Origin of the sequence: Bordetella saccharivorans, assembly GCF_045862855.1 — a bacterium.
GTDB classification, from domain to species: Bacteria; Pseudomonadota; Gammaproteobacteria; order Burkholderiales; family Burkholderiaceae_B; genus Bordetella_A; species Bordetella_A petrii_F.
Map to the genome: position 1 here is coordinate 2,894,938 of NZ_BAAFZO010000001.1, position 53,572 is coordinate 2,948,509.

Below are 53,572 nucleotides of genomic sequence, written 5' to 3' on the forward strand. Positions count from 1 at the left end.
GCGGAAGTGGCGGGTGCCGGTCAGCACCATGGCGATGCCGTGTTCGTCGGCCGCGGCGATGACCTCGTCGTCGCGCACGCTGCCGCCCGGCTGGATCACGCAGGTGGCGCCGGCCGCCACGACCACGTCCAGCCCGTCGCGGAACGGGAAGAACGCATCCGACGCGACCGCCGAGCCCTGCAGCGTCAGGCCGGCGTTCTCGGCCTTGATGGACGCGATACGGGCTGAGTCGACGCGGCTCATCTGGCCCGCGCCCACGCCCAGCGTCATGCCGCCGCCGGCGAACACGATGGCGTTGGACTTGACGTACTTGGCGACCTTCCAGGCGAACGCCAGGTCGTCCATTTCCTGCTCGGTGGGCTGCCGCTTGGTCACCACCTTGAGCGCCTCGCGCGGCACGTTGTAGGCGTCCGGCGTCTGCACCAGCCAGCCACCGCCCACGCGCTTGATGTCGAAGTCGTTGTGGCCGGCGCCGGCGGGCACTTCCAGTACGCGCACGTTTTTCTTGGCCGCCAGGATGGCCAGCGCGGCGCCGTCGTAGGCCGGCGCCAGCAGCACTTCCAGGAACTGGCCGCTGACCGCCTCGGCGGTGGCCGCGTCCACCGGCCGGTTGAAGGCGATGATGCCGCCGAAGGCCGAGGTCGGGTCGGTCTTGAAGGCCTGCCGATAGGCGTCCAGCGTGGTCTGCGCGACCGCCACGCCGCAGGGGTTGGCGTGCTTGACGATGACGCAGGCGGGGGTATCGAAGCTGCGCGCGCATTCCCAGGCGGCGTCGGCGTCGGCGATGTTGTTGTACGACAGCTCCTTGCCCTGCAGCTGGCGGTAATTGCCCAGCAGGCCGGCGGCGCGCTGGCTGTCCACGTAGAAGGCCGCTTTCTGGTGCGGGTTCTCGCCGTAGCGCAAGGCCTGTGCCTGCTGCACCTGCAGCGTCAGCGTGCCGGGCCAGTCGTGGCGGGCCGGCGCGGCATCCTGCGCCGGGGCCGGCTCGGCCAGGCTGGTCAGGTAGCCCGCGATGGCGCCGTCGTAGGCGGCGGTGTGGGCATAGGCCTTGGCGGCCAGTTCCAGCCGCAGCGCATACGAGGTGGAGCCGTCCTGGTCCAGTTCGGCCAGCACGCGGGAGTAATCGGCCGGGTCGATCACCACGGTCACGCCGCCCGCCTCGGTGCCGTGGTTCTTGGCGGCGGCGCGCAGCATGGCGGGGCCGCCGATGTCGATGTTCTCTACCGCGTCGGCGAAGCTGCAGCCAGGCCGGGCGATGGTTTCGCGGAACGGGTACAGGTTCACCACCAGCATGTCGATGCGGTCGATGCCATGCTGCTTGATGGTGTCCAGGTGCTCGGCGCTGTCGCGGCGCGCCAGCAGGCCGCCGTGGATCTTGGGGTGCAGCGTCTTGACGCGGCCGTCGAGGATCTCCGGCGAGCCGGTGTGGGCCGCGACTTCGGTCACGGCCAGGCCGGCTTCGGACAGCAGGCGCGCGGTGCCGCCGGTGGACAGCAGGCGCACGCCGCGCGCGGCCAGGGCACGGGCGAATTCGACGATGCCGGTCTTGTCGGACACCGAGAGCAGGGCAGTTTCGATTTTCATGGTTGGACAGCGGAGATGAAGGAAAGCGGTCGGGACGCGCCGCGCGCGCTCAGGGCTGGATGTTGTGCGCCTGGAGCTTCTTGCGCAGCGTGTTGCGGGTGATGCCCAGCATTTCGGACGCCCGGGACTGGTTTCCGCCGGCCCGCTCGAGGGCCACCTCGAGCACCGGGCGTTCGACGCAGCGCATCACCATGTCCCACATGTCGTGGGGCTCGGAGTCGCCCAAGTCTTCGAAATAGCGCTCCAGGCTGGCGCGCACGCAGTCTTCCAGGACATCTTTCTTGCTCATGTGTACAGATATTTATAGTTAGTGGTGGACGGCGGCGGATCACGCCGCCAACAGGGGCTGCGCACGGGGGGCCGGGGATGCCGGACCGCCGCGCGCCAGGTCGTCGAACCAGTCGGCCACGGTCTGCCACTGGTCGCGGGTATTGTCGATGCGGTTCATGCGGTCGCGGAACGGGTCGGCGCCCGGCAGGCCCTCCACGTACCACCCGATGTGCTTGCGCGCCGAGCGCACGCCGGTGTGCTCGCCGTAGAAGCGGTAGTGATCGTCCAGGTGCTCGAGCAGCAGGTCGCGCATTTCTTCGTAGGAAGGGGGCGCCAGTGTCTCGCCCGTGCGCAGGTAGTGGTCGATTTCGCGGAAGATCCAGGGCCGGCCCTGGGCCGCCCGGCCGATCATCACGGCATCGGCGCCAGTGTAATCGAGGACGTGCCGGGCCTTGGCTGGCGTGTCGATGTCGCCGTTGGCGATGACCGGGATGGCGAGTTCCGCCTTGACGGCGCGGATGGTGTCGTATTCGGCCTGGCCGGTGTACAGGTCGGCGCGGGTGCGGCCGTGCAGCGCCAGGGCGGCGATGCCGGCGTCCTGGGCCCGCCTGGCCACGCGCAGGGCGTTGCGGTGCTCGCGGTCCCAGCCGGTGCGGGTCTTGAGGGTGACGGGCACGCCCAGCGGCGCGCAGGCGGCCACCACGGCGTCGAGGATGCGGGCGACCAGGTCCTCGTCGCGCAGCAGCGCCGAACCGGACGCCAGGTTGCAGACCTTCTTGACCGGGCACCCCATGTTGATGTCGATGATGCGCGCGCCGCGCGCCGCGTTGAAGGCGGCGGCCTCGGCCATCATGGCGGGGTCGGCGCCGGCGATCTGCACCGCGACCGGGGCGATCTCGCCGTCGTGGTTCAGGCGGCGCGCCGTCTTGACGCTGTCCCACAGGCGCGGATTGCTGGCCGCCATTTCCGACACCGCATAGCCCGCGCCCAGCCGCTTGCACAATTGGCGGAACGGCCGGTCGGTCACCCCCGCCATGGGGGCGACCAGCACGTTGTTGGGAAGGGTCCAGGGGCCGATGCGCATGGGCGGATTTTACCCGCCTTCATGTGGCCCTTATTGATTGCCGGGCGCTGCGCCGGGTGCCTGACTAGGCGCGCAGCCCCTGCAGCAGGTGGCGCGCCAGCGGCGCGCGCAGCGGCGCGGCCAGGTCCAGGGCCAGCAGCCCCAGCCCGCAGGCGTGCTCCAGCGGCGCCAGGCCGGTGGCAAAGGCGCGCGGCATCAGGTCGGTCAGCCCGGCGGTGATCCAGCGGTCGGCGCGGCGCGCGCGGGCGAATCCTGCCAGGACGGGAGCCGGGTCGGCGCCCGGGTCGGACAGCCAGTCGGCCAGGCCTTGCGCCAGGCGGGCGGCATCGCGCAACCCCAGGTTCAGGCCCTGGCCGGCCACCGGATGCAAGGTCTGCGCGGCATTGCCGATCGCCGCCAGGCGGCCGTGGGCCAGCATGCGCCGCGCGCTGAGGGCCAGCGGGAAGACATGGCGCGGCGCCTGGCTAGACAAGCGGCCGAGCCGCGTGCCGAACGCCGCGCTCAGGGCGGCGGAGAAGGCGGCATTGTCCAGTTGTCCCAACTGCGCGGCGCGTTCGGGCGCGCAGCACCACACCACCGAATATGCCTGCGGCTGCTGCGGATGCGGCAGCAGCGCCAGCGGCCCCTCGGCGGTGAAGCGCTCCCAGGCCCAGCCCGGGCGGGGCAGGGCGGCATGGGCGCTGGTGATGACCGCATGCTGGCCGTATTCGCGGCGCACGTCATTGGCGCCGCTGCCGTCGGACAGCACCGCCACGCCGCAATGCAACTCGGCGTCGCCCCGCCGCACGGTAATGCCCGTACCGTCCTGGCCATGCACTTGCGCCGGCGGGCCGTGCAGCACCGTCACCCCGCTGGCGGCCACGCGGGCTTCCAGGGTGGCGTGCAGCTCGGCGTACGACACGACGCTGCCCAGGCGCGGGACCTGGAAGTCGTCGCAGCGGATCACCGTGCTGCCCAGCCGGCCGCGCTGCGACACGTGCACATTGCGGATGTCGGCGGCGCGGTGCGGCCAGGCCTGCAGCGATTCAAGCAGCACGCGGCTGCCGTGGTTCAACGCCAGCACGCGCGGGTCCGCGGCCGGCACGCCGGCCGCCGCCGCGCCGTCGGCGCGGGCGGGCGGGGTGCCGGCCAGCAGGGCGATGCGCTGCGGCCGGGGCGCGTGGCGCGCCAGCAGCAGCGCCAGCACGCGGCCGACGGGGCCGGCGCCCAGAATGGCGATGTCGTAGGCAGACTGGGTCATGACAGAATTCTACCGTCCACTACAATCGCAGGCGTCCGACGCCCGCTGGCGTTCCGCCACGCCATCATTGCCGCATCCGATATGTCGTCAGCCTCGTCCGCCGCTTCCGCTTCATCCCCGTCCCGCCCGCGCAGCAAGGTGGCGCTGGGCTTGCTGGCCTGCCTGTTCGGCTGGCTGGGCGCGCACTGGTGGTACCTGGGCCGCCGCCACGCGTGGCTGGTGACCCTGGCCGCTGTCGCGTGCCTGGCGGCGGCCACGCAGTTCCCGGTCTGGTACGACAACCCGGCCTTCTTCCTGGCATTCATCCCGATGATCGACGGCTTCATCGAGGGCGTGGTGTTCAGCCTGATGCCGGATGAAAAATTCGACCGGCTCTACAACCCGGGCCGGGGCCGGGTCACGCATACCGGCTGGGGGCCGGTGCTGGTGGCCATCTTCGGCACCCTGGTCGGCGCAATCGCCGGCATGTTCGCCATTGCCATGGTGGTGGTGTACACCTGGACCGCCATGGGCTGGCTGGACGGCTACGTGTTCTAGCGCCGCGGCGCGCAGCCCCGGTCCCGGTTCATTCCCGCATCAGGGCCTCGATTTCGCGCGCCTGCACCGGCACGCCGCGCGTCATCAGTTCGCAACCCTCGGCGGTGACCAGCGCATCGTCCTCGATGCGGATGCCGATGTCCCAGAACCGCCGCGGCACGTCGTCGGCTTCGCGCACATAGATGCCGGGCTCGATGGTCAGCACCATACCGGGCTCCAGGGCGCGCCATGGCCGTTCCGCGCCGGGCGCGGAGTCGCCGGCACGGTAGTCGCCGGCGTCGTGCACGTCCAGCCCCAGCCAGTGGCCGGTGCGGTGCATATAGAAGCGTGCGTACGCGCCGGATTCAAGCACGCCATCCAGGGTGCCCTGCAGCAGGCCCTCGTCCAGCATGCCCTGCGCCAGCACGCGGACGGCGGCGTCGTGCCCGTCGTTCCAACTGCGGCCCGGCGCCGTGGCCTGCACCGCGGCCTCCTGGGCCGCCGCCACCAGGTCGTACAGCGCCCGCTGCGGCCCGTTGAAACGGCCGTTGGCGGGGAACGTGCGGGTGATGTCCGCGGCATAGCTGTCGTACTCGCAGCCGGCGTCGATCAGCACCAGCTCGCCGTCGCGCAGCACCGCGTCGCCGGCCGCGTAGTGCAGCACGCAGGCATTGGCGCCGGTGGCCACGATGCCGGGGTAGGCGGGCGCCTGCGCGCCATGGCGACGGAATTCGTACAGCAGCTCGGCTTCCAGTTCGTATTCGTGCATGCCGGGACGCGCCGCCCGCATGGCGCGCGCATGGGCCCCCGCTGAAATGCGGGCGGCCTGGCGCATGGCGGCGATCTCGCCGGCGTCTTTTACCAGCCGCATGTCCGCCAGCAGCGGGCGCAGGTCCTGGATGCGCGCCGGCGGCCGGCGCCGGCCGCGTCCCTGTTGCTCGGCCTCGCCCTGCCAGCGGCGCAGCCGGCGTTCGACATGCCCGCCCGCCGCGAAGGGGCGGTACAGCGTCGGCTGGTCCAGCAGCAGGGCGGGCAGCATGTCGTCCAGTTCATCGATGGCATGGGCTTCGTCAAAGCCGTAACGTTCCATCGCCGCCTCGGGGCCGCAGCGGTAGCCTTCCCAGATTTCCTGCTCGGGGTGCTTGGCGCGGCAGAACAGAATGGCGCGATCGGAGGCGCCCGCCACCAGCACCAGCCACGCTTCGGGCTCGGTAAAGCCGGTCAGGTAGAAAAAATCGCTGTCATGGCGATAGGGGTATTCCGTATCGCGATTGCGCACGGCATGCGGCGCGGTCGCCAGGATGGCAATGCCGCCGCCGGCCGCGCGCAATTGCTCGGACAGGCGCCGGCGGCGGTCGGCGTAGGGGGCGATATCGACGGGCGGCAGGCTCATGGCGGGGGCGGGCGAGGCGGGAAACAGGGCCTACTTTACCGCGCCCGGGCGCTGGCGGGCTGGTCGGCCTGCTGCTACAATCCGCGCCACTGTCATTGGGGAGTAGCCATCCTTTGAATCCCCAAAGGAGTCAGCGTCAACAGACTTGGCGGTTTCGTACCCCATGGCGCTGACGGTTCCCGCGCAGTGGGCCCGCCCCACCGTGCGGTCCAGCCAGGCGAGACCTTTGGCCACGAGGCGTTCACCCTTGCCGGGCGAGCCGCATCGTCGTGCCATTGGTGTCTGCTCGTCCGGCTGCGTCCCATGTTTCTCACCCTGTTCCTGTTCTTCCTGTCGGCGCTGGTCATCTACTTCGCCTGCGAGTATTTCGTCAACGGCATCGAGTGGGTCGGCCACCGCTTCCAGCTGGGCGCCACCGCCACCGGCACCGTCCTGGCGGCTTTCGGCACGGCGCTGCCCGAAAGCGCCGTCACGTTCATGGCGGTGGTGTTCGGCACCACGCCCGAGCAGAAGGACATCGGCGTGGGCGCCGCCATGGGCGGTCCGCTGGTGCTGGCGACGCTGGCCTATGCGGTGGTGGGGCTGGCCTTGTGGCGCGGCGGACGCAGCGCGGCGCGCATCAATGCCGACCAGCAGCGCCTGGCGCGCGACCAGGCCTGGTTCATGGGCGTATTCGTGGTCAAGGTCGCCCTGGGGCTGTTGGCCTTTGCCTGGAAGCCCTGGCTGGGATTGCTGTTCCTGGGCGTCTACGCGCTGTATGTGCGGCGCGAGCTGGCCAATGACGAAGCCTGCCTGGACTGCGACGATCTCGAGCCGCTCAAGCTGCGCCCGCGCGATCCCGATCCGACCATGGCCTGGGCCTGTATCCAGACGGCGCTGGCGCTGCTGGTGATCGCCGCCGCCTCGCACGTGTTCGTGCGCCAGATCGAGCTGCTGGGCATCGCCTTGGGGGCCTCGCCGCACGTGGCCGCGCTGCTGCTCGCGCCGGTCGCCACCGAACTGCCGGAGATCATGAACGCGCTGATCTGGGTGCGGCAGGGCAAGGAGCGCCTGGCGCTGGCGAACATTTCCGGCGCCATGATGATCCAGGCCACCATTCCCAGCGCCCTGGGCATTTTCCTGACTCCCTGGCTGCTTGACGGCCCGCTGCTGGCGGCCGGCCTGTTCACCTTGCTGTCGATCGCGCTGCTGTGGCTGCGCTTCCGGCGCGCGGGCATGAGCGTGCCCGTGCTGTCCACGGTGGGCGGCTTCTACGGCTTGTTCGCGTTGTACCTGGGCTGGCATTTCGCACGCTGACGAGGCGGCGGCGTGTTGCACAAATGCGCGCAACAATGGGGAAAACCCTTGCCCGAGGCCGGAAATCCACGTAAAATCATCGTGTTTACATCATACGGAGTTGTTCTGTGAATACCGATTCCGGCGACAGTAGTCGATCTTGCATCGACGTCGCTGCCTGACAGGATCTCCGCAGAATCTCCTTCTGCCGCATCCTGCCAGTGCAGGGTGCGGTTCCGGTGGCAGGTCCTCTGCCGCCAGTTCCCGCAAAAAACCGCCTGAACCGTAGCTGTGCCATCGCAGCCGTGCGTGCTTGCGCGCTTGTCGCGCCCGTTCGTGCCGCTGCGCGGGCTTGCGCGTATTCGCACGAGCGCTCCCCGTTTCATTGGGAGGTTGCCATGCGTTTCTTCGACCTGTTCATGCGCCGTGCCGGCGTGGACCGCCCCGTCGCGCCCAATCGCCGTCATGGCACTTCGCGTCTGACCATCGTCTGCCCGCGCGACGCGCTGGGCGCGGTGCGCAAGCAGATCTGCCTCGATTTCGGCGCCGCCGGCCTCGACGTGGCGCAATTCCAGATCGACTCCAGCCGCGACGCCGATTTCGCCTCGGCCTGCATCACGGTCAATTGTCCGCCCGAGCTGCGGCCCGAGCTCATGTCCCAAGCGCGCCGCCTGCGCGCCAATCCCGTCGTGCGCCATGTGCAGTTCGGCGCCTCGGCCCGCGCCGCCGCCTGATGGCGCGCCGGGCGCGCCAGTCAACTACAATGCCGTATCGGCCATGGCATGCGCCATGTCCGTGTATTGACTAAGTTTTTCTGGGTTTCGGCATGGATCTCGGCTGGCTCGTCCCGTGGGAGTTTTCCCCCACCCTGGTGGCCGCCTTCGTGGCGGCCATCGTGCTGTTCGTGCGCGGCCAGCGCGTGCACCGCGTGAATGGCGCGCGCCAGTTCCTGTTCTGGGCCGGCATGGCGCTGTTGTACCTGTCGCTGCATACGCGGGTCGACTACTACGCCGAGCGCATGTTCTTCATCCATCGCATCCAGCACCTGGTGCTGCACCACCTCGGGCCGCTGCTGGTCATGGCGGCATTTCCGGGCTCGGTGATGCGCGCCGGCCTGCCCATGCGCTGGCGGGCGCGGCTGCGCGATTTCCTGCGCACCGCCGGCGGCCGGGCGGTGGTGGCCGTGCTGACCAACAAGGTCTTCGTGCCGGCGCTGTTCGTGTTCCTGGTGCTGGTCTGGCTGATCCCGTCGGTGCAGTTCTATTCCATGCTCGACTGGCGGCTGTACCGGCTGATGAACTGGTCGGTGGTGATCAGCGGCTTCATGTACTGGAACCTCATTCTCGACCGCCGGCCCAGCCCGCCGGCCGCCATGAGCCCGGGCGGCCGGGTGCTGTCGCCCATCCTGACCATGGCCCCGCAGATGGTCGCCGGCGCGGTCATCGCCTTCACCGAATCCGACATCTATCCGCTGTTCGAATTGTGCGGCCGCGCCATCGCCATGTCCGCGCAAACCGACCAGACCATCGGCGGCCTGACCATGTGGATCCCCGCCGCCATGGTCGAGGTCTTCGGCCTGCTGGTGGCCCTGGGCACGCTGATGCGCCTGTCGGGCAAGGGCCGGCTGCGGCCCGAAGACCGCCAGGCGCGCGCCCGGGCGCGCGAGCGCGAGAAAAACCGCGTCGACGGGGCGGTGGCCAGTTCCTGACCCGCGCCCCCCGCGGAGGGTTATTCCGCCACCAGGCCGTGGTATTTGCGGCCCAGCGCCACCGTGGCCTGGAACATCCCGGCCTTGCTGCCGCAGTCGTAGCGCTGCCCTTCGTAGCGGTGCGCGAACACCGGCCGGTCCTGCATCAGGGCGGCGATGCCGTCGGTCAGCTGGATTTCATTGCCGGCCCCGATGCGCGTGCCGCGCAGGTGGTCAAAAATGGCTGGTTCCAGTACGTAGCGGCCCACTACCGCCAGGGTGGACGGCGCCGCTTCGGGCGACGGCTTCTCGACGATATGGGTAATGCGGGCGGTGCGGTCATTGATGGGCTGGGCCGCCACGATCCCGTACTTGCGCGTGTCTTCGCGGGGTACGTCCTGCACGCCCAGCACGCTGGCATCCTGGGCGTAGGCCGCCTCCACCAGTTGCTTGAGCACCGGGGTGTCGGCGTCGATCAGGTCATCGGCCAGCAGCACGGCGAAGGGCTCGTCGCCGACCGCCGGGGCGGCGGTCAGGACGGCATGGCCGAGGCCCAGCGGGGCGGCCTGGCGGATGTAGAGACAGTTGACGTGGGCGGGCAGGATGTCCCGCACCATGGCCAGCAATTCGTGCTTGCCCTTGCTTTCCAGGTCTGCCTCCAGTTCGGGGGCGGAATCGAAGTGGTCTTCGATGGCGCGCTTGTTGCGGCCGGTGACGAAGATCAGGTCGGTGATGCCGGCCGCCACCGCCTCTTCGACGGCGTACTGGATGAGCGGCTTGTCGACCACGGGCAGCATTTCCTTGGGCATGGCCTTGGTAGCCGGCAGAAAACGGGTGCCCATTCCTGCGACAGGAAAAACGGCTTTGCGGACTGGGCGCATGAGAACCTCGGTAGAAATTGGGTAAAACGACCAAACTTTTTGCTCGCGGTCGCTATCATATTGCCATGAACCGCAGGCATACGACATCCAGGTATTTTCTCGCGAAACGCGGCCTGGCCGGCGCCTTGTGCCTGGCGCTGGCCCTGCCCGCCGCGCCGGCCCTGGCCCAGCCCTCCGGGCTGCCCTCGATGGGCGCGGCCTCGTCGGCCGACCTCTCGCCCGGGCTGGAACGCCAGCTGGGCGAAGCCATCATGGCCCAGGGACGGCGCGATCCCACCTATATCAACGACCCGGAACTGACCCAGTATTTGACCACCATGGGGCGCAAGCTGGCGGCCTATGCGCCCGGCGGCGTGCCCGATGTCGAGATGTTCGGCGTGCGCGACCCGGAAATCAACGCGTTCGCCATGCCGGGCGGGTTCATCGGCGTCAACAGCGGCCTGATCGTCTCGTCGGGCAGCGAGTCCGAGCTGGCGGCCGTGCTGGCCCACGAAATCGGCCACGTCGTGCAGCGCCATATCGCCCGTGGCATGACCCAGCAAAGCCAGAACAGCGTCGTCATGATGGCCAGCATGGCCGCCGCGCTGCTGGCCGCGCTGGCCGGCGGGGGCGGCAACCTGGCCATGGGCGTGGCCGCCTTCGGCCAGGCCGCCGCCATCAACCGGCAGCTGGGCTTTTCCCGCGACGCCGAGCGCGAGGCCGACCGCGCCGGCTTCCAGATGCTGACCAAGGCCGGCTACGACCCCGAGGGCATGGTGCGCATGTTCTCCCGCCTGATGGGGGCCGCGCGCCTGAACGAGGGCATGGGCGGAGGCGCCTGGGCCAGCACCCACCCCTTGTCCATCGAGCGGATGTCCGACATCCAGAACCGCACCCGCAACATGTCCGCGGCGGGGCATGCCGACAGTGACGATTTCTGGTACGTGCGCGCCAAGATGCGGGTCATCCAGGGACGCGACGCGGTCAGCCTGCGCACGGCCGGCCAGCAGTTGCAGGACGAGGCGCGTTCGCTGACCGGGGTGCGGCAGTCGGCGGCCTACTACGGGCTGGCCTTGCAGGCATTCCAGCGCAACAACCTCGATGAAGCGCAGACCTACCTGGACCAGGCGGGCGCGGGCGGACGCGGCGCGCCGCAACTGGCGCGGCTGGCGGTGGACCTGGCCGCCGCGCGCAAGGACGCGGCGGGAGCGCTGCAACTGGCCTCCGCCGCCATCAAGCGCTGGCCGCAGCAGCGCGCGCTCGGCATCGCCTACGCGCAAGCCCTGCAAGGGGCCGGCCGGCACGCCGAGGCGCAGGCCTACCTGCGCGACCGCATCAAGCAGTGGGGCGACGATGAGCCCGGTCTTTACCAGATGCTGGCGCAGAGCGAGGAGCGCAACGGCCAGCCGGTGCAGGCGCGCCGTGACATGGCGCGCTACTACGTGCTGACAGGCGCCTACGCGGCCGCCGAATCGCAACTGCAGCAGGCGCGCGGCATGTCCAGCGACTTCTACGAACAATCGCAGATCGACGTGCAAATCAAGGAAGTCAAGGACAAGCTGGCGGCCGAGCGGGACCTGCTGGAACGCTTCAAGTCGGGCTGAGCGCCGCCGCGCCCGGCCCCGCATGGGTGGGGCGGTTGCCTAAAGGCCGGTCTCGAAGAAGCGGCCCAGCCGCTGCGGCAGCCAGCCCAGGTGGGCCGGGAAGGGGCCGGTGGGAAAGCCCGCGTGGCCGCCTTCGGCCGGCTGGTGCAGCAGCACGTGCTCCGAGCATTCGCGCGGCAGCGGCAAGGCGCTTTCGGGCAGGAACGGGTCGTTGCGCGCGTTCAGCACCAGCGTGGGAACCGCGATGCCCGACAGCCACGGTTTGCTCGAGGCACGGGTCCAGTAGTCCAGGGCATTGCGAAAACCGTGCATGGGCGCCGTGTAAGCGTCGTCGAAGTCGCGCAGGTCGCGCGCGTGGGCGATGCGCATGACATCGATGGCGCCGGGAAAGCGGCGGGCCTTCTCCAGCACCTTGTGCTTCATGGTCTTGAGGAAATGCGCGCTGTACACCCGGCGGTTGAAGAAGCCATGCGACAGTGCATTGCCGCCGGCCACCAGGTCGAGCGGCACCGACACGCCGGCGCAGCCGGCCAGCCACGCCACGCCGCTGCCCTGTTCGCCCAGGTATTTCAGCAGCGCGTTGCCGCCCAGCGAGACGCCCACCGCATGCCAGCGCGCATGCGGGATGCGGGCCCGCACCGTGTCCAGCATGAAGCCGACTTCGGCGGAGTCGCCGGAATAATAGGCGCGCGCCAGCCGGTTGGGGGCGCCCGAGCAGCCGCGGAAGTGGGCCACCGCGACGATCCAGCCGCGCGCCCGGAAGTGATGGGCGATGGACTGGGCGTAGCGGCTCAGGCTGCCGCCTTCCAGGCCGTGCAGCAGCAGCAGGGCGGGAGTGTCCGGCGTCTGCGGCAGCGACGGCCAGTCGGCGGGGGTGATCCAGCGGGCGGCGGCTGTCTTGCCGGCCACGACGGGCGTGGCGTTGTCGATGGGCTGGCCGTCGGCGCTTTTATGGGGAAACAGCCCGGGCCCGGTCCAGTCGATGTCGATGAAGTCGGTATCCGGCGTATCGACCCGCTCGCGCACGAAGGCGATGCGGTGGTGCTGCGCCACGAAGGCGGCATAGATCGTCTGGCTGTGCCGGTCGGGCAGCCAGGGGGGAACGGGGCAGGGCGAGGTATCGAGTCGGGCGGCCAAGCGTTCTACCCGCGTCAGTGCAGCCGGTCGGGGACGTCGTGCAGATCCAGTACCCCGGCGTCGGCGGGCGCCGGCGACGCATGATGCACGACCATGCGCCAGCCAGTGGGCCCCTTGTGATAGATGTTGGTAGCGTAGCAGTTGGCGTACTGCGTGCCGCCATGCGTGCGCGCGGCGACTTGTTCGACCAGGGTATGGACCGAGCACATCATGCTTTGCATGACCAGCGGCCGCAGCGGGCGGATGTGCAGGGGGCCGGCCGCCAGGATCTGCTGCCACGATTCGAATACGGCCGTATGGCCGACCGCGCGCAGCCCGCCCGGATGGATGCAGACGACTTCCTCGTCGTCGGCCCAGACCTGCCGCAGGCGGTCGGTGTCGGCTTGCTCGAGCGCTTCGTAGAACGCTTGCTCGGCTTCTTCTGGCGTGGCGAACATGGCGGCGCGGGGCGGGCTCAGTGGCCGTGGACCACGGTGCCGGGCTTGAGGCGGTATTCGGCGCCGCAGTAGGCGCAGCGGGCCGAGCCGGTGCGGGTGACGTCGAGGAAGACGCGGGGATGCATGCTCCAGAGCGGCGCCTTGGGGCCCGGGCAGTAGACGGGCAGGTCTTCGGCGCCGACTTCGATGGTTTCATGCACGGGCGTGGCGGACGCGGCGGGGGCGGCGGCAGTCATGGTGTTTCCTGATAGAGCGAACGGGTATGGGACAAGGAAAGGGGCGATGCGTTCACACCGGCGTCAGCCAGTGCGCATACTTGGGGTTGCGCCCGCTGACCAGGTCGAAGAACGCCGCCTGCAGTTTTTCGGTGACCGGGCCGCGCCGGCCCGCGCCGATCCGGCGGTTGTCGACTTCGCGGATGGGCGTGACTTCGGCGGCGGTGCCGGTGAAGAACGCTTCATCGGCGATGTAGATGTCGTCGCGCGTCAGGCGCTTGGTGACCACCTGCAGGCCCAGGTCGGCCGCCAGCGCGTGCACGGTGGAGCGGGTAATGCCGGTGAGGGCGGAGGCGATCTCGGGCTCGCAGACCACGCCGTCCTTGACGATGAAGATGTTCTCGCCGGCGCCTTCGGCCACGAAGCCTTCGGTGTCGAGCAGCAGGGCTTCGTCGTAGCCGTCCTGCAGGGCCTCGGCGTTGGCGATGATGGAATTGGCGTAGGTGGTGGCCACCTTGGCGCGCGGCATGGTCACGTTGACGTGCTGGCGGGCGTAGGACGACACCTTGACGCGGATGCCCTGCGCCAGGGCTTCTTCGCCCAGGTAGGCGCCCCAGGGCCAGGCGGCGATGGCCACGTGGACCTTGGCGCCCTTGGGCGACACGCCCATTTTTTCCGCGCCGTAGAACACCAGCGGGCGCAGGTAGCAGGATTCGAGCTGGTTGGCCCGCACGACCTCGCACTGCGCCGCATTGAGCGTGTCGGGGTCGAACGGCATGGGGATCTGGTAGATGTGGGCGGAATTGCACAGCCGCCGGGTGTGGTCCTGCAGGCGGAAAATGGCCGTGCCCGCGTCCGTCTTGTAGGCGCGCACCCCTTCGAACACCGACAGGCCGTAGTGCAGCGAGTGGGTCAGCACGTGGGTCGTGGCCTCGCGCCACGGGACGAGTTTGCCGTCGTACCAAATGAAGCCGTCACGGTCCGCCATCGACATGGTGTTCCCCCTTCTTAGAGGCGCCTATTGTATCAAGCGGCGAGGGTACAATGCCGCTGTCCATGCGCCGAATCACCGGGCCGAGCCCGCCACGGCGCCGCGCCGGGCAAGCTGGCGTGCGTGTGTTTGTCTTCCCGATGAGTTCCATGCCGTCCAGTCTCACTTGCCAGGGGGCGCCCGGTGCCCCCTGAGTCTCTTGCAGTGCCCGCCGAGGACCCCGCCCTGGTCCGGCAGGAGCGCCTCGCGGCGTTCCGCGCGGGGGTGCAGGCCATCGTCCCGGCCCTGATCGCCACCGGCACCTGGGGCCTGGTCACCGGGGTGGCCATGGTCAAGTCCGGCCTGACGGAGTCCATGGCCCTGGCCATGACCCTGCTGCTGTACGCCGGCTCGGCCCAGCTGACCTCGCTGCCGCTCATCGCCAGCGGCGCCCCGCTGTGGCTGATCTTCATGGCCGGCTGCGTGGTCAACCTGCGCTTCATCATCTTCGGCGCCGCCCTGCATCCGTATTTTCGCCACCTGTCCTGGCCGCGCCGCCTGGGGCTGGGCTATTTCACCACCGACATGGGCTTCGTGCTGTTCATGCCGCGTTTTGGCGACGCCGCCGAGCGCGGCACGCGCGAGCAGCTGTGGTATTTCATGGGCACCATCGCCCCCGGCTGGGTGGTCTGGCAGGCTTCGTCGATCGTCGGCATCTACCTGGGCACGCTGGTGCCGGCCACCTGGTCGCTGGACTTCGCCGCCGTATTGGCGCTGCTGGCCATCACGGTGCCGCTGGCCAATTCCAAGCCGATGCTGGTCTCCATGCTGGCGGCCGGCCTGACCGCCTGGGTCGGCCAGCTCCTGCCGCTGCGCCTGGGGCTGGCGGCGGCCGTCATCGTCGGCATCCTGGCCGGCATCTGGGCCGAACGCCATTTCCACAAGGCGCGCGCATGACGCTCTGGCCTTCCGAGATCTACGTCTATTCCGCCATTCTGCTGCTGGCGCTGTGCAGCGTGCTGACGCGCGCCGGCTTCATGCTGTTCGGCGACTACCTGCCGCTGCCCGACGGCGTGCGCCGCGCCCTGCGCTACGCGCCGGCGGCCGCCCTGACCGCCATCATCGTGCCCGACCTGCTGCCCTGGAAAGCCGGCGCCGGCCCGGCTTTCGACTACCGGCTGGTGGCCGCCGCCATCGGCGTGGTGGTGTTCTTGCGCACCCGCAGCGCCGTGCTGGTCATCGTGGCCGGTATGGCCGTGCTCTGGGCGCTGCGCTGGCTGGCGGGCTGATCCCCCGGGGGGCCGCCCGGCCACGCGGCGGACGCCGTTCGCGGCGCGGCGGCCGGCTGCGCTAAAATAAAGTTATCCACAGCAATCCGGGCTTGGCAGCATTCTCGTTTTGTTCTTTTTCATCGCCCCGGCATCTGCCCATCCTGATGACTGATTCTATCGCTCCCGCAGCCACCTCCACCGACGCGCCCACCCAGACCTTCGCCGACTTCGGACTGCATCCCCAACTGCTCCAGTCGGTCGCCGACACCGGATACACCACTCCCACGCCGATCCAGGCCCAGGCCCTGCCGGTCGTGATGGCCGGGCGCGACGTCATGGGCGCGGCGCAGACAGGCACGGGCAAGACCGCGGCGTTCACGCTGCCTATCCTGCACCGCCTGATGCCGCTGGCCAACACCAGCGCGTCGCCGGCGCGGCACCCGGTGCGGGCGCTCATCCTGACTCCCACGCGCGAACTGGCCGACCAGGTCTACGAAAGCGTCAAGCGCTACAGCAAGCACACGCCGTTGCGTTCGGCGGTGGTGTTTGGCGGGGTGGACATCGGCCCCCAGAAAGAAGCGCTGCGCCGGGGCTGCGAGATCCTGGTGGCCACGCCGGGCCGCCTGCTCGACCACGTCGAGCAAAAGACGGTCAACCTGGGCCAGGTCGGCATCCTGGTGCTGGACGAGGCCGACCGCATGCTCGACATGGGCTTCCTGCCCGACCTGGACCGCATCGTCCGGCTGTTGCCGGCCCAGCGCCAGGGGCTGCTGTTCTCCGCCACGTTCAGCAACGAGATCCGCAAGCTCGGCCGCTCGTACCTGAACCAGCCGGTCGAGATCGAGGTCGCCGCGCGCAACGCCACGGCCGACACGGTCACCCAGATCGCCTACCAGATGCCCAGCGACGCCAAGCGTGCCGCCGTGGTGCACCTGGTCAAGTCGCGCGGCCTGAAGCAGGTCATCGTGTTCTCGAACACCAAGATCGGCACGGCGCGGCTGGCCCGCGAACTCGAACGCGACGGCGTGCGGGCCGAGTCCATTCACGGCGACAAGAGCCAGGCCGACCGCATGAAGGCCCTCGAAGCCTTCAAGGCGGGCGAGCTGGAAGTGTTGGTGGCCACCGACGTGGCCGCGCGCGGCCTCGATGTGGCCGGCGTGCCCTGCGTCATCAACTACGACCTGCCGCACAACGCCGAGGACTACGTCCACCGCATCGGCCGTACCGGCCGCGCCGGCGCCTCGGGCGAGGCCATCGCGCTGTTCACCGCCGACGAGACGCGCTACCTGCAGGACATCGAGAAACTCACCAAGCGCCCGGTGCCGCGCGGCACGCTGGACGTGCCGGCCGACCTGGTGATCCGCAGCCATACCCGCGACTCGCGCGACAGCCGCGGGCGCGGGCGGGAGCGCGACCGCCGCGGCGGCTCGGGCTACGCGGCGCCGCGCCAGCCGGCCGACGATTTCTTCTACAAGCCCTACGAGCCGGCCGCGCCGGCCCAGAAACCCGAAGACGCCCAGGAAACGCGCCCGGCCACGCCGAAGCGCCAGGTGGCGGTGCTGCTGGGCGGCAGCCGCAAGCCCTGAGCTAGGCCGCCAGCAGGGCGGGCACGTCCGGCAGCTGGGTGGCCACCGCGGGGCTGTCGGGCCCCAGGCTTTCGAGCAGGCGCTCCAGGTGCCCGATGTGCGGCAGCATCGGGCCATAGAACACTACCCGCCCGCCGACCTGCACCAGCAGGGTGGGGAAGTTTTCTACGTCTTCGTCGCCCAGCAGGTCGGGGTGGTCTTCGATGTCGATCCACGCGTACACGCGGCCAGGCTGGCTGTCGGCCAGCGCGGCCAGCCGCGGGCGATATTGTCCGCAGGTGTCGCACCAGGCCGCGCAGAAGCACGCGACCAGCCAGGTGTCGGGGTTGGCGCGCAAGGCGGCGCGCAGCGCCGGGGTGTCGGAACCGGGAACGAGCAGGGGCATGGCGTCAAATCGCAACGTGTTTGAGACTATGATACCCGGCATGTCCACTGACCGGTTCGCCTCATGATTCCTCCGCGCCCCGACCACGCGACCGCTTCCCCCGTCCGCGCCGCCGCCATCGGCGCCGCCGGCGTTGCCCAGGCGTTCAAGCGCGCCCTGGTGTCGCAGTGCCATCCCAACATGCTGTTCGCCGTGCTGCTGCCGTTCCTGATCGCGCTGCTGGGCGCCATCCTGCTGGTCTGGCTGTTCTGGACGCCGCTGACCGACTGGCTCAACGCCCAGGCGTCGCAGTGGCAGGTCGTCAACGATTTCGACGCCTGGCTGGTCGGCATCGGCCTGTTCTCCATCAAGCTGTATTTCATCCCCGTGCTCGCCGCCGCCATCCTGCTGCCTGTGTCGGGCATCCTGGGCCTGGCCATCGCGGCGGTATTCGTCATGCCGCTGGTGTTGCGCCATGTCGGCGCGCGCGAATACGTCGGCGTATCGCGGCAAGGCCGCAATGCCACCGCCTACAGCGTCTGGAACGCCATCTGGGTCACCGCCGCGTTCGCGGCCGGCTGGGTGCTGACCCTGCCGTTCTGGCTGATCCCGCCCATGGCGGTGATCCTGTCGATCTTCTGGTGGGCCTTCGCGTTTTCGCGCATGATGCGGGTCGACGCCATCGTCGAGCACGCCAGCCCCGAAGAGCGCCGCATCCTGCTCGAGCGCCACAATACCGGCTTCTGGATCATCGGGCTGATCTGCTCGCTCTTGAACCTGCTGCCGCCGGCCTGGATCATCCTGCCGGTGTATGCCGGCCTGGTCTATGCGCACTACGGCCTCGAGGCGTTGCGGCGGCTCAGGCAAGAGCGCCTCATCGAAGCCTGACCCTCGCAACAACCGGAACCGCCATGGCTGACGTAACCGCCTCCCGCCGCATCGGCCTCATCATCGTGGGCGACGAGATCCTGTCCGGGCGCCGCCAGGACAAGCACTTCGCCAAGATCGTCGAGCTGCTGGCCGCGCGCGGCCTGCGCCTGGGCTGGGCCGAATTCCTGCCCGACGATCGCGACGTGCTCACTGCCGCGTATCGCCGCAGTTTCGCCTCGGGCGACATCGTGCTGTCGTGCGGCGGCATCGGCGCCACGCCCGACGACCATACCCGCCAGGCCGCCGCGGCGGCGCTGGGGGTGCCGCTCGAGCTGCATCCCGAGGCGGAACAGGCCATCACCCTGCGCGTGGCCGAAATGGCGGCCAAGGGCCAGGGCACGGCCGACATGTCCAGCGCCGAGAACCAGCAGCGCCTGCAAATGGGCGTGTTCCCGGCCGGCTGCGAGATCGTGCCGAACACCTACAACCGCATCCCGGGCTTCTACATCCGCGACCATACCTTCGTGCCGGGCTTCCCGATCATGGCCTGGCCGATGCTGGAATGGACGCTCGACACCCGCTACCGGGACTTGCACCATCGCGTGGCGCACGCCGAGCATTCGTTCCTGGCGTTCGGCATTCCCGAATCGCGCATCGCACCGGTCATGGACACGCTGCAGCAGCGCTGGCCCGCCGTGCGCGCCTTCAGCCTGCCCAGCGTCGGCGAGGACGGCAGGCCGGCCCATATCGAGCTGGGCGTGAAGGGCGAGCCGGAAGCGGCGGCCCAGGCGCTGGCTTTCCTGCAGGCGGAAGTCCCGCGCCTGGGCGGGCGCCTGGCGCCGTAGCGGGCGTCCGCGCCGCGGCGCCGCCAGGTCCGGCGGGCGGACTTGCCAAAACGGCTGCAAGATTTCACAATACGGGAAGTCGCCCCATGGTGCGCTGCGGCATCCGCCGCGGCGCGCGGCGGGCGGCACGCAACCGCCCGTCGATCCTCCATGACTTCCACCATGTCAGCTATTGCGCCGGGCTCGGACAGCGAGCATGCACCGGGCCAGTCTCCCATTGCCATCCAGGTCATCGAACGCGCCATGCGTCTGCTGGACGCGCTGGCCGCCCAGCCCGACCCCGTCACGCTGAAAGAGCTATCCGCCACCACCGGCCTGCATGCCTCGACCGCCCACCGCATTCTCAACGACCTGGTCGTCGGGCGCTATGTCGAACGGGTCGACAACGGCCTGTACCAGCTCGGCATGCGCCTGCTCGAGCTCGGCTCGCTGGTCAAGGGCCGGCTGAATGTGCGCGAGGCCGCCATTTCCGCCATGCGTTCGCTGCACAAGCTGACCGGCCAGACCATCAACCTGTCGGTGCAGCAGGGCGACGAGATCGTCTATATCGACCGCGCCTGGAGCGAGCGTTCCGGCATGCAGGTGGTGCGCGCCATCGGCGGGCGCGCGCCGCTGCACCTGACCTCCACCGGCAAGTTGTTCCTGTCCACCTATGACACCCGGCAGGTGCGCGCCTATGCGCTGCGCACCGGCCTGGCGGGCCATACCCGCAACAGCCTGACCGAGCTCGAGCGCCTCGAACGCGAGCTGGCGCTGGTGCGCCGCCATGGCTACGCGCGCGACAACGAAGAACTCGAGCTCGGCGTGCGCTGCATCGCGGCGGGCATCTTCGACGACACCGGCAAGCTGGTGGCCGGGCTGTCGATCTCGGCTCCCGCTGAACGGTTGCAGGACGAATGGATCCAGGCCCTGGTCGAGACGGCCCGCAATATTTCCGAGGCGCTCGGCTACGAGCCCACGGTGGCGGCCCAGGCCGTCGGCAAGGGCCTCGCCCCGCACGCCGTGCGCACCTGACACCCACATGCATGCGCCGCTCCGGGGCGCAATAAAAAACCCCCGGCGCAGGCCGGGGGTTCCAGGGGCCCGAAGGCCAGGGATCGTTAGTCTTATTGTTTCGGTACGCCGGCCTTCTTGAACAGCTCGGCCCATTGCGGCACTTGCTGCTGCACCTTGGCGTCCAGCGCCTTGGGATTGGCCTCGTCGTTCAGCACTTCCGCGCCCAGGCCCGCCATGCGTTCCTTGAACTTGGCATCGGCCAGGCCGGCCTGCAGCGCCTTGACCAGCTTGTCGACCACCGGCTGCGGCGTGCCCTTCGGCACCCACATGCCATGCCAGATGCCGACCTGGAAGCCCTTGAAGCCGGATTCGTCCATGGTGGGCAGGTCGGGCAGGGTGGGCACGCGCTTCAGGCTGGTGACGGCGTATGCCTTCACTTTCTTGGCGTTGATGTGCTGGGTGGTGTTGGTGGTCTGGTCGCACAGCATGTCGACCTGCTTGCCCAGCAGGTCGTTCATGGCCGGGCCCGTGCCCTTGTAGGGGATGGTGAGCAGGTCCACGCCCAGGGCGTCGATCAGCATGGTGCCGCACAGGTGGCTGGCCGCGCCGATGCCGGCATTGGCGAGCGAGACCTTGTCCTTGTTGGCCTTGACGTACTCGACCATTTCCTTGATGTTGTTGGGCGGGAAGTCCTCGCGCGCGATCACCGTCATGGGGACATCGACCACCAGGCCGACCGGCTCGAAGCTCTTGAACGGGTCGTAGCCCGGGTCCTTGTACAGCGAGGGCGCCGTGGTAAACCCCAGGTGCATCAGCAATACGGTGTAGCCGTCGGCCTCGGCCCGCCCGACATACGACGTGCCGATGGTGCCGCCCGCGCCGGCGCGGTTCTCGACCACGACCGTCTGGCCCAGGGTCGGGCGCATGGCTTCGGCCAGCGAACGGGCCACGTTGTCGGTGGGCCCGCCCGCCGAGAACGGCACCACCATGTTGATGGGCCGTTCCGGGTATTCCGCCTGGGCGGCGCCCGCGGCGAGCAGGGCGCCGGCAGCCAGCAGTGCCGAAAGCGTACGGGGGAGGAATGTCATGAGGTCTCCTGTGCCGCGGGGTACGCGGCGGTGTTTTCACTGGGACTGACGAGTCTTTCTTGGAGTGTCATCAGGTGGTCGCCAGTGTAGAAAACAATGCCCGAGCCGTCACCGGGTATTTCCCCCGATTTCTGCGGGAGCGCAAAGCTTGTTTGCTGCATCGCATCAAAAGTGCTTGACAGGGGTAATCCGGCCGGTAAAATAGCCTTTGTGCAGTGCAACAAACGCGCCCGGCGATAGCTTGCAACATCATGCCCGCGCACGTTTACCTTTTCGTCGCCACGCAACGTTATCCGCCGGCCCCGCCGGCGCCAAGCCCAGGAGCCCCTCATGACCGCCATTCCGCAGCAAGTTCTGGATCGCCAGAAATCCGCCCTGAACACCCTGGTCGCCACCCAGGCCACCCTGTTTGCCGGCTTCGAAAAGCTGGTCGACCTGAACCTGAAGGTCGTCAAGGCCACGCTCGACGAAGTCGCCCAGCAATCGCAGCAGGCGGTCGACGTGAAAGACCCCCAGGAAGCCGCCGCTTTCGCCAGCTCGCTGGTGCAGCCGGGCGCCGAAAAGGCCCTGGCCTACGGCAAGCACGTGTATGACATCGTCGCCGGCGTGCAGGGCGAGCTGGCCAAGCTGGCCGAAGCCCAGATCGCCGAAGGCCAGCAGCAGTTGGCCGACGCCGTCGAGCAGTTCTCCAAGAACGCGCCCACCGGCTCGGAAAGCGCCGTCGCCCTGCTGAAGTCCTCGCTGGCCACGGCCAATGGCGCCTATGAGTCGCTGACCAAGGCCGCCAAGCAGGCCGCCGAAGTGGCCGAGTCGAACCTGAACGCCGCCGCCAACGCCACCTTCAAGGCCGCCAGCGACGCCGCCGACGCCGCCACCAAGTCGACCCGCGGCCGCCGCGCGGCCGCCTGAGGCCCGGCGCGGGGCTGTTGCCGCCGGCCAGTCTGTAGTACTGTTGAGAAACAGAGCAGAGCTGGAATTAGGCCACCCCTCGGGGTGGCTTTTTTTAACTCGCCTCGCTCCGGCATGAAAAAAGCCTCCCGCAGGGAGGCTTTTGCGTGTCTGGCGCGTGCGCCGGGGCGCGGCTCAGGCGGCCGCGACGGCCCGCACGCATTCGCCGACCAGCGCCGGCCCGCGGTAGATCAGCCCGGTGTACAGCTGCACCGCATTGGCGCCGGCCTCGATCTTCTCTTTGGCCTGGCGGCCGGACATGATGCCGCCCACGCCGATGATGGCGGCGTCCGGCCCCATGCGCTCGCGCAGCCGGGCGATGACAGCCAGCGACAGGGCGTGCACCGGCGCGCCCGACAGCCCGCCCGCCTCGTTGGCATGGGGTTGCCCGGCCACCGCGTCGCGCGACAGGGTCGTGTTGGTGGCGATGACGCCATCCACCCCATGGCGCGGCAGGATGTCGGCGATGGCGTCGATCTGGTCCTGCGACAGGTCGGGCGCGATCTTGACGGCCAGCGGCACATGGCGCTGGTGGCGGTCCGCCAGCTCGGCGCGCTTGTCGCGCAGGCGCGCCAGCAGGGCGCCGAGTTCGTCGCCGCCTTGCAGCGCGCGCAGGTTCTTGGTGTTGGGCGAGGAGATGTTCACCGTGACATAGTCGGCGTGCGCATAGACGCCTTCCAGGCCCAGCAGGTAATCGTCGGCGGCGCGCTCGATCGGCGTGTCGGCGTTCTTGCCGATGTTCAGGCCCAGCACGCCGCCCTGCGCGCGCCACTGGCTGCGCTGCACGTTGGCGATGAAGGCCTCCAGCCCCTGGTTGTTGAAGCCCAGGCGGTTGATCAGCGCCTGGGCGCGCGGCAGGCGGAACATGCGCGGCTTGGGGTTGCCCGGCTGCGCGCGCGGCGTGACCGTGCCCACCTCCACGAAGCCGAACCCCAGGTTGCCCAGCGCGTCGATATAAGCGCCGTTCTTGTCCAGGCCGGCGGCCAGCCCCACGGGGTTGTCCAGCGCCAGCCCCATCAGGGTGGCGGGCGCGCGGGGCCGGTCGCGCAACAGCTTGCGCGTGGCGCCGCAATCGTAGGCGCGCTGCAGGCCGGCCAGCGTGACCTCGTGGGCGGTTTCGGCGTCCATGGCGAACAGCGCCGGACGCGCCAGGGGATAGGCTTGGAACAGGATCGACATGGGGCGCAATTGTAGCGAGTTTGCGCGGCCGGGCCGGTTCAGGGCTGGTCGGCCGGCGGTTCCTGCCAGGTCCCGTCCAGGTGCATCTGCAGCGGCCGGAATGCCGATTTGTACGCCATCTTGCGGCTGTCGCGGATCCAGTAGCCCAGGTACAGCCAGGGCAGGTCCAGGGTGCGGCACTGCTCGATCTGCCACAGGATGTTGTATGTGCCCAGGCTGCCGCGCGCGGCCGGATCGTAGAACGTGTAGACGGACGACAGGCCGTCATCGAGCACGTCGATGATCGATACCATGGCCAGCGTGCCGTCAGGCTCGCGAAACTCGACCAGGCGCGTGTTGACCCGGCTGGTCAGCAGGAACTGCGCGTACTGCGTGCGGCTGTCTTCATCCATGCCGCCGCCGGGATGGCGGCCCTGCTGGTAGCGGGTGTAGAGGTCATAGTGCTCCGGCGACCAGGCCAGCTCGGCCACGAACGCGCGCAGCCCCTGGTGGCCGCGCCAGGCGCGCCGCTGGCTGCGGCTGGGCGCGAAGCGCGCGGTGTCCACGCGCACCGGCACACAGGCCTTGCAGCTGTCGCAATGCGGCCGGTAGGTGAACAGCCCGCTGCGCCGGAAACCCTGCTCCACCAGTTGGGAATAGGCGCCGGCGTTGATCAGGTGGCCGGGCGCCGCCACCTGCGACCGCGCCTGGCGGCCAGGCAGGTAGCTGCACGGGTAGGGGGCCGTGGAATAGAACTGCAGCGTGGCGAAAGGAAGTTCTTTGAGCTGGCTCATCGGCGGCGCCGCGCGGGCGTCGGGCCGGCGGCTAATAGACATCTTAACGCCGAAGCGGGCGGCTCAGGAGGACAGCAGCGAGTCCGAGCGCGGATGCAACACCCCCAGGCTGTCCAGGCGCCCCGGCCGCCAGGCCGGCCGCGGCTCGCCCACCGCGGCCCGCACGTGCGCCACGAAGCGCTCGCGCGGCACCGGCCGGGCGCCCAGGCTGGCGAGATGGCGGGTCTGCTGCTGGCAATCGATCCATTCGACGCCGGCGCGCCGCAGGAACGCCACCAGATAGGCCAGCGCGATCTTGGATGCGTCCGGCGCGCGCGTGAACATCGATTCGCCGAAGAACATGCGGCCCAGGCTGATGCCGTACAGCCCGCCGGCCAGTTCGCCGTCGATCCAGGTTTCCACGCTATGGGCGGCGCCGGCGGCATGCCAGGCGCGATAGGCGCGCCGCATGGCGGCCGTGATCCAGGTGCCCGCCTGGCCGCCGCGCGGCGCCGCGCAATGGGCCACGACGGCCTCGAAGGCCGTGTCCACGCGCACTTGCACGCGCGGCAGCAGGCTGGACTCGTCGCGCGCGATCTGCCGCAGCAGCTTGCGCAGCGAATGCGAAGGCGCGAAATCGGCGCACGCCAGCACCATGCGCGGGTCCGGGCTCCACCAGAGGATCGGCTCGCCTTCGCCATACCAGGGAAAGATGCCGTTCGAATAGGCCAGGGTCAGGCGTTCCAGCGACAGGTCTGCGCCGGCGGCCAGCAGGCCGTCGGGGTCGGTCAGGGCGTGCTCGACCGGCGGAAAGGGCGTGTCGGGGGAAAGCCAGGGCAGCTTCAAGATCAGCGGTGCGATTCGAGCGTGTAGTGATGGGTGCCGAAGCTCCCGCGCCGGCGGTCTTCCAGGAACTGCTTGAGGGTCGTGGCCACCGTGCGGAACGACAAGTCTTCCCAGGGGATGTCGGCCTCGTCGTAGTAGCGGGCTTCCAGGCTTTCCGGGCCGGGGTCGAGCTCGGGGCCCAGCGCCTCGGCCAGGTAGAACAGGTGGACCTGTTCGATCTGCGGCACATCGATCACCGTGAACAGCTGGCCCAGCGCGATGCGCGCGCCGGATTCCTCCAGCGTTTCGCGGGCCGCCCCCTGGGCGGTGCTTTCGCCCAGCTCCATGAAGCCGGCCGGCAGCGTCCAGGTGTCGTAGCGCGGCTCGATGGCGCGCCGGCACAGCAGGATGCGGCCCTGCCAGACCGGCACGGTGCCCACCACCATGCGCGGGTTCTGGTAGTGGATGGCGCCGCAGTGGTCGCAGATGTCGCGCTCGCGGTTGTCGCCGTCGGGCACCCGCCGGTTGATCGGGGCGCCGCATTGGCTGCAGAAGCGCGCGCGGCGCGGCGCGGGGAAATACTTCGGAGGCGATTGGGCGGTCATGGCGTCGATTCTAACGGCAGTCGGGGCCGCTGGAGCGGCGCCGCGCGCGCGCCTCAAGGCTGTGGCATGGCCACGAAGCCGAGCAGCGCCGGGATGTCGGCGCGCGCCACGTCCGTATGCAAGGGGGCGGCGGCCGCCAGCGACGGGTGCGTCACCAAGAGCTCGCCCGTGGCGGTCTCCAGCGCATCCGCCAGCGGCCGGCCATCGGCGCTGCGCAACTGTTCGAGCAGGGCGGGCAGGTCGCGGCCTTCCACCATGGCCGGCCCCGGCTCGGCCTGCGCATACAAACGCCCGGTGTCGTCCAGCCACCAGCCGGCCACGGCGCGCAGCGGCAGGCCGGTGTGCGTGACCAGGCTGGCGCCGTCGTCGGCCAGGCGCAGCAGATAGGGCGCCGCGTCCAGGCGCACGTAGACCCGCTGGGGGCCGTTCTGGAAATACCAGCGGCCCTGGGCATCGCCCTCGTAGTTGCGGCCGATGAAGTCCTGGATCTGCGCATTGCCGATCGATTCGCCCGGCCCGCCGGCGGCGGCATCGCCCTGCGGATGCAGGCGCCAGCGCGCGCGCTCGTCCAGCGAAAGCCAGCCGTAGACCGCGGGAACATCCGGCCAGCGGGCCAGCGCTTGTTTGACGGAAGGATCCATGGCGGCAATATGCGGGACCAACGGCCCGCGAATCAAGTGCCCGGGCTACTTGCCCGCATATCGGGCGAGGATGCGCTGCGCCTTGTACACGTCCACCTTGCGCGAAAACTGGCGCTGGATGGGCTCCGTGGCGCTGGAGATCCATATCTTCATCTCCGCGTCCAGGTCGAAGTGCCCGGTCGTTTCGATGGCGAAATGAGAGATGCTCTTGTACGGGATCGAGTGGTACTCGATCTTGCGGCCGGTGAGGCCCTGCTTGTCGATGAGGATCAGCCGCCGGTCGGTCAGGCAGAACATGTCGCGGACCAGCTTGTACGCCAATTCGATGCGTTCGCCCTCGTCGAGCAACTGGCCGATCTCGCTTTCGGCCTGCGCGATGCTGAGTTCGCTGGCATTGCCGAGCAATCCGTCCATCAATCCCATGCGGGTCTCCCGTTAGTGCGGGTGGTTTCTGCGGGTGGCTTGCGTTGGTGCGGGGTGGTTATACCAGCCGGGGCGCCCAACGAAAAAGGCCCCCATCGCTGGGAGCCTTGTTCTACTGGAGGCGCAAGCCGGAATCGAACCGACGTACACGGATTTGCAATCCGCTGCATAACCACTCTGCCATTGCGCCAGGGGCGTTGTGCCAAGCCCGCCATTGTACAGGAATCCGTACCGTTGTGTCGTGGCGGTGACCACGCCAGGCGCGCGACGAGCATGGCCAAACAAAAAGGCCCCGCAGGGGCCTTTTGTTGCGACCCGGCCAGGCAAGGCCGCCTGCCGGAGCGCGAAATTCTGGAGCGGGAAACGAGTCTCGAACTCGCGACCTCAACCTTGGCAAGGTTGCGCTCTACCAACTGAGCTATTCCCGCTTGGATTTGCCGCCCGCCTTGCGTAACAAGGAAAGCACCAAAGAAAGAAAGTATAGCATCATTTTTTTGGCGTTGCCATCCCCCAGGCCTCCTAGGCCGATGGCAGGGCTACCGGCCCGTGGCCGGGCGGTATAGAGTGACGCGCATGCCATCATCCATTGATTCCCAGGTTCCCGTCGCCGCCCTGGTTTATCGCGACGCTTCCCGCGATGCCGACGCGCTGCTGGCGGCATTCGCGGCCGACATGCTGGCGCGCGGCCACCGGCTGCACGGCCTGTTGCAGCAGGCCGCGCCGGCGCCGGGCGGCGGGGCGCCGCGGCGGCGGCTGGTGGACCTGCGTTCCGGCCGCGCGTACCGCGTGTCGCAGGATCTCGGCCCCGGCTCGCGGGCCTGCAGCGTCGATCCCGGCGGGCTGGCGGTGGCCAGCCAGGTGTTGCGCGCGGCCCTGGACGCGCGCGCCGATCTGGCCATCGTCAATCGCTATGGCGAACTCGAGGCCGCCGGCAGCGGCTTCGCCCAGGAGATGCTGGCGCTGATGAGCGAGGGCATCCCCCTGCTGACCGTGGTGGCGGCGCGCTTCCTGCCCGATTGGCGCCGGTTCACCGGCCAGGCCGGTGTCGAACTGCCGCTCGAGCGGCCAGCCTTGCAGGCCTGGTTCGACATCGTGGCCGGCCCCGGCGCCGCCGCGGGGGCAGGCGCCGCATCATGAGTATCGAGTCGATTGATTTTGCGCAGTTGTACCGCGAGCACCTGGCGGCGTCGCGCGGACGCCCCAAGCCGGCCCAGGCCTGGGACGCGCGGGCTGGCGAGCTGGCCCGCCGCATGCCGCACAGCCGCTACGCGCAGGAGTTCATTGGCCGCATGGCGCTCGATGGCGCGCGCAGCTTGCTGGATGTAGGCTGCGGCCCTGGCACGCTGGCCGTGCCGTTGGCGCGCCGGCTCGAGCGGGTAGTGGGCATGGACTACAGCCCGGGCATGCTCGAAGCCCTGGCGCAGCAGGCCCGGGAGCACGGGCTGGCCAATGTGCAGCCGTTGCTGCGCGCCTGGGAGGACGACTGGAGCGACGTGCCCGTGTGCGACATCGTGGTGGCGTCGCGTTCCACCGTGGTCGAGGACCTGGCTGCCGCGCTGGCCAAGCTGCATGCAAAGGCGCGCCGCCATGTCTACCTGACCCACCTGGCGGGCGGGCATTTCATCGATCCGGCCATCCAGCGCGTCGTCGGCCGCGAACGGCCGCCCATGCCGGATTACATCTACGTGCTGAACATCCTGCATGGCATGGGCATTCATGCGGCGGTCGACTACATCACGGTGGACAGCCAATTGGCCAGCACAGCCGGTTTCGACGACTACGCGCGCCGCGTGGCGCGCTCGATGGGCGGGCTCGACGACGGCGAACGCGCACGGCTGCGCGCCTGGTATGACGGCGCCTCGCCGCGCGCCCGCGCCGGCGCGCCGCTGCGCTGGGCTTTCATTCATTGGCGCGCGGACGAGGCCGGGCGGCCTTAGCGTGTCGCTCAGCCGTCCAGCGACACGGCCTCGCGCCGCAACACCGCCTGCACGGCCGGCCTTTCGGCCAGCCGCAGGCTGGCGTCGGTCCAGGCCGGGCAATCCTTGCGCATGTCCAGGCCGATGCGATTGCCCCAGCGGTACAGCACCAGCAGGAATGGGTCGACGATGGTGTAGCCGCCCGGCAGGGCCCAGCGGCGGCCATCGGCGAACTGCTGTTCGATGACCTGGCATGCCGCGCCGATGGTGCGCCGGGCGTGCGCCCGGATCGCATCGTGGTGCGCGGTGTCGGCGCTGAAGCGCTCCGGCCGCCAGATGCCGCCGTAGCCGGTGCCGTGCACCCAGCCCGACAGCCATCCCAGCCACTCGTGGCAGCGCGCCTCGGCCAGCGGGTCGCCATGGGGCAGCAGGCCGGCTTGCGGGTATTGGCGAGCCAGATAGACCAGAATGGCGTGCAGTTCGGTCAGCACCCGCGGTTGGCCGGGGATGCCCAGCGCCGGCACGCGCGCCTTGGGGTTGATGGCGAGGTAGTCGGCCCGATGGTTGGCGGCCTGCGCAAGGTCGACGTATTCCAGCGTGAAATCCGCCTGCACGTCTTCGAGGACGATATGCGCCGCCATGGAGCAGGCGCCCGGAAAATAGAAGAGTCGGTAGGTCATGCGGGCAGTCTATGGACCGTCCGCGCGTCCCGCAAACCAAGATTTGTGAGAGCCGGGCATTAGTGATATTAATGGCGGACCATGGCCGGACGACCTATTCCTCCCCTGCAGACCCTGCGCGCTTTCGAGGCGGCGGTGCGGCTGCGCAGCTTCACCCGCGCCGCCGATGAACTGGCGCTGACGCAGGGCGCGGTCAGCCAGCACATCCGGCGGCTGGAAGCGCTGCTGGGCCAGCCGCTGTTCGAGCGCGAGCACCAAGGCGTGGCGCCGACGGCGCACGCGCAGGCGCTGGCGCTGCAGGCCCGGCAGGGCTTGTCCGTGCTGGAGCGCGCCTTCGGCAGGCAGGCCGCCGTGCCCGCCCGCGCCGCCGCGCCGCGGCCTGCGTCGCGGGCGCTGGTGCTGAGCGTGCTGCCGGCCTTCGCGCGGCGCTGGCTGGGGCCGCGTCTCGCGCGTTTTCACGCCGCGCATCCGGGGATTGCGCTGGAGGTCCGTCCCAGTACCGGCTTGGCGCGCCTGGACAGCCGCGACCGCATTGATGTCGCGCTGCGCTACGGGCCAGGCAAATGGCCGGGCCTGAAAAGCGCCAAGCTGATGGACGAGGAGATCTTCCCGGTGGCCAGCCCGGCCTATCGCCGGGGCCGGCGGCTGCGCACGCCGCGCGACCTGCACCGCTGCGTGTTGCTGCGGCATACCTGGCAGCCCTGGGAGCCCTGGTTCCAGGCCGCCGGCCTGGATTTGGTCGAGCCCGCCGACGGGCCGCATTTCGACGATACCGAGGCCTTGCTCGAGGCCGTGGAGGCCGGCGCCGGCGTGGCCCTGGCGCGCCGCACCCTGGTCGAGGCGCAATTGGCCGACGGCCGCCTGGCGCGCCTCTGGGACATCGGCATTGCCGACGTGCATGCCCACTATCTGGTCTGGCGGCCGGACAGCGGCAAGCTGGCGGCCATCGAGGCTCTGCGGCGCTGGCTGTGTCGCGAGGCGCGAGCCGCCGCACGCTGATGGCGGGCCGGCCCGCGGCCGGCCATATCAGGCGGCCGCGCCCGTCTCGCGCCGGATCAGTTCGGCGATCGTGCGCTGGCGGGCTGCCGGCATGCGATCGACGATGCACGACACGCTGACCGCCAGGCGCGGGTAGCCCGCGGGGTCGCGCAGCGCGACGCCGACCCCGAGCACGCCCGGCACCGCGGCGTTGCCGACCACCGACCAGCCACGGTCGCGCGTCGCTTCCACCAGCAGCCGCATGCGCGCGATCGTCATGTTCCCGTACGAGCGCAGCGCCTCGCGATTCTGCTGCAGCACCGCTTCGGCCTCGTCGGCCGGCAGTGCCGCCAGCAGCGCCAGGCCGGCCGCGCCGACGCCAAGCGGTTGCCGATGGCCGATGGTGACGGCCAGCACTTGCACGGGATAACTGCCGATTTCCCGATGCAGGCAAAGCGAATCCGAACCGACGCGGCAGATCAGGAAAGAAGAGTCGCCCGTGTCATCGCTGATGCGCCGCATGGCGGGCGCCAGCTGTGCCACCGACAGCGCCCGCGTGTCGGCTGGCTGGGCCCAGGTCGATGCCACGCGATACCGGCCGGTATCCGGGTCGCGCGTGGCATAGCCTTCCTCCACCAGCACCGAGACATAGCGGTACACGCTGGTCCGCTGCATGGCCAGGGCCCGCGCAATGCCGAGGATGTCCAGGCCATCGGGCGCGCCGCGCAGCGCCGCCAGGATGTGCAGGCCGCGCCGCAGGGTGCGCGCGCCGGAGTCGACGGTTTCCTGTTTGTTCATTATTTGAACGAGATTGTTTTTCCAATTGCATGGTACGCGCCCATCATATCTTGGCCGCTTATGCAGCGGTGTTTGGATAATGAACAAAAAGGTAGGAGACTGTCATGCAATCTGTTATTCGATCCATGGCCCGGGCGGCGGCGTCGCTGCTGGCCGGCGCCGCCTTGTTGCCAACGGCCGCGGGCGCCGCCGGGGCCTATCCTGAGCGGCCGGTCACGCTGGTCGTCGGCTACGCGGCCGGCGGGGCCACCGACATCGTGGCGCGCCTGATCGCCAAGTCCCTGTCGGACTCGCTGGGGCAGTCCGTGGTCGTGGAAAACCGCACCGGGGCCAACAGCAACATCGGCGCCGAAGTGGTGGCGCGCGCCAAGCCGGACGGCTACACGCTGTACGTGGGTTCGATCGCCAACACGATCAATCGCACCCTCTACGAAAAGCTCAACTACGATTTCAAGCAGGATTTCGCGCCGGTGGCGCTGCTGGCCACCATTCCGAACATCCTGGTGGTGCATCCCAAGCTGCCGATCAAGTCGGTGCAGGAATACATCGCCTACGCCAAGCAGCATCCCGGCAAGCTGACCTGCGCGTCGTCCGGCAGCGGCTCGTCCATCCACCTGTCGTGCGAGATCTTCAAGATGGAAACCGGCACCGACATCCTGCATGTGCCGTATCGCGGCAGCGGCCCGGCGGTGGCCGATCTGCTGGGCGGGCAGGTGGATTCCATGTTCGACAACCTGCCCTCGTCGCTGCCCCACGTGAAGGCCGGCAAGCTGCGCGCCCTGGGCGTGACCTCGCTGGAGCGGGCGCCCTTTGCCCCCGACGTGCCGACGCTGGCGCAATCCGGCCTGCCCGGTTTTTCGGTGCAGTCCTGGTTCGCGGTGATGGCGCCCGCGAAGACGCCGCAGCCCATCGTGGCCAAGCTGAATGAAGCCATCAACCAGGGGCTGGGCAGCGCGGCGATGCGGGAAGCCTATGCTGCCGCCGGTTTCGTGCTGCCGGCCGAGCCGAATACGCCGGCGACCTTGCAGAAATTCATAGACAGCGAAATCGACAAGTGGGGCAAGGTCGTGACCACGGCCGGCCTCAAAGTGCAATAGCAGGACCCCAGGAGCCGTACGTGTATCCGATTGACTTCTTTCTCCGGGCAGCCGCCCGCTATCCCGGGCGCATCGCGCTGGACACGCCGCAGGGCGCCTGGACCTACGCGCGGCTGCGCGACGAAGTGCAGGCGCTGGGCGCGGCCCTGCAGGCGCTGGATCCCGCCCCGCAGAGCCGGGTGGCGATCTGCGCCGGCAATACCGCGCAGCACGCGGTGGCCCTGCTGGCGGTGCTGGCGGCCGGCAAGGTCTGGGTGCCGCTGAACTACCGCAGCACCGCGCCGGAGATCGCGCGCATCGTCGCCGCGACCGAGCCCGGTATCGTGATCACCGACCAGGTCGGTGCGCCATTGGTGCAAGGCGCGGCGTCGGTGCACGTGCGCCTGGATGCCAGCCAGGGCGACCTGTCGCTGGCAAGCCTGCTGCAAGCCTACGCGGGGCGCGCGCCGGTCCGTTGCGAGCCCGGTACCGATGCCACCCAGGCCATCAAGTTCACCGGCGGCACGACCGGCCTGCCCAAGGGCGTGATGCAGCCGTACCGCGCCTGGAATGCCGTCATCGTCAACCAGATCCACGCCTGGCAGTTGACCAGCGAAGACCGCTATGTGGTGGCCGCGCCGGTGACGCACGGGACGTCGACTTATCTGTTGCCCGTGCTGGCGCAGGGCGGCACCCACCTGTTCCTGGCGGAATCCTCACCGGCGGCCATTACCGCGGCGTTCCGCGAGCGCGGCGGCACGCTGGCCTTCATGCCGCCCACGCTGATCTACATGTTGATGGCGCAGCCCGGCGTGTCGCGGGCGGATTTCCCGCGCCTGCGCAACCTGATCTATGGCGGCGCGCCGATGCCGGTGGAAAAGTTCGAGCAGGTGCGCGAATTCTTCGGCCCGGTGGTGGGCGCGACCTACGGCCAGACCGAATCGCCGCAGATCGTCACCGCCATTACCCCCGCCGAGCTGGCAGAGCCGGCCAACCTGGGATCGGCGGGGCGCGCCACCTGGTTCTCCGAGTTCGCCATCATGGACCGCGAAGGCCGCCTATTGCCGGCGAGACAGGCGGGCGAAGTGGTGGTGCGCGGCGACCTCGTCATGACAGGCTATTGGCGCCTGCCGGACAAGACCGCCGAGACCATTGTCGACGGCTGGCTGCACACCGGCGATGTGGGCCTCGTGGACGAACGCGGCTATCTGTATATCAAGGACCGCTTGCGCGATGTCATCATCACCGGAGGCTTCAACGTCTACCCCCTCGACGTCGAGAATGCGCTGGCCCAGCACCCCGCTGTCTACGAGTGCGCGGTGTTCGGCATTCCCGACGATAAATGGGGCGAGGCCGTGCAGGCGGCCGTGCAGTTCCATGGCGGCGCCAGCGCCGATCCGCAGGAACTCATGGCGTTCGTCCGCGACAGGCTCGGTCCGGTGCATACCCCCAAGCGCATCCATGTTTTCGCCAGCCTGCCGCGTTCTTCCGTGGGCAAGGTGCTCAAGAATGTCGTCCGGGATTCCGTCATCAAGGAGATCGCATGAACCGCCCCGTCACCCGCCTGTGCGCCCACCACCTGGAGGGCATGTCGTATCGCGACGCCGATTTGGTCGAGGACTTGATCGGCCAGAAGACCTTCACCGAAGTCATGTTTTCGCAAATCATGGGCCGCGAAGCGCGGCCGGTGGATTTACGCATCGTCGACGCGGTGCTCATCACCTTGATGGAGCACGGCCTGACACCCAGCGCCATTGCCACCCGCGTCGTCTACATGAGCGCGCCGGAGAACCTGCAGGGGGCCGTGGCCGCCGGCCTGATGGCAGTGGGCAGCAGCTTCGTGGGCACCATGGAAAACTGTTCGCAGCTGCTCGATCAGGTCTTGCAGGCGGACGATCCCGACGCCGAGGCGCGCGCCATCGTGCAAAGCCACCGCCAAGCCAGGAAGCCGCTGCCCGGCTTCGGCCACCACCTGCACAAGCCGGATGACCCGCGCTCCATCAAGCTGCTGCGACTGGCGCGCGCCGAGCCCGACCTGGAAGGCAAGTGGGTCGGGGCGCTGGAACTGCTGGCCCGTATGGTGGACGAGGTGTACGGCCGCCATATCACGATCAATGCCACCGGGGCGGTGGCGGCCCTGCTGGGCGAGATCGGCATCCCCACCACGTTGATGCGCGGCTTCGCCGTCATCTCGCGCGCCGCCGGCCTGGTCTCGCATGTGGCCGAAGAGCAGCAATGCCCCGCCGGCCGCTACATCTGGGAAACCATCGACCACGCCATCCCTTATGTGGGCGCCGGGAAATCCGCGCATCACGAGGAGGGCTGAACATGGCGAGCGTCGCGACTCTCCCCGGCGAGGGCAGGCCGGTCGCGCTGGTGACCGGCGGCAGCGCCGGCATCGGGCGCGCCATCACCGAGCGCCTGCTGCAGGACGGCTACGAAGTGGTCAACTTCGACCTGCGGCCGCCCGCCGCGCAATTGCCGCGCGAGACCCATGTCGCGGTCGATCTGGGCGACGCCGGTGCCACGCGCCAGGCGGTGGCCGCGCTGGCCGCGGAACGCGAGGTCCTGTACTTGGTCAACAATGCCGGCACGGTGCGACCGGCCCTGCTCGAAGATGCCACGCTGGAAGACCTGGCGGTCGTCACCGCCTTGAACATCCAGGCCCCCATGTTGCTGATGCAAGGCCTGTTGCCGGGCATGCGGCGGCGCCAGTTCGGGCGCGTCGTGAACATCGCCAGCCGTGCCGCGCTGGGCAAGACCGAACGCACCGTCTATGCCGCCACCAAGGCCGGCCTGCTGGGCATGACGCGCACCTGGGCACTGGAAATGGGCGGCGACGGCATCACCGTGAACGCGATCGGTCCGGGGCCGATCGCCACCGAGCTGTTCGAACGGGTCAACCCGCCGGGCGCGCCGCAGACTGAGCGCATCCGCGCCAGCATTCCGGTGCGGCGCATGGGCACGCCCGCCGATATCGCCCACGCGGCGGCGTCCTTGCTGGACCCGCGCGCCGGTTTCATCACCGGCCAGGTGTTGTATGTGTGCGGGGGCATGACGGTCGGGCTGGGGAATGCGGCATGAGCGACGATCTCGACAATTGGCAGGCCCTGCTACCCGCCGCCAGCTCGCGGCTGGGCGGCAAAGTGGCCCTGGTCGCGGGCGGTGGCTCGAGCGGGCCGGGCTGGAGCATCGGCAAGGCCTGCTGCGCCACGCTGGCCCGCCATGGCGCCATCGTGTGCGTCCTGGACGCCAGTCTCGATGCCGCGCGGGACGCGCTGGACGCGGTGCAGGCGCTGGGCGGCCAAGGCATGGCGCTGCAGGCGGACGTGGCCGATGCCGAGGCCATGCAGCAGGCGGTGCAGGCCGTCATGCAACGCCATGGCCGGCTCGACATCCTGCAGGCCAACGCCGGCATCGGCAAGGTCGGCGGCCCGGAAGAGATCGCCATGGCCGACTGGGAGCGCATCCAGAAAGTCAATGTCGACAGCCTGCTGGTGGCCAGCCGGCTGGTGCTGCCGATCATGCGCGAGCAGGGCGGCGGGGCCATCGTGGCGGTGTCGTCGGTGGCCGGCCTGCGTTATTTGGGCTATCCGCACCTGGCCTACAACGTAACCAAGGCGGCGGTCATCCATTTCGCCCGCATGATCGCGCAGCAATACGCCGCGCACGGCATCCGCGCCAATACCGTGGTGCCGGGCCTGATCGACACGCCGCGCGTGCGCCATACGGTGGCGCGCATGTTCTCGGCCGACGACTTCGAACAAGCCAGGGCCGCGCGCGACCGGCAGGTGCCCATGGGCCGCATGGGCACGCCCTGGGAGGTCGCCAATGCGGTGGCGTTCCTGGCGTCCGACGAGGCGGCCTACATCACTGGCACGGAGCTGGTGGTCGACGGCGGGCTGATCGGCAAGTACGCCTGAATTCCGGATTTCCGCATTCCCCCTGGCCGCCGCCCGCGCGGGGCGGCCGTACGCCTTCGCTTGACCCCGACTCACGACAGCAGTGTTTATCAGGAGAATTGCAATGTGGAATTACCGCAGCATTAAATCATTGGTAAGCCTGACCGCCATGGCCGCCGGCCTGGCGGGCGCCGCGCCGGCGAGCGCCCAAGACGCGTATCCACAGCGACCGGTCACCATCATCGTCGCATTCGCCCCGGGGGGCGCGACCGACGTGCTGGCGCGCAAACTGGCACAAAAGCTGGGCGACCACTACAAGCAGTCGTTCATGGTCGAGAACAAGCCGGGGGCGGGGGGCAATATCGGCACGGCTTATGCGGCGCGCGCCAAGCCCGACGGCTACACCCTGTACCTGGGCACCGTCGCTTCGCACGGCGTGGCCCCCAATCTGTACAAGAATACCGGCTATGACCCTGTGAAGGACTTCACCCCGATCGGGCTGATCGCGGCCAGCCCGCAGATCGTGGTGGTGAACAAGGATTCGCCGCTTCGCTCGGTGGGCGACCTGGTGCGCCATGGCAAGAGCGACAACGCGACCTATGCCTCGTCCGGCGCCGGCACCACTATTCACCTGGCCGGCGAGATGTTCAATATCAAGGCGGGAACCAGGATGGAGCATGTCCCGTTCTCGGGCAGCGGTCCTGCCGTCAATGCCCTGTTGGGCGGCCACGTGGACGTCATGTTCGACGACATGCCGTCCTCCGCGCCGCATGTAAAGGCCGGCAACCTGCGCGCGCTGGCGGTCACGGGCGCCCAGCGCTCGCCGCTGTTCCCTGATCTGCCCACGCTGTCCGAATCAGGCAAGCCGTACGGCCTTGAAGGTTTCGATGTGTCGGCGTGGTTTTTCCTGGGGGCGCCGGCCGGTATTCCCGATGACATTGCCGATTCGCTGAACCAGGCGCTCAATGCGGTCCTGGTCGAAGACGATATGAAAAGCTACGTCGCCGAGCGTGGCGCCCAGACCTTGCCCGGCACGCGCCAACAGGCCGCGCAGTTCATCGCCGGCGAGCTGAAGAAATGGAACGAGATCATTACCGTGGGCAATATCCCCAAGCTGTGATGGCCTGAACCGGCACGCTTGTTCGTTGCGTCTACAGGAGACTGTCGTGGAAAGTGACAATGCCGGCAACGGCGTGGTCGCGCAATGGCGCGACATCGTCGAGCGCCTGGCCGCCGAGGCGGGCGCCGGGCTGGGACTGATGCCAACGCCGCTGGCGCAGGCCTTGCATGCCGCGGCCCAGCCGCAGGACAGGATGGCGGGGCAGGCAGCGGAAAAAACCGCTCCAGCCGAACCCGGCTGGGCCGATTGGTGGGAGCAGCGGGCGCAGCTCGCCGCGGGCGCGGTGTCGGCGCAGGAACTGGCGCGCCTCGCGTTGGACCGCCTGGCCCCAGTGCATGCGGCGACGGCGGCCTGCGTCGAGGTGTTGCGCGATGCCGCCATCGCGCAGGCGCGCAGGCTGGACCAGCGCCTGGCCGCCGGGGAGCCGCCGGGCCCGCTGGCCGGCATGCCGCTGGCCCACAAAGACCTGCTGCAGCGCGCCGGCTGCTCGCCAGGCTATGGCATGGCGCATGCTGTCGGGGCGGCCGATACCGCCACGGTGCTGCGCCGCTTCGACGCTGCGGGCGCATTGCATCTGGCGCGGCTGCACATGACCGAGCTGGCCTTCGACCCGTCCGGCGCCAACGCCATGGCCGGGGATTGCCGGAATCCATGGGCACCCGCGCGCATCCCGGGCGGATCGTCCAGCGGATCGGCCGCCGTGGTGGCGGCCGGGGCCGTCTATGGCGCATTGGGCAGTGATACTGGCGGGTCGATCCGCATCCCGGCGGCGCTGTGCGGCGTTACCGGCCTGAAGCCCACGTTCGGCCTGGTCAGCCGCGCCGGCGCCATGAGCCTGAGCGCCAGCCTCGATCACCTGGGTCCCATCGCCCGCAGCGCGCGCGATTGCGCCTTGATGCTGCAGCCCATTGCTGGCTACGACATTGCCGACGCCGGCAGCATTGCCGCCGCGCGCCGCGACGACTATGCCGCCGGCCTCGACGCGCCGCTGCAAGGCCTGCGCATCGGCGTGCCGCAAGGATATTTCGCCGCGGGCCTGCACCCGGCCGTGCAAGCCGTCATCGCGCGCAGCCTGGACACCTTTCGCCTGCTGGGCGCCGACATCCGCGACGTGCCGGATTTTCCCTACGATGCGGTCAATGCACTGGCCATTCTGATGATCCGGGCCGAGGCGAACGCGCTGTATGAACACTTGTTGCGCCCGGATACCGATCCGGCTTTGGGCGCTTTCACGCGTGCGCGCTTGCGCGAGGGCGTCGCGATTCCGGCGGCGCTGTATTTGCAGGCGCTGGCCTTGCGCGGCCCGCTTGTGCAGCGATTCGCGCAGACCGTGCTGGCGGGCGTCGATGTCTTGCTGGCGCCGGTATTTGCCTTGCCCACCCCGCGTCTGGACGAGTTCGCGTCCCTGGATGCCCGGGCGCAGTTCCTGCGTGGCGAACTCACCCGCTTGACCAGGCCGGTCAACTACCTGGGGCTGCCCGCGTTGTCGCTGCCCGGCGGAGCCTGCTCCGTCGAGGGCGAGAAGGTCGAATTGCCAGTGGGCTTCCAGTTGATCGGCCGGCCGTATTCCGAAGCGCTGCTGCTGCGCCTGGGGCACGCATTCCAGAAGGCCACGTCCTGGCACCTGCGCAAGCCGCCGCTGGCAGAACCGTAGGGCGTCGTGCCGCCGGCCTGCGCTTCAAAGCCCGCGGTGCTCCACCGCGTATTTGATCAGCTCGGCCTGGCCGTCGATGTTGAGCTTGCGCTTGATATTGAGGCGGTGGGTCTCGACGGTGCGCACCGACAGCCCGAGCGCCTGGGCGATCTGCTTGTTGGCGTGGCCGTCGGCGATGTGGCGCAGCACGTCGCGCTCGCGCTGCGTCAGCAGCGTGGCCGGCACGCTCGCCTGCGACAGGCGCAGCGCCGCGGTCGCGCTGAAATACGTGCGGCCCGTCATGACCGCGTGGATCGCGGTGACGATTTCCTGCGCGGGCTCGTCCTTGAGCAGGTAGCCGCGGGCGCCGGCCTTGACGGCCTGCACCATGTACTCGGCATTGTCGTGCATGGACAGCACCAAGACCGCGATCTGCGGATATTGCTCATGCAGCTGGGCCGTCAGCGCCAGGCCGCCGATGCCGGGCATGTTCAGGTCCATCAGCGCCAGGTGGGGCAGCGTGCCGCCGTGCGGATCGGCGGCCAGGCAGTCCTGCAGGAAGGCCAGCGCGGCCGCCGGGTTGCCGGCTTCGCCCACGACTTCCAGGCGCGGCACGGTTTCCAGGCGCAGGCGCAAGCCGTCGCGCACCAGGGGATGGTCATCGACCAGCAATAGCCGGATGGGGTCGGCGGCGGGGCTCATGTCTGGAGTTCCGGGTCGGGGGCGCTGTCCGCCGCCCGGGGCGGCAGGGGCAGCCAGGCCTGCAGCATGGTGCCCTGGGCGCTGGAATGGCAGGCCAGCGTGCCCGCCAGCGCCGCCATGCGTTCGCGCATATTGCGCAGGCCGATGCCGCGCAGCGGGTCCCGCTGCACGCCGTCGTAGTCGAAGCCGGCGCCGTCGTCGGCGATGGTCAGGCGCAGGCCGCGGTCGCCATAGTCCAGGGTCATGTCGGCGCGGGTGGCGCGGGCGTGCCGCAGCACGTTGGTCAGCGCTTCCTGCGTCACGCGGAATAGCGCCGTGGCGTGCGATTCGGGCAGCGGCCGCACGCGGCCGGTGGTGCGCAGGCGGACCGCCAGCGGCGGGGCGCCGTCTTCGCGCGGCATGGCGAATTCGCGGCCGAGGTGATCCAGCGCGGCCGGCAGGCCCAGGTCATCCAGCAGCGTCGGGCGCAGGTTGTGCGAGATGCGGCGCACTTCGCCGACGGCGGTGTTCAGGCGCTCCAGCGCGCCGCCGAGCGGCCGGTCGACGCGCGCCTGCGCCTGCGGATCGTCGGGGCGCGACTGGCGCAGGCGTTCGCGGGCGGCCTCCAGCGACAGCTTGATCGACACCAGCACCTGGCTGATGCCGTCGTGCAGTTCGCGCGACAGGCGCGCGCGCTCGTCTTCCTGCGAGCGCACCACCTGCCGCGCCATCAGCCGCAGCTTGGCGTCGGACTGGCGGTGGTCGCTGATGTTCAGGGCCAGGCCGCACGCCGTCACGCCCAGGATCGCCGCCGCGGCAATGCCGGCGACCCAGGCGAACATGTTGCGGATGTTGGCCTGGGCGGCGGCGTCGATGCGGTCCAGCGCCTGTTCGACGTCATCCAGGTAGATGCCGGTGCCCAGCATCCAGCCCCAGCGGTCCAGCACCACCACGTAGCCCAGCTTCTCGACGGTCTGGCTGGTGGAGGGTTTTTCCCACAGGTAGCGCACTGCCTCGCCCTGCTGGCCGCCACGCCGGGCGGCCGCCAGCAGGTTCTGGATCACCGGCTGGCCGTGGATGTCGCGCCGGTTCCAGAGATTGCGGCCGACCAGTTCCGGTTGGCGCGGGTGCATGAGATTGCGGCCTTGCAGGTCGTAGACGAAGAAGTAGCCGTCGTGGCCGAATTCCATTTGCGCCAGCAGGGCGAGGGCCCGTTCGCGCGTGGCCGCGTCGTCGCCGGCCGCCTGCAGGGGCGCGACGGCGCTGTAGGCCAGGCTGACGTAGTGGCGCAGCTCGCTTTCCTTGCTGGACAGCCAGGCGTTTTCCACGACCTGTTTTTCGCGCTGGGCGAGTTCGAGCCCCTGCGTGTAAACCGCGACCGTGATGGCGGCCACGGCCACCAGCAGGGGCACGACGGCCAACAGCAGAATCTTCAGGCGCAGTTTCATGAAAAAACGGGGTCAGGGACACGCCGCGTATTGCGCTGCGCAATGCACGGCAGGCGTTGCCGCGATGGGGCGCGGCAGCTCCGATTTTACGGGTTCGGCGGAATATTGCTGCGGCGCACTGCGTAGTAATACGCAGCGGGCTTGCGTAGTTCCGCGCTTGTTGCGGCTGCCCCGAATCGAAATACTACGGCCTGCGCCGCCAGGGCGCAGCGCGGACGCGCGCGTCCGACACCGCACAACAACGATTCTGCCCACCCGCAAGACAGCCGCGCACGCCGCGCTATTCCAGGCGGGAGGCTAGAGGAGCCTTTCTCATGCAAACCAGCAGTAAAGGACTGGGCCATCACCTGGTCTGGCTGGCGATCGCCGTATTGGGCGCGTTCGCGCTCGGCACCGTGGCGCTCGCCCGGGGCGAAACGATCAACGCGCTGTGGATCGTCATCGCCGCGGTCTGCGTCTACTTGATCGCCTATCGCTACTACAGCCGCTTCATCGCCGACAAGGTGTTCCGGCTCGACGCCAGCCGCATGACGCCGGCCTGGAAGTACAACGACGGCCTGGACTACGTGCCGACCAACAAGCACGTGCTGTTCGGCCACCACTTTGCCGCCATCGCCGGGGCTGGTCCGCTGGTCGGCCCGGTGCTGGCCGCCCAGATGGGCTACTTGCCTGGCATGCTGTGGCTGCTGGCCGGCGTGGTGTTCGCCGGCGCCGTGCAGGACTTCATCGTGCTGTTCATCTCGACGCGGCGCGACGGCCGCTCGCTGGGCGACCTGGTCAAGGCCGAGCTGGGCAATATCCCCGGCGTGATCGCGCTGTTCGGCGCCTTCATGATCATGGTGATCATCCTGGCCGTGCTGGCCCTGATCGTGGTGAAGGCGCTGACCCATTCGCCATGGGGCACCTTCACGGTGGCCGCCACCATTCCCATCGCCCTGTTCATGGGCGTGTACTTGCGCTTCCTGCGGCCGGGCAAGATCGGCGAGGTCTCGGTGATCGGCTTCGTGCTGCTGATGGCCGCCATCCTGTTCGGGCAGGATGTCGCGCAAAGCCCGGTCCTGGCCGCGTGGTTCGACTTCGACGGCAAGAGCCTGACCTGGGTGCTGATCATCTACGGCTTCATCGCCTCGGTGCTGCCCGTCTGGCTGCTGCTGGCGCCGCGCGACTACCTGTCGACCTTCCTGAAGATCGGCACTATCGTCGGCCTGGCCGTGGGCATCGTGGTGGTCGCCCCCGAGCTCAAGATGCCGGCCCTGACGCAGTTCGTCGACGGCAGCGGCCCGGTCTGGTCCGGCAACCTGTTCCCGTTCCTGTTCATCACCATCGCCTGCGGCGCCGTGTCCGGCTTCCACGCCCTGATCTCCTCCGGCACCACGCCCAAGTTGATCGAGAACGAAACCCAGGCGCGCTATATCGGCTACGGCGGCATGCTGATGGAGTCCTTCGTCGCCATCATGGCGCTGGTGGCCGCCTGCGTGATCGAGCCGGGCATCTACTACGCCATGAACAGCCCGGCCGCGGTCATCGGCACCACCCCCGAGCAGGTCGCGCAGGTGGTCTCGAGCTGGGGCTTCGTGGTCACGCCCGCCGACCTGGTCCAGACCGCCAAGGACGTCGGCGAAAGCACCATCATCTCGCGAGCCGGCGGCGCGCCCACCCTGGCCGTCGGCATGGCGCACATCCTGCACCAGGCCATCGGCGGTCCCAGCATGATGGCGTTCTGGTACCACTTCGCCATCCTGTTCGAGGCCCTGTTCATCCTGACCGCCGTCGACGCCGGCACCCGCGCCGGGCGCTTCATGCTGCAGGACCTGCTGGGCACCTTCGCTCCTTCGCTCAAGCGCACCGAATCGCTGCCCGCCAACCTGATCGCCACCGGCCTGTGCGTGGCCGCCTGGGGCTACTTCCTGTACCAGGGCGTGGTCGACCCGCTGGGCGGCATCAATACGCTGTGGCCGCTGTTCGGCATCGCCAACCAGATGCTGGCCGCCATCGCGCTCACCCTGGGCACCGTGGTGTTGTTCAAGATGAAGCGCGACCGCTATGCCTGGGTCACCGTGCTGCCTACCCTGTGGCTGCTGGCCTGCACCCTGACGGCCGGCTGGCAGAAGCTGTTCGATGCCAACCCGAAGGTGAGCTTCCTGGCGCACGCCGCCAAGTACCGCGCCGCCATCGCGCAGGGCGAAGTGCTGGCGCCCGCCAAGTCGCTGGCGGAAATGCAGCGCGTGGTGTTCAACGACTACGTCGACGCGGCGCTGTGCGGCATCTTCATGCTGGTGGTGATCAGCATCGTGGTGTTCGGCATCCGCTCGGTACTGCGCGCCCGCGTCGAGCGCCAGCCCACCGCCCGCGAGACGCCCTACGAACCCCTGCCGGCCGCCGCCGGCGCGGCCTGACCAACGGAGACGCCCATGCTGTTCGCCAACCTGGGCGCCGCGGCCGGCTCCGCCGGCCGCTATCTGGGCCAGACCCTGCGCCTGATGGTGGGGGTGCCCGACTACGAAGCCTATGTCGAGCACATGCGGCGCACCCACCCCGACCAGGCGCCCATGACGTACGAACAGTTCTTCCGCGAGCGGCAGGACGCCCGCTACGGCGGCAAGAAACGCATCGGTTGCTGCTGAGCGGGCCTGGCCCGCCGCGCGGGGCTGGACAGCAAGCCGGCCGGTATCAGCCGCCGTCCTGCAGCCACCGCAGATACGCCGAGCGGGTCCGCTCCGACACCGAGTCCAGCACTTTACGGTGCTGGACCTGGTGCCGCACCGCCAGCCGCGCATCGGCCACGGCGCGGGACTTGCAGTACCAATGGCAGCTGTGCTGCAGCAGATACAGCTCCGCCGACAGATGGTACGCGCGGCTCTTCAGGTCCCACTGGCCTTCGTTGTCGACCACGTGGCGCAGGCCGGCTGCATGGATCTGCAGCAGCGCGCGAAAATCCCGCGTCAGCCCCGGCAGGAAACGCTCGATATAAGGCACGCAGAAGGGCAGGGCGACCATGCTGGCGGCTTGCGCGCTTTCCTTCTGCAAGGCGTCCGCCAGCGTTCGCGCCTGTGCCGCCGCCACGCGTTCGGTCTGGGCGTAGGTTTCCAGCACCTGCAACTGGCGCGCGTGGTCCTTTTCGTGGATGGCGCGGGTGTAGCCCTGCGTCAGGGTTTCCATGTGGCGCTCGAGCTGCAGGCTGGCCAGATGGCGGCCCAGCAAGGCGATGTGCATGCGCTGGTAACGCACGCGCAGCACCTGCCATGCCGCGACGGCTATCAACAAGGCTAATGCGGTTTCCATTACCCGTATTCCTCGATCGTCCCGCCCGGTGCCGGCGGCGCGCAACAAAAAAGCCCAAACTGGCGTTTGGGCTTTTCAAGAATCCTGGAGCGGGAAACGAGTCTCGAACTCGCGACCTCAACCTTGGCAAGGTTGCGCTCTACCAACTGAGCTATTCCCGCGTGAGCACGGCCGTCAATCAGGCAGCCGCGTTCAGTGAAGACGAACATTATAGCAGCATTTTGCCGGCGCGGGAAAGGCGTTCACGTTAATATGGACGGAGTTCCTCGTCATCGCATAAGTTGGGCCTTGCCTCATGCAGGATTTCCCCGCGGCCGTGCCGCCCGATTCTTCGCTGGTCCCCGCCAACCAGGACTTGACCCCGCTCAATACCCTGGGCCTGGCGGCCCGCGCCAGCGCTTTCGTCACCCTGCGCTCGTCCTCGCAGTTCGAGGCGCTGTCGGCGCTGGCCGAACAGCATGACAGCCTGCTGGTGCTGGGCGGCGGCAGCAATCTGGTGCTGCCCGCGCGGGTCGGCGGGCTGGTCGCGCAGGTGGCCCTGCGCGGCATCCGCCTGGTCGAGGCGCGGGCGGACGCCTGGATCATCGAGGCCGGCGCGGGCGAGAACTGGCACGGCTTCGTGTCCGCCTGCGTGGCCAATGGCTGGGACGGGCTGGAGAACCTGGCCCTGATCCCCGGCACCGTGGGCGCCGCGCCGGTCCAGAACATCGGCGCCTACGGCGTCGAACTGGCCGACCGCTTCCTGGGCCTGACCGCCTGGGACGTGCGCCGGCGCCGGCTGCTGGAAATGACCGCGGCCGACTGCCGCTATGCGTACCGGGACAGCGTGTTCAAGCACGAGGCGCCGGGCGCCTGGGTCATCGTGTCCGTGCGGTTCGCGCTGCCGCGGCCCTGGCGCCCGGTGCTCGACTACCCGGACCTGCAGCGGCGCGCCGAGCTGGCCGGCGCGCCGACCGCGCGCGCGGTGTTCGATGCCGTGTGCGACATCCGGCGCGCCAAGCTGCCCGATCCGGCGGTCATCGGCAATGCCGGCAGTTTCTTCAAGAACCCGCTGGTGGACGCGGGCCGGCGCGACGCGCTGGCGGCGCGCCATCCCGGCTTGGTGTCGTATCCGCAGCCGGACGGCCGCTACAAGCTGGCGGCCGGCTGGCTGATCGATCAATGCGGCTGGAAAGGCAGGCGCCTGGGCGCGGCCGGCGTGCACGACCGGCAGGCCCTGGTGCTGGTCAACCATGGCGGCGCCACGGCGGCCGACATCATGGCGCTGGCCGAAGCCATCCAGCGCGATGTGGCGGAGCGTTATCAGGTCAGGCTGGAGCCCGAGCCGGTGGTCTGGCCGGGCGCGCCCGCGCTATAGGCCCAGTACCGCCTGCATGTCGAACAGGCCGTTGCGCTGGCCGCCCAGGAAGCGGGCGGCGCGCAGCGCGCCCTGCGCATAGGTGGTGCGGCTGCCGGAGCGGTGGGTGATTTCAATGCGCTCGCCGGTGCCGCAGAAGTACACCGTGTGGTCGCCCACGATGTCCCCGCCGCGCACCACCGAGAAGCCGATGGTGCCGGGCTTGCGCACGCCGGTGTCGCCGTGGCGGGTCCAGGTGGCCACGTCGGGCAGGGCGACGTTCCAGGCCGACGCGATGGTCTCGCCCATTTTCAGGGCCGTGCCCGAAGGGGCATCCACCTTGTTGCGGTGGTGGGCCTCGAAGACTTCCACGTCGTAGCCCGAGTTCAGGATGCGCGCCGCGACGTCGAGCAGCTTGAGCGTGGCATTCACGCCCACGCTCATATTGGGGGCGAACACGATGGCGATCTTCTGCGCCGCCACTTCGATGGCGGCGCGGCCGTTGTCGTCGAAGCCGGTGGTGCCGATGACCATGCGGGTGCCGTGGCGCACGCAGGCCTGCAGGTGGGCGGCGGTGGCTTCGGGGCGGGTGAAGTCGACCAGGCAGTCGGCGTCGGCCAGCGCGTCGAGCCGGTCGGTGATGGCCACGCCGGTATCGCGGCCCAGGAAGGCGCCGGCATCCTGCCCGAGCGCGTCGGAGCCGCTGCGGTCGAGCGCGACGGCCAGTTCCAGGTCGGGGGCATTGAGCACGGCTTCGATCAGCATGCGGCCCATACGGCCGCTGGCGCCGGCAATGGCGATGCGCATGATGGTTCCTTGGTACGACAGGGGTTAGCGCAGCGGTTCGGCGCCGCCGCCGGGCTGGCCGATGGGATTGCGCGGCAAGGCGTCCGGCGAGTTCAGCAGCAGTTCACGGCGGCGGGGCGAGCTTTCGACCGGTTGGGCCTGCTGGGCGGGCGCCGCCTGCTGGCCAGGGCCGGCCTGCTGGGTGTCCGTGCCGGCGGCGTCGGGCTGCGCGGCGCCGGCGTCCGGCTGCGGCATGGCCGGCTGCGCCGCGCCCGCTTGCGTGCCGCCGGGCGGCGTGCCCAGCGGCGGCAATTGGGCCGGATCGACCGGCGCCGCGACCGCGCCCGCGGCATCCCGGCGGGCGGCTTCGGCATCGAGTTGCTCGTCGGCCTTTTCGACGGCCGGCTTGCCTTCGGCATTCATCTGGAACGGCTGCAGTTCGGGTTGTTCGTCGCCGCTCCAGCGCACCAGGCGGTCGTTCTCGAACCACACGGTGAACTTGCGTTCCTGGGCCTTGCCGTAGCCGGGCTTGAAGTAATAGGGGTAGTCCCAGCGGTCGGCGTGCAGTACGCTGGTCAGCGTCGGGCTGCCCAGGGCAAAGCGCACCTGTTCGCGTGTCATGCCAGGTTGCAGCAGGGCGACTTGTTCCTGGGTGATCCAGTTGCCTTGCTGCACCGGGGCCTTGTACGGGAAGCCCCATTTGTCGGAAGAGCAGCCCGCCAGGATGGACGCGGCGGCGGCCGCGGCCAGTGCGGTTTTCAGGAACCGGGTCGGAATTCGTGCAATCATGGACTCCAAGCGCCCCTATCTGTGATTAAAAGCCGGTAAAACCGTTATCATAAAGGTTTCACAATGCGGTAGTTCTGCGGGCGGCGGAAAAATGGCATCACGCTGCTACAGTTAGCTGCCGTGATTCCTGCCCATGCCACCGCGGACGGAGAGCGATTACACCATGACCACCGACCAAAGCGAACTGAAAAACATGGGTTTGAAGGCGACCTTCCCGCGCCTGAAAATTCTCGACATCTTCCGCAAGGCCGACCAGCGCCACCTCAGCGCCGAAGACGTCTATCGGGCCCTCATCGGCGAAAACGTCGAGATCGGCCTGGCCACCGTCTACCGCGTGCTGACCCAGTTCGAGCAGGCCGGCATCCTGACCCGCAGCCAGTTCGACAGCGGCAAGGCGGTATTCGAGCTCAACGACGGCGACCACCACGACCACCTCATCTGCACCAATTGCGGCAAGGTGGTGGAATTTTCCGACCCCGACATCGAAAAGCGCCAGCACAAGGTAGCCAAGGACAACAACTTCGTCCTGGAAAGCCACGCCATGGTGCTGTACGGCATCTGCGGCGACTGCCAGAAGGCCCGCTGAACCCCTGCTGGCCCCGGGCCTGTCAAGGCCCTATTCGGCCAGCACGCCCAGCATCTCGCGCGCATGCTCGCGCGTGGTGGCGGTGATCTTGATGCCGCCCAGCATGCGCGCGATTTCCTCCACGCGCTGGCCGGCGTCCAGTTCGTCGATGCGCGAACGCGTCGTGCCCGCCGTTTCCGTCTTGCTGACCCGGTATTGCGCATTGCCGCAAGCCGCCACTTGCGGCAAGTGGGTCACGCACAGCACCTGGTGGCGCTCGCCCAGCTCGCGCAACAGCTTGCCCACGACCTCGGCCACCGCGCCGCCCACGCCGCTGTCCACTTCGTCGAAAATCAGAGTCGGCACCCGCGCGGCGCGGCTGGCGATCACCGACAGGGCCAGCGAAATGCGCGCCAGCTCGCCGCCGGAGGCCACCTTGGCCAGCGGACGCGGGGTCGTGCCGGCGTGGCCGGCCACCAGGAATTCGACCTGGTCGGCGCCATGCGCCGACGGCGGCGCAGGCGAGACCGCCGGTTCGAAGCTGCCTCCCTGCATGGCCAGCGTCTGCATGGCCTGCGTGACCTGCTTGCCAAGGCTCTTGGCCACCTTGCGCCGCGCCGTCGAGAGCTTGCCGGCGGCCGCTTCGTACTGCGCGCGCGCCGCGTCGGCGCGCGCGCGCAGCGCGTCGATGTCGGCGGCGGCCTGCATGTCGGCGAGCTGTTGGTGCAATGTATCGCGCAAGCCCGGCAGCATGTCGGGCTCGGTCTTGAATTTGCGCGCGGTCTCGAACACCGCGCTCATGCGGGCGTCGACCTCGGCCAGCCGCTGCGGGTCGAGCTCGACCCGCGTGACATAGTTGTTCAGGTCGGACACCGCCTCGGCCACCGCGATGCGGGCCGATTCGAGTTCATCGGCCACGCCCTGCAGCGCGGGGTCGTGGCGCAGCATCTGCTGCAGCCGGTGCTGCGCGGCATTGATGCGGTGGTGGGCGGAATCGTCTTCGCCGTCCAGCGCTTCCAGGATCTGGCCGGCGCCGTCGAGCAGGGCCTGGGCGTGCGCCAGCCGCGACTGCTCGGCTTGCAGGGTTTCCCATTCGTCGGCCTGCAGCGCCAGGCGGTCGAGCTCGTCGGCCTGCCATTGCAGGCGCTCGCGTTCGGCCGCCAGCCCGGCGGCGTCTTTTTCGGCCAGCTCGAGCTGGCGCGCCAGGGCCCGCCAGTCTTTCCAGGCCTGGGCCACCGCCTGGCGCAGGTCGCCATGGCCGCCATGGGCGTCGAGCATGTCGCGCTGGGCGTCGGCGCGCATCAGGCTCTGGTGGGCGTGCTGGCCATGGATGTCGACCAGGCTGTCGCCCAGCTCGCGCAGTTGCGCCAGGGTGGCGGGCATGCCGTTGATATAGCCACGGCTGCGTCCCTGGGCGTCGACCACGCGCCGCAGGGCCAGTTCGTCGCCGCCGTCCAGGTCGCGCCCGGCCAGCCAGTCGCGCAGGAGGGGCGGCGTGTCGAATACGGCGGTGATGTCGGCGCGGGCCGCGCCCTCGCGCAGCACGCCGGCGTCGGCGCGTTCGCCTAGCGCCAGGGCCAGCGCGTCGATCAGGATCGACTTGCCGGCGCCGGTCTCGCCGGAAAACACCGTGAAGCCCGCGCCGAAATGGATCTCGGCCTGTTCGACGATGACGAAATCGCGGATATGCAGGGTGCGCAACATGGCCGGTGCGTCACTCCACGCTGTCCGAGGCCTGCGGCATCAGGTTCCAATGCAGCTTGCGGCGCAAGGTCGAGAAGAAGCTGTAGCCTTCCGGATGCACGAACCGGATGGTATGCGGCGCGCGCTGCACCGAGATGCGGTCGCCGGGCTGCAGGTCAGACCACGTCTGCATGTCGAAATGCACGCTGGCGCCCACCTCCACCCGGCCGATGGCGGTCAGGGTCATGCTCAGCACGCCGTCGCCCGGAATGACGATCGGCCGGTTCGACAGGGTCTGCGGCGCCACCGGCACCAGCACCATGGCGTCCAGGCCGGGATGCAGGATGGGGCCGTTGGCCGACAGCGCGTAGGCGGTCGAGCCGGTCGGCGTGGCGATGATCAGGCCGTCGGCGCGCTGGGCGTACATGAAGGCGCCGTCCACCTCGACCCGCACCTCGATCATGCCCCCGCGCCCGGCGCGGTTCAGCACCACGTCGTTCAGCGCCGGGGCGGTATACATGAGCTGGTCGCCGCGCCAGACGCTGCCGACCAGCAGCATGCGGTCCTCGGCCTGGTAGTTGCCCTCGATGACGCGGCTCAGCGCGGTGTGCGCCTCTTGCAGCGGCACGTCGGTGATGAACCCCAGGCGGCCGTGGTTGATGCCGACCAGCGGCACCCCGTACGGAGCCAGGGTACGGGCCGCGCCCAGCACCGTGCCGTCGCCGCCCATCACCACCGCCAGCGAGGCGGTTGCGCCGATTTCCTGCAGGCTGGCGACCGGGTATTCGCGCACGCCGGTATTGCTGGCGGTGTCGGCCTCGATGAGCACGCGGCGTCCGGCCTGCACGAGCATGTGGGCCACGGCGCGCAGCGGCGCATCCAGGCCGGTATCCTGGTGCCTGCCGATCAGGGCGACGATAGGGAAGTGCATGGCGGAAAACGGATCGGAACGATACGAAAAGGGCGGATTCGCCGATTATATGGGGCCGCATATTCATCTTGGGGCGGCCCGGCGCCAAAAAGCGCCCGATTTTTGAAAGTTTCCCTACAATACCTGGTATGGATGACCGCGCACGCTCACTGCTGAAAGCGTTGATAGAACGCCACATCGCCGATGGGCAGCCCGTCGGCTCGCGCACGCTTTCCAAGGTTTTCGATCTTTCGCCGGCCACGATCCGCAACGTCATGGCCGATCTCGAAGACATGGGGCTGATCCATAGCCCGCACACCTCGGCCGGCCGGGTGCCGACGCCGCGCGGCTACCGCATGTTCGTCGATTCGCTGCTGGCCGTCCAGCCGTTCGAGTTCCAACCGCAGCAGTTCAGCGATGCCCTGACCGCGGCCGAGCCCTCGCGGGCCGTCAACGCGGCGGCGGCGCTGTTGTCGAACCTGACCCAGTTCGCCGGCGTGGTGCTCACGCCCAAGCGCGCCCAGGTGTTCCGCCAGATCGAATTCATCCGCCTGTCCGACAAGCGGGTGCTGCTCATCATCGTCACCCCCGACGGCGACGTGCAGAACCGCATCCTGTCGGTGCAGCGCGACTACAGCGAAGCCGAATTGCTCGAGGCGGGCAATTTCTTCAATGTCCATTTCGCCGGCAAGTCCTTCGATGCCGTGCGCCGCACCCTTGCGACCGAGCTGGCGCAACTGCGCGAGGACATCTCCCGCCTGATGCAGGCGGCGGTCGAGGCCGGCGCCGAGGCCGCCGAAGACGGCGACGACATGGTCATCTCGGGCGAGCGCAAGCTGCTCGACGTCACCGATATCGCCTCCGACATGGACCGCCTGCGCAAGATGTTCTCGCTGTTCGAGCAGAAAACCGAACTCCTGCAGCTGCTGGACATCTCCAGCCGCGCGCAGGGCGTGCAGATCTACATCGGCGGCGATTCCCAGCTGGTGCCCATGGAAGAAGTCTCGGTGATCACCGCGCCGTATGGCGTGGACGGCCGGGTGGTCGGCACCCTGGGCGTCATCGGCCCGACCCGCATGGCCTACGAACGCGTCATCCCCATCGTCGACATCACTGCGCGGTTGCTGTCCAACGCGCTGAGCCACAACCAGTAGCCTCCTTCCCCGGGTAGCGCGCCAGAGAGGTATTTTCGTGTTTCTTCGCCTGTTCAAGTATCTCTGGCCCGAACGCTATCTTCCCGAACCCGAGCAGGCAGACCCTTTCGACGACAACCCCGCCCCCCGCGCGCCGGCGCCGGCCGGCGTGCTGCTGGTCAACCTCGGCACGCCGGAGACCGCCACGCCCGGCGACATCCGCCGCTACCTGGCAGCTTTCCTGTCCGATCCGCGGGTGATCGAAATCCCGCGCATCCTGTGGCTGCCCATCCTGCACGGGCTGGTGCTGGCGCGCCGGCCGCGCCGGCTGCAGCCGCGCTACGCCGGCATCTGGATGGACGGCGGCTCGCCGCTCATGGTCTACAGCCGCCGCCAGGCCGAAGGCGTGCAGCGCGCCCTGCAGGCGCGCGGGCGCTCCGTCCAGGTGGAGCTCGCCATGCGCTATGGCGAGCCCTCCATCGCGCAGGCCATTGCGCGCCTGCGCGAGCAGGGTTGCGAGCACATCCTGACCGTGCCGCTGTACCCGCAATATGCCGCCAGCACGACCGCCACCGTGGTGGACGCCGTGGCCGCGCACGCCGCGCGCCTGCGCGATCAGCCGGAATTGCGGTTCATCAAGCGTTTTCATGACGACCCTGGCTATCTGGACGCCCTGGCCGCCCGCATTGCCGCCTACTGGCAGGCCCATGGCCGGCCCCAGAAGCTCGTCATGAGCTTCCATGGCCTGCCGCGCTACTCGATCGAACTCGGCGATCCCTACTATCGGGACTGCCTGGAAACCGCGCGCCTGCTGCGCGAGCGCCTGGGGTTGGCGGCCGACCAGGTCGAAGTCACCTTCCAGAGCCGGTTCGGCGCCGCACGCTGGCTCGAACCGTATACCGAGCCCACCCTCAAGGCCCTGGCGGCCGACGGCGTCACCGAGGTCGATGTAGTGTGCCCGGGCTTCGTGGCCGATTGCCTGGAAACCCTCGAGGAAATCAGCCAGGAGTGCCGCGACGCCTTCCTGGGCGCGGGCGGTCGCCAGTTCCGCTACATCCCCGCCCTCAATGACGACCCGGCCTGGATCGACGGGCTTGCGGCCCTGGTCGACAATCACTTACAAGGCTGGCCCACGCGCCGGGATGTAGGCCGTACACTGGACGCAAGCGCGCCCTCGTCCTGATGGGGGCGCGGCGGCCCGGCGGGCCGCGACCGCTTGCCCCTTTTGCAGGAGACCGCGTATGAACACCTCCGTGAAACCCCGCGTGGGCACGTCTTCCGAGCCCGGGCACACCGACCTGAAGGAAGACGCCGTCGAGCGCGATCTGGATGAAGCGCTGGCCGAGACCTTTCCTGCCAGCGATCCGATCGCGGTCACGCCGGACGAAGCCCCGCAGCGCGCGCCCGAGGAGGCCATCGACGAGGCGCTCGACGAGACGTTCCCCGCCAGCGACCCGCCGGCGCCGGCGCAGCCCGACAAGGCCTAGGACGGCCGCCTGGCGCGACAGGTTCGACAAGTCTCTTGAAATCGCCGGATCGACCCCCATTATCGGGGCCGACGCTATTGTTTTTTGGAGGATTTCCCCATGACGGCATCTCAAGAGCCTGTCGACCAAGCGCCTCAGCCCGAGGAGCAGTCCACGCCGGCGCCCGCCGATTCGGTCGAGGCGCTGCAGGCCGAGCTGGCCGCGCTGCGCGCCGAGCTCGAAGCCGCCCAGGCCACCGTCACCGAACAGCAGGACCAGATCCTGCGCAACCGCGCCGAAGTCGAGAACATTCGCCGCCGCGCCCAGGACGATGTCTCCAAGGCGCGCAAATTCGGCATCGAATCCTTCGCGGAAAGCCTGGTGCCCGTCAAGGACAGCCTGGAAGCCGCGCTGGCGCAGCCCGACCAGACCCTCGAAGCGCTGCGCGAAGGCGTCGAAGTTACGCTCAAGCAGCTTACGGGCGCGTTCGAGCGCAACCTGCTCAAGGAGATCGCCCCGGTCCAGGGCGACAAGTTCGACCCCCACCTGCACCAGGCCATTTCCTCGGTGCCGGCCGAGCAGCCTGCCAATACGGTCCTGCAACTGCTGCAGAAGGGCTATGCGATCGCCGACCGCACCCTGCGCCCGGCGCTGGTCGTGGTGTCGGCGGGCCAGGGGTAGGCCGCCATGTCCGGCCCCGCTGCGTTTGATCCCGCGCAGGTATT

The 53,572-nt window shown here is 69.1% G+C and carries 57 protein-coding genes, 3 tRNA genes, 1 pseudogene and 1 riboswitch (2 of these 62 running past the window's edge); of the genes and pseudogenes, 31 read left to right on the top strand and 30 right to left on the bottom strand.

What is annotated here, in order from left to right:
- The 4 genes from purH to ACKTT0_RS13825 all read right to left on the bottom strand — a co-directional run.
- Nucleotides 1-1,584, bottom strand: partial view of a bifunctional phosphoribosylaminoimidazolecarboxamide formyltransferase/IMP cyclohydrolase gene (gene purH / locus ACKTT0_RS13810; protein WP_407850436.1) — the 5' portion only. Its footprint begins 6 nt before the window's first position; only the first 1,584 of its 1,590 coding nucleotides appear in the window; its start codon is at nucleotides 1,582-1,584; its stop codon lies off the left edge, out of view.
- Between the two features lie 49 nt (nucleotides 1,585-1,633).
- Nucleotides 1,634-1,873, bottom strand: coding sequence for a helix-turn-helix domain-containing protein (locus ACKTT0_RS13815; RefSeq protein WP_407850437.1), 240 nt, complete (start codon nucleotides 1,871-1,873; stop codon nucleotides 1,634-1,636).
- Nucleotides 1,874-1,912: 39 nt separating this feature from the next.
- Complete coding sequence (gene dusB, locus ACKTT0_RS13820) at nucleotides 1,913-2,938, bottom strand: tRNA dihydrouridine synthase DusB (RefSeq protein ID WP_407850438.1); 1,026 nt, start codon at nucleotides 2,936-2,938, stop codon at nucleotides 1,913-1,915.
- A gap of 64 nt (nucleotides 2,939-3,002) precedes the next feature.
- Nucleotides 3,003-4,178, bottom strand: a complete 1,176-nt coding sequence (locus ACKTT0_RS13825; RefSeq protein WP_407850439.1) for a UbiH/UbiF/VisC/COQ6 family ubiquinone biosynthesis hydroxylase — start codon at nucleotides 4,176-4,178, stop codon at nucleotides 3,003-3,005.
- An 81-nt stretch (nucleotides 4,179-4,259) separates the two neighbouring features.
- Between ACKTT0_RS13825 and ACKTT0_RS13830 the strand changes: the two genes are divergently transcribed.
- On the top strand, nucleotides 4,260-4,715 hold the full coding sequence (locus ACKTT0_RS13830; protein WP_407850440.1) for an NINE protein: 456 nt from the start codon (nucleotides 4,260-4,262) through the stop codon (nucleotides 4,713-4,715).
- Between the two features lie 28 nt (nucleotides 4,716-4,743).
- Here ACKTT0_RS13830 and ACKTT0_RS13835 read toward each other — a convergent pair whose 3' ends face one another.
- Nucleotides 4,744-6,087, bottom strand: coding sequence for an aminopeptidase P N-terminal domain-containing protein (locus ACKTT0_RS13835; RefSeq protein WP_407850441.1), 1,344 nt, complete (start codon nucleotides 6,085-6,087; stop codon nucleotides 4,744-4,746).
- An 85-nt stretch (nucleotides 6,088-6,172) separates the two neighbouring features.
- Nucleotides 6,173-6,312: riboswitch (yybP-ykoY riboswitch) on the top strand.
- A 78-nt stretch (nucleotides 6,313-6,390) separates the two neighbouring features.
- Between ACKTT0_RS13835 and ACKTT0_RS13840 the strand changes: the two genes are divergently transcribed.
- From ACKTT0_RS13840 to ACKTT0_RS13850, 3 genes are all read left to right on the top strand, one after another.
- Entirely contained in the window at nucleotides 6,391-7,383 is a 993-nt protein-coding gene (locus ACKTT0_RS13840; RefSeq protein WP_407850442.1) for a sodium:calcium antiporter, read from the top strand.
- 377 nt (nucleotides 7,384-7,760) lie between these two features.
- Nucleotides 7,761-8,096 (top strand): hypothetical protein, encoded by a 336-nt coding sequence (locus tag ACKTT0_RS13845; RefSeq protein ID WP_407850443.1) that lies wholly within the window; start codon nucleotides 7,761-7,763, stop codon nucleotides 8,094-8,096.
- A 92-nt stretch (nucleotides 8,097-8,188) separates the two neighbouring features.
- Complete coding sequence (locus ACKTT0_RS13850; protein WP_407850444.1) at nucleotides 8,189-9,070, top strand: cytochrome c oxidase assembly protein; 882 nt, start codon at nucleotides 8,189-8,191, stop codon at nucleotides 9,068-9,070.
- Nucleotides 9,071-9,090: 20 nt separating this feature from the next.
- Here ACKTT0_RS13850 and galU read toward each other — a convergent pair whose 3' ends face one another.
- Complete coding sequence (galU, locus tag ACKTT0_RS13855) at nucleotides 9,091-9,930, bottom strand: UTP--glucose-1-phosphate uridylyltransferase GalU (protein ID WP_407850445.1); 840 nt, start codon at nucleotides 9,928-9,930, stop codon at nucleotides 9,091-9,093.
- Nucleotides 9,931-9,995: 65 nt separating this feature from the next.
- Here galU and ACKTT0_RS13860 point away from each other — a divergent pair, with 65 nt between their 5' ends.
- Entirely contained in the window at nucleotides 9,996-11,513 is a 1,518-nt protein-coding gene (locus tag ACKTT0_RS13860) for a M48 family metalloprotease (RefSeq protein ID WP_407850446.1), read from the top strand.
- A 39-nt stretch (nucleotides 11,514-11,552) separates the two neighbouring features.
- Here the strand turns inward: ACKTT0_RS13860 and ACKTT0_RS13865 are convergent, their stop codons facing one another.
- Genes ACKTT0_RS13865 through ACKTT0_RS13880 form a run of 4 tightly spaced genes read right to left on the bottom strand, consistent with a single transcriptional unit; the run spans nucleotide 11,553 to nucleotide 14,296 of the window.
- Nucleotides 11,553-12,650: a YheT family hydrolase gene (locus ACKTT0_RS13865; RefSeq protein WP_407850447.1), complete on the bottom strand. Its 1,098-nt coding sequence runs from the start codon at nucleotides 12,648-12,650 to the stop codon at nucleotides 11,553-11,555.
- Between the two features lie 14 nt (nucleotides 12,651-12,664).
- Nucleotides 12,665-13,087 carry a YybH family protein gene (locus tag ACKTT0_RS13870; protein ID WP_407850448.1) on the bottom strand — a complete coding sequence of 141 codons (423 nt, stop codon included), beginning with the start codon at nucleotides 13,085-13,087 and terminating at the stop codon, nucleotides 12,665-12,667.
- A 17-nt stretch (nucleotides 13,088-13,104) separates the two neighbouring features.
- The gene (locus ACKTT0_RS13875; protein ID WP_407850449.1) at nucleotides 13,105-13,323 is read right to left on the bottom strand and encodes a zinc-finger domain-containing protein; all 219 of its coding nucleotides are present in this window, start codon (nucleotides 13,321-13,323) and stop codon (nucleotides 13,105-13,107) included.
- A gap of 52 nt (nucleotides 13,324-13,375) precedes the next feature.
- The gene (locus ACKTT0_RS13880; RefSeq protein ID WP_407850450.1) at nucleotides 13,376-14,296 is read right to left on the bottom strand and encodes a branched-chain amino acid transaminase; all 921 of its coding nucleotides are present in this window, start codon (nucleotides 14,294-14,296) and stop codon (nucleotides 13,376-13,378) included.
- 261 nt (nucleotides 14,297-14,557) lie between these two features.
- Between ACKTT0_RS13880 and ACKTT0_RS13885 the strand changes: the two genes are divergently transcribed.
- From ACKTT0_RS13885 to ACKTT0_RS13895, 3 genes are all read left to right on the top strand, one after another.
- Entirely contained in the window at nucleotides 14,558-15,229 is a 672-nt protein-coding gene (locus ACKTT0_RS13885) for an AzlC family ABC transporter permease (protein ID WP_155808370.1), read from the top strand.
- On the top strand, nucleotides 15,226-15,561 hold the full coding sequence (locus tag ACKTT0_RS13890; protein WP_407850451.1) for an AzlD domain-containing protein: 336 nt from the start codon (nucleotides 15,226-15,228) through the stop codon (nucleotides 15,559-15,561). Before ACKTT0_RS13885 ends, ACKTT0_RS13890 begins: the two co-directional genes overlap by 4 nt.
- A 146-nt stretch (nucleotides 15,562-15,707) precedes the next feature.
- Complete coding sequence (locus ACKTT0_RS13895) at nucleotides 15,708-17,129, top strand: DEAD/DEAH box helicase (RefSeq protein ID WP_407850452.1); 1,422 nt, start codon at nucleotides 15,708-15,710, stop codon at nucleotides 17,127-17,129.
- Nucleotide 17,130: 1 nt separating this feature from the next.
- Here ACKTT0_RS13895 and ACKTT0_RS13900 read toward each other — a convergent pair whose 3' ends face one another.
- Entirely contained in the window at nucleotides 17,131-17,514 is a 384-nt protein-coding gene (locus ACKTT0_RS13900) for a thioredoxin family protein (RefSeq protein ID WP_028356601.1), read from the bottom strand.
- A gap of 63 nt (nucleotides 17,515-17,577) precedes the next feature.
- On the opposite strand from ACKTT0_RS13900, the gene ACKTT0_RS13905 reads away from it, so the two are divergent.
- The 3 genes from ACKTT0_RS13905 to ACKTT0_RS13915 all read left to right on the top strand — a co-directional run bounded on the left by ACKTT0_RS13905 (nucleotide 17,578) and on the right by ACKTT0_RS13915 (nucleotide 20,222).
- Entirely contained in the window at nucleotides 17,578-18,381 is an 804-nt protein-coding gene (locus tag ACKTT0_RS13905) for an EI24 domain-containing protein (protein WP_407850453.1), read from the top strand.
- 23 nt (nucleotides 18,382-18,404) lie between these two features.
- Entirely contained in the window at nucleotides 18,405-19,208 is an 804-nt protein-coding gene (locus ACKTT0_RS13910) for a competence/damage-inducible protein A (protein WP_407850454.1), read from the top strand.
- A gap of 162 nt (nucleotides 19,209-19,370) precedes the next feature.
- On the top strand, nucleotides 19,371-20,222 hold the full coding sequence (locus ACKTT0_RS13915; RefSeq protein ID WP_028356598.1) for an IclR family transcriptional regulator: 852 nt from the start codon (nucleotides 19,371-19,373) through the stop codon (nucleotides 20,220-20,222).
- 92 nt (nucleotides 20,223-20,314) lie between these two features.
- On the opposite strand, the gene ACKTT0_RS13920 is transcribed toward ACKTT0_RS13915, so the two are convergent.
- On the bottom strand, nucleotides 20,315-21,292 hold the full coding sequence (locus ACKTT0_RS13920) for a tripartite tricarboxylate transporter substrate binding protein BugD (RefSeq protein WP_407850455.1): 978 nt from the start codon (nucleotides 21,290-21,292) through the stop codon (nucleotides 20,315-20,317).
- Nucleotides 21,293-21,622: 330 nt separating this feature from the next.
- Between ACKTT0_RS13920 and phaP the strand changes: the two genes are divergently transcribed.
- Nucleotides 21,623-22,201, top strand: coding sequence for a TIGR01841 family phasin (gene phaP / locus ACKTT0_RS13925; protein ID WP_407850456.1), 579 nt, complete (start codon nucleotides 21,623-21,625; stop codon nucleotides 22,199-22,201).
- Between the two features lie 174 nt (nucleotides 22,202-22,375).
- Here the strand turns inward: phaP and ACKTT0_RS13930 are convergent, their stop codons facing one another.
- From ACKTT0_RS13930 to ACKTT0_RS13965, 8 genes are all read right to left on the bottom strand, one after another.
- Nucleotides 22,376-23,419, bottom strand: coding sequence for a quinone-dependent dihydroorotate dehydrogenase (locus ACKTT0_RS13930; RefSeq protein ID WP_407850457.1), 1,044 nt, complete (start codon nucleotides 23,417-23,419; stop codon nucleotides 22,376-22,378).
- Nucleotides 23,420-23,457: 38 nt separating this feature from the next.
- A complete protein-coding gene (locus ACKTT0_RS13935) occupies nucleotides 23,458-24,192 on the bottom strand; it encodes an arginyltransferase (RefSeq protein WP_407850458.1) in 735 nt (244 codons plus the stop codon).
- 63 nt (nucleotides 24,193-24,255) lie between these two features.
- Nucleotides 24,256-25,017 (bottom strand): leucyl/phenylalanyl-tRNA--protein transferase, encoded by a 762-nt coding sequence (gene aat / locus ACKTT0_RS13940; protein ID WP_407850459.1) that lies wholly within the window; start codon nucleotides 25,015-25,017, stop codon nucleotides 24,256-24,258.
- A 2-nt stretch (nucleotides 25,018-25,019) separates the two neighbouring features.
- Nucleotides 25,020-25,601: an NUDIX hydrolase gene (locus ACKTT0_RS13945; RefSeq protein WP_407850460.1), complete on the bottom strand. Its 582-nt coding sequence runs from the start codon at nucleotides 25,599-25,601 to the stop codon at nucleotides 25,020-25,022.
- Nucleotides 25,602-25,654: 53 nt separating this feature from the next.
- Nucleotides 25,655-26,242, bottom strand: a complete 588-nt coding sequence (locus ACKTT0_RS13950) for a DUF2946 family protein (RefSeq protein WP_407850461.1) — start codon at nucleotides 26,240-26,242, stop codon at nucleotides 25,655-25,657.
- Between the two features lie 45 nt (nucleotides 26,243-26,287).
- On the bottom strand, nucleotides 26,288-26,665 hold the full coding sequence (locus ACKTT0_RS13955) for a PH domain-containing protein (RefSeq protein ID WP_028356590.1): 378 nt from the start codon (nucleotides 26,663-26,665) through the stop codon (nucleotides 26,288-26,290).
- Nucleotides 26,666-26,781: 116 nt separating this feature from the next.
- Nucleotides 26,782-26,855: transfer RNA gene (locus ACKTT0_RS13960), tRNA-Cys, on the bottom strand.
- A gap of 162 nt (nucleotides 26,856-27,017) precedes the next feature.
- Nucleotides 27,018-27,093: transfer RNA gene (locus tag ACKTT0_RS13965), tRNA-Gly, on the bottom strand.
- 145 nt (nucleotides 27,094-27,238) lie between these two features.
- On the opposite strand from ACKTT0_RS13965, the gene ACKTT0_RS13970 reads away from it, so the two are divergent.
- Nucleotides 27,239-27,802, top strand: a complete 564-nt coding sequence (locus ACKTT0_RS13970; RefSeq protein WP_407850462.1) for a DUF2478 domain-containing protein — start codon at nucleotides 27,239-27,241, stop codon at nucleotides 27,800-27,802.
- Nucleotides 27,799-28,602, top strand: a complete 804-nt coding sequence (locus ACKTT0_RS13975; protein WP_407850463.1) for a class I SAM-dependent methyltransferase — start codon at nucleotides 27,799-27,801, stop codon at nucleotides 28,600-28,602. The genes ACKTT0_RS13970 and ACKTT0_RS13975 overlap by 4 nt, the downstream gene beginning before the upstream one ends.
- A gap of 8 nt (nucleotides 28,603-28,610) precedes the next feature.
- Here ACKTT0_RS13975 and ACKTT0_RS13980 read toward each other — a convergent pair whose 3' ends face one another.
- A complete protein-coding gene (locus ACKTT0_RS13980) occupies nucleotides 28,611-29,261 on the bottom strand; it encodes a glutathione S-transferase family protein (protein ID WP_407850464.1) in 651 nt (216 codons plus the stop codon).
- Nucleotides 29,262-29,342: 81 nt separating this feature from the next.
- On the opposite strand from ACKTT0_RS13980, the gene ACKTT0_RS13985 reads away from it, so the two are divergent.
- Complete coding sequence (locus tag ACKTT0_RS13985; protein ID WP_407850465.1) at nucleotides 29,343-30,260, top strand: LysR substrate-binding domain-containing protein; 918 nt, start codon at nucleotides 29,343-29,345, stop codon at nucleotides 30,258-30,260.
- 27 nt (nucleotides 30,261-30,287) lie between these two features.
- Here ACKTT0_RS13985 and ACKTT0_RS13990 read toward each other — a convergent pair whose 3' ends face one another.
- Nucleotides 30,288-31,037: an IclR family transcriptional regulator gene (locus ACKTT0_RS13990; RefSeq protein ID WP_407850466.1), complete on the bottom strand. Its 750-nt coding sequence runs from the start codon at nucleotides 31,035-31,037 to the stop codon at nucleotides 30,288-30,290.
- A gap of 104 nt (nucleotides 31,038-31,141) precedes the next feature.
- On the opposite strand from ACKTT0_RS13990, the gene ACKTT0_RS13995 reads away from it, so the two are divergent.
- The 7 genes from ACKTT0_RS13995 to ACKTT0_RS14025 all read left to right on the top strand — a co-directional run bounded on the left by ACKTT0_RS13995 (nucleotide 31,142) and on the right by ACKTT0_RS14025 (nucleotide 38,789).
- Complete coding sequence (locus ACKTT0_RS13995) at nucleotides 31,142-32,134, top strand: Bug family tripartite tricarboxylate transporter substrate binding protein (RefSeq protein WP_407850467.1); 993 nt, start codon at nucleotides 31,142-31,144, stop codon at nucleotides 32,132-32,134.
- A 20-nt stretch (nucleotides 32,135-32,154) separates the two neighbouring features.
- Nucleotides 32,155-33,660: a class I adenylate-forming enzyme family protein gene (locus ACKTT0_RS14000; RefSeq protein WP_407850468.1), complete on the top strand. Its 1,506-nt coding sequence runs from the start codon at nucleotides 32,155-32,157 to the stop codon at nucleotides 33,658-33,660.
- Nucleotides 33,657-34,439, top strand: a complete 783-nt coding sequence (locus ACKTT0_RS14005) for a citryl-CoA lyase (protein WP_407850469.1) — start codon at nucleotides 33,657-33,659, stop codon at nucleotides 34,437-34,439. The genes ACKTT0_RS14000 and ACKTT0_RS14005 overlap by 4 nt, the downstream gene beginning before the upstream one ends.
- A gap of 2 nt (nucleotides 34,440-34,441) precedes the next feature.
- Nucleotides 34,442-35,197, top strand: coding sequence for an SDR family NAD(P)-dependent oxidoreductase (locus ACKTT0_RS14010; protein WP_407850470.1), 756 nt, complete (start codon nucleotides 34,442-34,444; stop codon nucleotides 35,195-35,197).
- Nucleotides 35,194-36,036, top strand: coding sequence for an SDR family NAD(P)-dependent oxidoreductase (locus tag ACKTT0_RS14015; RefSeq protein ID WP_407850471.1), 843 nt, complete (start codon nucleotides 35,194-35,196; stop codon nucleotides 36,034-36,036). The genes ACKTT0_RS14010 and ACKTT0_RS14015 overlap by 4 nt, the downstream gene beginning before the upstream one ends.
- Nucleotides 36,037-36,139: 103 nt before the next feature.
- Complete coding sequence (locus ACKTT0_RS14020; RefSeq protein WP_407850472.1) at nucleotides 36,140-37,135, top strand: Bug family tripartite tricarboxylate transporter substrate binding protein; 996 nt, start codon at nucleotides 36,140-36,142, stop codon at nucleotides 37,133-37,135.
- Between the two features lie 46 nt (nucleotides 37,136-37,181).
- Entirely contained in the window at nucleotides 37,182-38,789 is a 1,608-nt protein-coding gene (locus ACKTT0_RS14025; protein ID WP_407850473.1) for an amidase, read from the top strand.
- A gap of 24 nt (nucleotides 38,790-38,813) precedes the next feature.
- Here the strand turns inward: ACKTT0_RS14025 and ACKTT0_RS14030 are convergent, their stop codons facing one another.
- The gene (locus tag ACKTT0_RS14030) at nucleotides 38,814-39,470 is read right to left on the bottom strand and encodes a response regulator (RefSeq protein ID WP_407850474.1); all 657 of its coding nucleotides are present in this window, start codon (nucleotides 39,468-39,470) and stop codon (nucleotides 38,814-38,816) included.
- Complete coding sequence (locus ACKTT0_RS14035) at nucleotides 39,467-40,897, bottom strand: cache domain-containing protein (protein WP_407850475.1); 1,431 nt, start codon at nucleotides 40,895-40,897, stop codon at nucleotides 39,467-39,469. Before ACKTT0_RS14035 ends, ACKTT0_RS14030 begins: the two co-directional genes overlap by 4 nt.
- A gap of 314 nt (nucleotides 40,898-41,211) precedes the next feature.
- On the opposite strand from ACKTT0_RS14035, the gene ACKTT0_RS14040 reads away from it, so the two are divergent.
- Nucleotides 41,212-43,293, top strand: a complete 2,082-nt coding sequence (locus tag ACKTT0_RS14040; protein WP_407850476.1) for a carbon starvation CstA family protein — start codon at nucleotides 41,212-41,214, stop codon at nucleotides 43,291-43,293.
- An 18-nt stretch (nucleotides 43,294-43,311) separates the two neighbouring features.
- Entirely contained in the window at nucleotides 43,312-43,521 is a 210-nt protein-coding gene (locus ACKTT0_RS14045; RefSeq protein WP_349290566.1) for a YbdD/YjiX family protein, read from the top strand.
- A 46-nt stretch (nucleotides 43,522-43,567) separates the two neighbouring features.
- On the opposite strand, the gene ACKTT0_RS14050 is transcribed toward ACKTT0_RS14045, so the two are convergent.
- On the bottom strand, nucleotides 43,568-44,179 hold the full coding sequence (locus tag ACKTT0_RS14050; protein WP_407850477.1) for a hypothetical protein: 612 nt from the start codon (nucleotides 44,177-44,179) through the stop codon (nucleotides 43,568-43,570).
- Between the two features lie 85 nt (nucleotides 44,180-44,264).
- Nucleotides 44,265-44,340: transfer RNA gene (locus tag ACKTT0_RS14055), tRNA-Gly, on the bottom strand.
- A 134-nt stretch (nucleotides 44,341-44,474) separates the two neighbouring features.
- Between ACKTT0_RS14055 and murB the strand changes: the two genes are divergently transcribed.
- Nucleotides 44,475-45,536, top strand: a complete 1,062-nt coding sequence (gene murB, locus ACKTT0_RS14060) for a UDP-N-acetylmuramate dehydrogenase (protein WP_407850478.1) — start codon at nucleotides 44,475-44,477, stop codon at nucleotides 45,534-45,536.
- On the opposite strand, the gene dapB is transcribed toward murB, so the two are convergent.
- Complete coding sequence (dapB, locus tag ACKTT0_RS14065; protein ID WP_407850479.1) at nucleotides 45,531-46,322, bottom strand: 4-hydroxy-tetrahydrodipicolinate reductase; 792 nt, start codon at nucleotides 46,320-46,322, stop codon at nucleotides 45,531-45,533. The two genes, murB and dapB, sit on opposite strands and share 6 nt — an antisense overlap.
- A 330-nt stretch (nucleotides 46,323-46,652) precedes the next feature.
- A pseudogene (locus tag ACKTT0_RS14070) lies at nucleotides 46,653-47,090 on the bottom strand (outer membrane protein assembly factor BamE); the annotation flags it as partial.
- A gap of 163 nt (nucleotides 47,091-47,253) precedes the next feature.
- Here ACKTT0_RS14070 and fur point away from each other — a divergent pair.
- Nucleotides 47,254-47,676, top strand: a complete 423-nt coding sequence (gene fur, locus ACKTT0_RS14075) for a ferric iron uptake transcriptional regulator (RefSeq protein WP_028356573.1) — start codon at nucleotides 47,254-47,256, stop codon at nucleotides 47,674-47,676.
- Nucleotides 47,677-47,706: 30 nt separating this feature from the next.
- Here the strand turns inward: fur and recN are convergent, their stop codons facing one another.
- Both recN and ACKTT0_RS14085 read right to left on the bottom strand, forming a co-directional pair.
- On the bottom strand, nucleotides 47,707-49,359 hold the full coding sequence (recN, locus tag ACKTT0_RS14080; protein WP_407850480.1) for a DNA repair protein RecN: 1,653 nt from the start codon (nucleotides 49,357-49,359) through the stop codon (nucleotides 47,707-47,709).
- Between the two features lie 10 nt (nucleotides 49,360-49,369).
- Nucleotides 49,370-50,269 carry an NAD kinase gene (locus tag ACKTT0_RS14085; protein WP_407850481.1) on the bottom strand — a complete coding sequence of 300 codons (900 nt, stop codon included), beginning with the start codon at nucleotides 50,267-50,269 and terminating at the stop codon, nucleotides 49,370-49,372.
- A 128-nt stretch (nucleotides 50,270-50,397) separates the two neighbouring features.
- Here ACKTT0_RS14085 and hrcA point away from each other — a divergent pair, with 128 nt between their 5' ends.
- From hrcA to ACKTT0_RS14110, 5 genes are all read left to right on the top strand, one after another.
- Nucleotides 50,398-51,402, top strand: a complete 1,005-nt coding sequence (gene hrcA, locus ACKTT0_RS14090) for a heat-inducible transcriptional repressor HrcA (protein ID WP_407850482.1) — start codon at nucleotides 50,398-50,400, stop codon at nucleotides 51,400-51,402.
- Nucleotides 51,403-51,439: 37 nt separating this feature from the next.
- Entirely contained in the window at nucleotides 51,440-52,564 is a 1,125-nt protein-coding gene (hemH, locus tag ACKTT0_RS14095; protein ID WP_407850483.1) for a ferrochelatase, read from the top strand.
- A 58-nt stretch (nucleotides 52,565-52,622) separates the two neighbouring features.
- A complete protein-coding gene (locus ACKTT0_RS14100; protein WP_407850484.1) occupies nucleotides 52,623-52,868 on the top strand; it encodes a hypothetical protein in 246 nt (81 codons plus the stop codon).
- 99 nt (nucleotides 52,869-52,967) lie between these two features.
- On the top strand, nucleotides 52,968-53,528 hold the full coding sequence (gene grpE / locus ACKTT0_RS14105; RefSeq protein ID WP_407850485.1) for a nucleotide exchange factor GrpE: 561 nt from the start codon (nucleotides 52,968-52,970) through the stop codon (nucleotides 53,526-53,528).
- Between the two features lie 6 nt (nucleotides 53,529-53,534).
- Nucleotides 53,535-53,572 carry the start of a thioredoxin family protein gene (locus tag ACKTT0_RS14110; protein WP_407850486.1) on the top strand. It continues 343 nt past the right edge of the window, so only the first 38 of its 381 coding nucleotides appear in the window; its start codon is at nucleotides 53,535-53,537; its stop codon lies beyond the right edge, outside the window.

Coding starts and splice junctions, on each gene's coding strand:
- ACKTT0_RS13815 (WP_407850437.1), bottom strand. CDS start 1,873: ATGAGCAAGAAAGATGTCCTGGAAGACTGCGTGCGCGCCAGCCTGGAG.
- dusB (WP_407850438.1), bottom strand. CDS start 2,938: ATGCGCATCGGCCCCTGGACCCTTCCCAACAACGTGCTGGTCGCCCCC.
- ACKTT0_RS13825 (WP_407850439.1), bottom strand. CDS start 4,178: ATGACCCAGTCTGCCTACGACATCGCCATTCTGGGCGCCGGCCCCGTC.
- ACKTT0_RS13830 (WP_407850440.1), top strand. CDS start 4,260: ATGTCGTCAGCCTCGTCCGCCGCTTCCGCTTCATCCCCGTCCCGCCCG.
- ACKTT0_RS13835 (WP_407850441.1), bottom strand. CDS start 6,087: ATGAGCCTGCCGCCCGTCGATATCGCCCCCTACGCCGACCGCCGCCGG.
- ACKTT0_RS13840 (WP_407850442.1), top strand. CDS start 6,391: ATGTTTCTCACCCTGTTCCTGTTCTTCCTGTCGGCGCTGGTCATCTAC.
- ACKTT0_RS13845 (WP_407850443.1), top strand. CDS start 7,761: ATGCGTTTCTTCGACCTGTTCATGCGCCGTGCCGGCGTGGACCGCCCC.
- ACKTT0_RS13850 (WP_407850444.1), top strand. CDS start 8,189: ATGGATCTCGGCTGGCTCGTCCCGTGGGAGTTTTCCCCCACCCTGGTG.
- galU (WP_407850445.1), bottom strand. CDS start 9,930: ATGCGCCCAGTCCGCAAAGCCGTTTTTCCTGTCGCAGGAATGGGCACC.
- ACKTT0_RS13860 (WP_407850446.1), top strand. CDS start 9,996: ATGAACCGCAGGCATACGACATCCAGGTATTTTCTCGCGAAACGCGGC.
- ACKTT0_RS13870 (WP_407850448.1), bottom strand. CDS start 13,087: ATGTTCGCCACGCCAGAAGAAGCCGAGCAAGCGTTCTACGAAGCGCTC.
- ACKTT0_RS13875 (WP_407850449.1), bottom strand. CDS start 13,323: ATGACTGCCGCCGCCCCCGCCGCGTCCGCCACGCCCGTGCATGAAACC.
- ACKTT0_RS13880 (WP_407850450.1), bottom strand. CDS start 14,296: ATGTCGATGGCGGACCGTGACGGCTTCATTTGGTACGACGGCAAACTC.
- ACKTT0_RS13890 (WP_407850451.1), top strand. CDS start 15,226: ATGACGCTCTGGCCTTCCGAGATCTACGTCTATTCCGCCATTCTGCTG.
- ACKTT0_RS13895 (WP_407850452.1), top strand. CDS start 15,708: ATGACTGATTCTATCGCTCCCGCAGCCACCTCCACCGACGCGCCCACC.
- ACKTT0_RS13900 (WP_028356601.1), bottom strand. CDS start 17,514: ATGCCCCTGCTCGTTCCCGGTTCCGACACCCCGGCGCTGCGCGCCGCC.
- ACKTT0_RS13905 (WP_407850453.1), top strand. CDS start 17,578: ATGATTCCTCCGCGCCCCGACCACGCGACCGCTTCCCCCGTCCGCGCC.
- ACKTT0_RS13910 (WP_407850454.1), top strand. CDS start 18,405: ATGGCTGACGTAACCGCCTCCCGCCGCATCGGCCTCATCATCGTGGGC.
- ACKTT0_RS13915 (WP_028356598.1), top strand. CDS start 19,371: ATGTCAGCTATTGCGCCGGGCTCGGACAGCGAGCATGCACCGGGCCAG.
- ACKTT0_RS13920 (WP_407850455.1), bottom strand. CDS start 21,292: ATGACATTCCTCCCCCGTACGCTTTCGGCACTGCTGGCTGCCGGCGCC.
- phaP (WP_407850456.1), top strand. CDS start 21,623: ATGACCGCCATTCCGCAGCAAGTTCTGGATCGCCAGAAATCCGCCCTG.
- ACKTT0_RS13930 (WP_407850457.1), bottom strand. CDS start 23,419: ATGTCGATCCTGTTCCAAGCCTATCCCCTGGCGCGTCCGGCGCTGTTC.
- ACKTT0_RS13935 (WP_407850458.1), bottom strand. CDS start 24,192: ATGAGCCAGCTCAAAGAACTTCCTTTCGCCACGCTGCAGTTCTATTCC.
- ACKTT0_RS13945 (WP_407850460.1), bottom strand. CDS start 25,601: ATGACCGCCCAATCGCCTCCGAAGTATTTCCCCGCGCCGCGCCGCGCG.
- ACKTT0_RS13950 (WP_407850461.1), bottom strand. CDS start 26,242: ATGGATCCTTCCGTCAAACAAGCGCTGGCCCGCTGGCCGGATGTTCCC.
- ACKTT0_RS13955 (WP_028356590.1), bottom strand. CDS start 26,665: ATGGGATTGATGGACGGATTGCTCGGCAATGCCAGCGAACTCAGCATC.
- ACKTT0_RS13970 (WP_407850462.1), top strand. CDS start 27,239: ATGCCATCATCCATTGATTCCCAGGTTCCCGTCGCCGCCCTGGTTTAT.
- ACKTT0_RS13975 (WP_407850463.1), top strand. CDS start 27,799: ATGAGTATCGAGTCGATTGATTTTGCGCAGTTGTACCGCGAGCACCTG.
- ACKTT0_RS13980 (WP_407850464.1), bottom strand. CDS start 29,261: ATGACCTACCGACTCTTCTATTTTCCGGGCGCCTGCTCCATGGCGGCG.
- ACKTT0_RS13985 (WP_407850465.1), top strand. CDS start 29,343: ATGGCCGGACGACCTATTCCTCCCCTGCAGACCCTGCGCGCTTTCGAG.
- ACKTT0_RS13990 (WP_407850466.1), bottom strand. CDS start 31,037: ATGAACAAACAGGAAACCGTCGACTCCGGCGCGCGCACCCTGCGGCGC.
- ACKTT0_RS13995 (WP_407850467.1), top strand. CDS start 31,142: ATGCAATCTGTTATTCGATCCATGGCCCGGGCGGCGGCGTCGCTGCTG.
- ACKTT0_RS14005 (WP_407850469.1), top strand. CDS start 33,657: ATGAACCGCCCCGTCACCCGCCTGTGCGCCCACCACCTGGAGGGCATG.
- ACKTT0_RS14010 (WP_407850470.1), top strand. CDS start 34,442: ATGGCGAGCGTCGCGACTCTCCCCGGCGAGGGCAGGCCGGTCGCGCTG.
- ACKTT0_RS14015 (WP_407850471.1), top strand. CDS start 35,194: ATGAGCGACGATCTCGACAATTGGCAGGCCCTGCTACCCGCCGCCAGC.
- ACKTT0_RS14020 (WP_407850472.1), top strand. CDS start 36,140: ATGTGGAATTACCGCAGCATTAAATCATTGGTAAGCCTGACCGCCATG.
- ACKTT0_RS14030 (WP_407850474.1), bottom strand. CDS start 39,470: ATGAGCCCCGCCGCCGACCCCATCCGGCTATTGCTGGTCGATGACCAT.
- ACKTT0_RS14035 (WP_407850475.1), bottom strand. CDS start 40,897: ATGAAACTGCGCCTGAAGATTCTGCTGTTGGCCGTCGTGCCCCTGCTG.
- ACKTT0_RS14040 (WP_407850476.1), top strand. CDS start 41,212: ATGCAAACCAGCAGTAAAGGACTGGGCCATCACCTGGTCTGGCTGGCG.
- ACKTT0_RS14050 (WP_407850477.1), bottom strand. CDS start 44,179: ATGGAAACCGCATTAGCCTTGTTGATAGCCGTCGCGGCATGGCAGGTG.
- murB (WP_407850478.1), top strand. CDS start 44,475: ATGCAGGATTTCCCCGCGGCCGTGCCGCCCGATTCTTCGCTGGTCCCC.
- dapB (WP_407850479.1), bottom strand. CDS start 46,322: ATGCGCATCGCCATTGCCGGCGCCAGCGGCCGTATGGGCCGCATGCTG.
- fur (WP_028356573.1), top strand. CDS start 47,254: ATGACCACCGACCAAAGCGAACTGAAAAACATGGGTTTGAAGGCGACC.
- recN (WP_407850480.1), bottom strand. CDS start 49,359: ATGTTGCGCACCCTGCATATCCGCGATTTCGTCATCGTCGAACAGGCC.
- ACKTT0_RS14085 (WP_407850481.1), bottom strand. CDS start 50,269: ATGCACTTCCCTATCGTCGCCCTGATCGGCAGGCACCAGGATACCGGC.
- hrcA (WP_407850482.1), top strand. CDS start 50,398: ATGGATGACCGCGCACGCTCACTGCTGAAAGCGTTGATAGAACGCCAC.
- ACKTT0_RS14100 (WP_407850484.1), top strand. CDS start 52,623: ATGAACACCTCCGTGAAACCCCGCGTGGGCACGTCTTCCGAGCCCGGG.
- grpE (WP_407850485.1), top strand. CDS start 52,968: ATGACGGCATCTCAAGAGCCTGTCGACCAAGCGCCTCAGCCCGAGGAG.